Raw genomic sequence first — 56675 nt, 5'->3', positions numbered from 1 at the left:
CCGTCCCCGGCGCGGGGCGCAGCCGCAGCTCCGCCACCAGGCGCGCCGCCACCGGGCCGTCGAGCACGGTCTCCCCCTCATGCGCCTTCCTGATGCCCGCCACCAGCTCCTCCGGGGAGCAGTCCTTCAGCAGGTAGCCGCGGGCGCCGGCGCGCAGGGCGCCGAAGACGTACTCGTCCTCCTCGAACGTGCTCAGCACCAGCGCCGCCAGCCCGGGATGCGCCGCCGCGAGCGCGGCGACCAGCTCGACGCCGTCCATCCGCGGCATCCTGGCGTCCACCAGGACGACGTCCGGCTCGCAGCGCGGCACGGCCTCCAGCGCCTGCCTGCCGTCGGCCGCCTCCCCCGCGACCGCGATGCCGTCCTCGACCTCCAGCAGCTTGCGCAGCGCCGCGCGCATCAGGTCCTGGTCGTCCACGATCAGCACCCTGATGACGCGATCCGGCCCTCCTCCGCCGCCCGGCGGCACGACGCCGCCCCGGCTCACGTCCGCCGTCATCGTCGCATCACCGTCGCATCACCGGCGCATCACCGGCGCATCACCGGCGCATCACCGGCACCTCGGCGTGCAGCTCGAACCCGCCGCCGTCCGCGTCGCCCGCGCGGAAGGCCCCGCCGAGGCCGCGCACGCGCTCGGCCAGCGACGACAACCCGAACCCCGCCACGTCCGCCCGGGCCTCCGCCCCCGCCTCCACCGTCGCGTCCGCCGCGTCCGCCCGGGCCTCCGCAGCCGTCGCGTCCGCCGTCGCCCCCGCCGCGCCCGCCTTGTCCGCGGTGTGCGACGTCCCCCGCCCGTCGTCGCCGATCGTCAGCGCCACCCGGTCCTCCCCGTACGCCAGCCGCGCCCGCACCCGCCGGGCCCCCGCGTGGCGCAGCACGTTCGTGAGCCCTTCCTGCAACACCCGGTAGAGGACCAGCTCGGCGTCCGGGTCGATGCGCCGCTCGGCCCCCTCCACCTGGAACCCGACCTCGACTCCGGTGCCGTCGAACGAGCGGGCCAGCCGCTCCAGCGCGCCGCTGCCCACGTGCCCGTCCAGCGCGAGGGGACGCAGGGCCCGCGCCCAGCGGCGCGACTCGGCCAGCGCCTGCGCGGTCACCTCCTTGGCCTGCCCCACCTCCTCCCAGACCGCCTCGGGCCGCCGCAGCCTGAACCGCTCCGCGTTCTCCAGGCTCATCTTGATCAGGGTGAGCTGGTGCCCGATGGAGTCGTGCATGTCCCTGGCCATCCGGGCGCGTTCCTCGGCCACCGCCAGCTCCCTGATGCGCTCGATGAGCCGCTGGGCCGCCTCCCGCTGGGTGCGGGCCTCGATCAGCGCGGCGGCCATGGCCAGCGAGAACACCGCGAACAGCACCAGCAGCACGATCTGCTCGGCCATGACGCCCCAGTCGCCGCCGGACAGCACGGCGATCACCGCGCCCATGGCGGCGACGTAGGCGCAGACCACGCGGACGGCCACGCGCATGCCGTACAGGAAGGCCACGTGCACCATGGCGATGAGCAGCATCGCCGAGTGCAGCCCGCCGACGAACTCACCGGCGAACGGGACCACCACGAGCAGTCCGGGGGCTGCCAGCTTGCGCGCGGCGCCGGCGTCCCGGCCGGCCGGCATGACCAGCCAGAGCCCCGCCACCAGCACCATCGTGAGGGCGAACAGCGCCGTCCCGGGCAGCCCGCGCACGGAGACCGCGCCGCCGGCCAGCATCACGGCGTACACGGCCCAGAACGTCACGGTGAGGACCCGCGGCTGCCCCGTGTCACGAAATTTCACATCTTCGGACCATACGTGGCCGAAGCCCCGCCCGGCATCCTCCTTCAGGCACCATGACTTCCGTCATGGCCGGCTCTATCCCGGGCTCGATGTGCACACGCGGGGCCACGCCTAGCGTCGGACAGTATGCGAATCCTGGGTGCCGTCCTGGCTGCGATCGCGATGCTCCTCGCGGTCACGTTCGGCGTGATGATGATCGTCAATGTCCTGCCCGAGAACGCCGGGGGCTTCGTCGCCCCGCCGCTGATCACCCTGGCGACCCTCGGCCTCCTGTACGGCTACCGGCGGCTGACGGGCCGCCCGCCGTGGGCGGGGCTGGGCCTCACCCGTACCTGGTTGGCGCTCCCGCAGGCGGTGCTCGGCGCGGTCGTGGGCGTGGCCGCACTGCTCGCGGGCTGCGCCGTCACCGTGTGGACGGGCGCGGCGGCCTGGGGACAGGCCGTCGCGGCGCCTCCGCCGATGGAGCTGGTCGCCGGCTTCGCGCTCATCGTGCTGCGGGCGTCCTTCCCCGAGGAGCTGCTGTTCCGGGGCCACCTGTGGGACGTGCTCTCCGACCGGCTCGGCCCGCGCGCCGTGCTCGTGGTCACGTCGGTGTCGTTCGGCCTGCTGCACCTGTTCTCGCAGAGCCCCGCGTCCGGGGCCGGGGAGAAGGTGCTGTTCATGGTGCAGGCCATCGCGCTCTTCCTGCTGTGCGGGGCCACCAGGCAGCGTACGGGCGCGATCTGGACGGCGGTCGGCGTGCACACCGCGATCTACCTGGGCCAGTTCATCCCGATCAGGCCCACCGACTACGGCGTGCAGCTCGCCTTCCAGACCGTGACGCTGGCGCTGGCCGCCGTCCTGGTCCTCGCCGTCCGCAGGCCGGGATCGGGCCCGCGGGCGGCCCTGCCGGACGCTCGGCCGGACGCTCGGCCGGGTCTCATACGCTGATCACCACCTTGCCCCTGGCGTGGCCCCGCTCCACGTGCGCGATGGCCTCGGCGACCTCGCTCAGCGGGTGCGTGCGCTCGATGACCGGCGTCAGCTTGCCGGCCTCGATGAGCTCGCGAAGCGTGGCGAGGTCGTCGGCGTTCTCGCGGGTGACGAAGAACGGGAGCTTGTGGCGGACGAACAGGTTCATCACGTTCAGCCTGATGATGCGGCCCATCGGGCCCAGCCAGCGGCCGCCCGAGCCGCTGTTGTGCAGGTAGACCCCCGCCGGGGTCAGCAGGCGCCGGCAGTCGGCCACCGACCGGTTGCCCACGTTGTCGAGGACGACGTCGTAGCGGCGGCCGGTGCGGGTGAAGTCCTCCTTGGTGTAGTCGATCACGTGGTCGGCTCCGATCGAGCGCACCAGCTCCACGTTCGCGCTGCCGCACACGCCGGTGACCTCGGCGCCGTACGCCTTGGCGAGCTGCACCGCGAACGTGCCGATCCCGCCCGCCGCCCCGTTGACCAGCACCCGCTGCCCCTGCCTCAGCCCCGCCTTGTCGCGTAAGGCCTGCAGCGCGGTCAGCGCCGACGTGGGCACGGCCGCGGCCTGCTCGAACGTCAGCCCGGCCGGCTTCCCGGCCAGCGGGCCGCTCTCGGGGACCGCGACGTACTCGGCGAAGGAGCCGGGGGCGCAGCCGTACACCTCGTCGCCGGGCGCGAACCGGCTGACGCCCTTGCCCACCGCCTCGACGACGCCGGCCAGGTCGGCCCCCAGCCCGTGGGCCTTGGGCCGCCTCAGGCCCGCCACGGCGCGGAAGACGTACGGGCTGCCCCGCAGCAGGTGCCAGTCGCCCGGGTTGACGGCGGCCGCCCGTACGCGGACGAGCACGCCGTCGTCGCCGAGCTCGGGCTTGCCGGTCTCCTCCAGCTCGATGACGTCAGGCGCGCCGTAAGCGTAGTACCGGATGGCCTTCATCGCAGCTCCTCTGACACGTGAAAGAAAATGCTGACATATGAAAACCATACCTCGCGCTACTCCTCCGCGAGCACCCCCGCGAAGGGATCTCCGCCCTCGCCCGCGAACGAGTACGCCCCGCCCTCGATCCGCTCGATCAGCCCCCGCGTCCACTCGGCGCCGTTCTCGGCCGAATGCGCCCACAGGCGGGTGATCTCGCCGATGTGCCCCTCGGCAGTGCCGACGACCGTCACGGACTCCCGCCAACTCCGCAGGCGCTCCATCCGCTGCCGCAGCAGGGCCAGCACCTCGGCGCGCGGCAGGTCCGCCATGAAGCCGAGACCGGCCGACAGCAGATCCATCCGGTCGTGCGTGGTGAGCGCGCCGCGCAGCAGCGAGAAGTACTCGGCCGTGCCCTTCTCCGTGAGCTCGTACTCCGTGCGCGGCGGGCCGCCCACCGTGCTCGGCGCGATGTCGTAGGCGTGCAGGAAGCCCTGCTTGGCCAGTTGTCTCAGCGCGTGGTAGATCGAACCCGGCTTGGTGTTCGACCACTCGTCCGCGCCCCAGAACTCCAGGTCGTTGCGTACCTGGTACCCGTGGGCGCGCCCGTGCCGCCGCACCGCGCCCAGGACCAGCAAGCGAATCGCCGACAATCTATTCAACCTTGACTAGTTGGGATGAACGATGGCGGACGGGGAGCAGGCCCCGCCCGCCGCCGTACCGGACTCAGGCCTTGAGCCAGCTCATCATCGGGCGGAGCTTGGCGCCGGTCTTCTCGATCGGGTTCTCGGCCAGCTCGTCGCGGTAGCGCTGGAACTCCTTCTGGCCGCTGTCGAACTCGTCGACGAGCTGGCGGGCGAAGGTGCCGTCCTGGACCTCGGCCAGGATGCGGCGCATCTCCTGGCGCGACTCCTCGTTGATGACGCGCGGGCCGCGGGTGTAGCCGCCGTACTCGGCCGTGTCGGAGACCGACCAGTACATCTTCGAGATGCCGCCCTCGTACATGAGGTCGACGATGAGCTTCATCTCGTGCAGGCACTCGAAGTAGGCGACCTCGGGCTGGTAGCCGGCCTCGATCAGGGTCTCGAAGCCCGCCTTGATCAGCTCGGAGACGCCGCCGCACAGCACGGCCTGCTCACCGAACAGGTCGGTCTCCGTCTCCTCCTTGAACGTGGTGCGCAGCGCGCCGGCGCGGGTGCCGCCGATGCCCTTGGCGTAGGAGAGCGCGAGGTCGAGCGCCTTGCCCGAGGCGTCCTTCTCGACGGCCACGAGACACGGCACGCCGCGGCCGGCCTCGAACTGGCGGCGGACCAGGTGGCCCGGGCCCTTCGGGGCCACCATGCAGACGTCCACGCCCTCCGGGGCCTCGATGAGGCCGTAGCGGATGTTCAGGCCGTGGCCGAAGAACAGCGCGTCGCCCTCGACGAGGTTGGGGGCGACGTGCTCGGCGTACAGGTGGCGCTGGATGTGGTCCGGCGCCAGGATCATCGTGAGGTTGGCCTCCTCGACCGCCTCCGACGGGGAGAGCACGCGAAGGCCGTCGTTCTCGGCCTTCTCCCGGCTCTTGGAGCCCTCGGGCAGGCCGACGCGCACGTCCACGCCGGAGTCACGCAGGGAGAGCGCATGGGCGTGGCCCTGGCTGCCGTACCCCAGCACGGCCACGTGGCGTCCCTGAATGATCGACAGGTCGGCCTGGTCGTCGTAGTAAATCTCGGTCACTTGCTCAAAACCTTTCAGGCGGTACGGTCCAGTGCCCTGAGGGACCGGTCGGTGATGGAGCGGGCGCCGCGGCCGATGGCCACCATGCCCGATTGGACGAGTTCTTTGATCCCGAACGGCTCGAGGACCTTGACGAAGGCCTCCAGCTTGTCGGGAGTGCCGGTGACCTCGATGGTCACGGCGTCGGCCGCCACGTCGACGCAGCGGGCGCGGAAGAGGTTGACGAGCTCCAGCACGTGGGAGCGGCTCTCGGCGTCGGCCTTGACCTTGATCAGCATCAGCTCGCGCTGCACCGACTGGGACGGGTCCAGCTCGACGATCTTGAGCACGTTCACCAGCTTGTTGAGCTGCTTGGTGACCTGCTCCAGCGGCAGCTCCTCGACGCTGACCACGATCGTCATGCGGGAGATGTCGTCGTGCTCGGTGGGCCCGACGGCCAGGGAGTCGATGTTGAACCCCCGGCGGCTGAACAGCGCCGACACGCGCGCAAGGACACCCGGCCTGTTCTCGACAAGCACGGACAGCGTGTGTCTACTCATCCTCGTTCTCCCACCTCGGCGCCATGTCACGGGCGATCTTGATGTCGTCGTTGCTGGTGCCCGCCGCGACCATGGGCCAGACCATGGCGTCCTCGTGGACGACGAAGTCGACCACGACAGGCACGTCGTTGATCTCCATGGCCTTCTTGATCACGGCGTCCACGTCCTCGGGACGCTCGCACCGCAGGCCCACACAACCATAGGCCTCCGCGAGCTTGACGAAGTCAGGGATGCGGCGGGGGGCCTGCAGGTTGGTGTTGGAGTAACGCTGCTCGTAGAACAGCGTCTGCCACTGGCGGACCATGCCGAGGTTACCGTTGTTGATGACGGCGATCTTGATCGGCACGCCCTCCAGGGCGCACGTGGCCAGCTCCTGGTTGGTCATCTGGAAGCAGCCGTCGCCGTCGATGGCCCACACGGTGGCCTCGGGGCAGCCCATCTTGGCGCCCATCGCGGCCGGCACGGCGAAACCCATCGTGCCCGCGCCGCCGGAGTTGATGAACGTGCCCGGGTTCTCGTAGTCGATGAACTGCGAGGCCCACATCTGGTGCTGCCCGACCCCGGCCACGTAGTAGGCGTCGGGGCCGGCGATCGCGCTCAGCCGCTCCATGACGTACTGCGGGGCCAGCGAGCCGTCGTCGAAGGTGTCGTAGCCCAGCGGGTAGGTCTGCTTGTAGCCGTTGAGGATCGTCCACCACTCCGCGTAGTCGCCCTTCTGGCCGGAGGCCTGGACGGCGGCGATGAGGTCGGTGAGGACCTCCTTGCAGTCGCCCACGATCGGCACGTCGGCGTGGCGGTTCTTGGAGATCTCGGCCGGGTCGATGTCGGCGTGCACGATCTTCGCGTACGGGGCGAACGACGACAGGTCACCGGTCACCCGGTCGTCGAAGCGCACCCCCAGACCGATGATCAGGTCCGACTTCTGCAGGGCGCCCACGGCGGCGACGCTGCCGTGCATGCCGGGCATGCCCATGTGCTGCGGGTGGCTGTCGGGGAACGTGCCGCGTGCCATCAGGGTGGTGATGACCGGGATGTTCGCCAGCTCGGCGAGCTGCAGCAGCTCGGCCGAGGCGCGGGCCTTGTGGACGCCGCCGCCGACGTAGAGGACCGGCCGCCTGGACTCGGCGATCAGCTTGGCGGCCTCGCGGATCTGCTTGGAGTGCGGCCTGGTGACCGGGCGGTAGCCCGGGAGCTGCATGGTGGGCGGCCAGCTGAAGGTGGTCTCGGCCTGGAGGGCGTCCTTCGAGATGTCCACCAGGACCGGCCCGGGGCGGCCGGTGGAGGCGATGTGGAAGGCCTCCATGATCGTGCGCGCGATGTCGCCGGCATCGGTGACCAGGAAGTTGTGCTTCGTGATCGGCATGGTGATGCCGGAGATGTCCGCCTCCTGGAAGGCGTCCGTGCCGATCATCGGAGAGGCCACCTGACCGGTGATCGCCACGATCGGCACCGAGTCCATGAAGGCGTCGGCGATCGGGGTCACCAGGTTCGTGGCGCCCGGGCCGCTGGTCGCCATGCACACCCCGACCTTGCCCGTGGCCTGCGCGTAGCCCTCGGCCGCGTGACCCGCACCCTGCTCGTGCCGTACGAGCACGTGCCGGACCTTGGTCGAGTCGTAGAGAGGATCGTAGGCCGGCAGAATGGCACCGCCCGGGATCCCGAACACTGTGTCGACTCCAACGTGCTCCAGCGCCCTGACCAGGGCCTGTGCACCTGTCATCCGTTCGGTCATCGGCTCGTTCCTTGCGTGGCTACTCGCTTAAGGACATAAAAAATGCCCCTTCCCACCAGGCGGCGGGACTGGGGCGGCGCGCAGGTCGTCGTGCTTCGCTATCGGCCTGCGCGCCGGCGAAGTACTACGAGAATCTCACTGCGAAGCATGGCCTACACCATAGCCGCTCCGAACGCCATCGCGCCAACTTCGTGGACACAAGTCTCAAACAGTGAGACTCGTCCGCATCAGCGAGTCGACCCCGCGCGCCGCCATCGGCCGCGCCACCAGGAAACCCTGCCCCCTCGTGCAGCCCATCTGCTTGAGCAGCTCGAGCTGCTCGGGACGCTCGATCCCCTCGGCCACCACGATAAGCCCGAGGTCGTGCCCGAGCCGCACGATCGTGCGCGTGAGCAGGGTCAGCGTGTCGTCCCTGCCGAGCCCCGACACGAACGACGGATCGATCTTGATCATGTCGACGGGCAGCTGCCTGAGGAAGGCCAGCGAGGCGTAACCGGTGCCGAAGTCGTCGATCGCCAGCCGCACGCCGAGCGCCCGCAGCTCCGACAGCCGCTTGATCGTCTCCTCGGCGTCCTCGACCAGCATCTCCTCGATGACCTCAAGGGTGAGCACGGAGGCCGGCAGCCCGCTCTCGGTCAGCGCCTCCTCGACCGTCTCGACGAACCTGGGGGCCATGATCTGGCGCGCCGACAGGTTCAGCGACAGCCCGATGTCCCAGGAGGAGGCCCGCCAGGCGGCCACCTCGCGGCACGCCTCGCGCAGGATCCACTCGCTCAGCGGCACGATCAGCCCGGTGTCCTCGGCCGCGCCGAGGAACTGCTCCGGCGGCACGAAGACCGACCCGCGCCACCATCGCACCAGCGCCTCCACCGCGGTCACCCGCGAGGTCGCCAGGTCCACCACCGGCTGGTACTCGATCGCGAACTGCTGCTCGATCAGCGCCCGCTGCAGGTCGGCCGCCAGCTCCAGGCGGCGCATCACGTCGGCGTGCATCTGCGCGGCGAACACCTCCACGCGCCGCCCGCCCAGCTCCTTCGAGCGCGCCATGGCCACGTCGGCGTTGCGCATGAGGTCGCCCGCCGGCACGTCGTCCTCGGTGAAGGCGACGCCCACGCTCGCGGTCAGCGCCACGTCGCGGTCGGCCACGCGGAACGGCTCCTGCGAGACCGCGCGCACCAGCCGCTCGGCCAGGTCCACCGCGATCTGCGCGTCGCCGCCGGTCTCCACGAGCACCGCGAACTCGTCGCCGCCCCACCGGGCCAGCGTGTCGTCGGCGCGCACGGCGCCGCGCAGCCTGCGGGCCGCCTGCCCGAGCAGGTAGTCGCCGCTGGCGTGCCCGACCGAGTCGTTGACCGAGGTGAACCCGTCGAGATCGAGGAAGATCACCGCGACGTTCGCCGTGCCGGGGCCCGCCGTGCGGCCCGACAGCACCTCGCGGGTGCGCTCCTCGAAGTAGGCGCGGTTGGGCAGCCCGGTGACGCCGTCGTGGAAGGTCAGGTGGGCGACCTGGTTGCGCAGCGCCTCCTCGTCGCTGACGTCCCTCGTCGTGACGAGCATGAGGTCCTCGCCGCCGGCGTGGCGGGTGGCCACGGACTCGGTGGGGCGCCAGGTGCCGTCGGCCGCGCGGACGCGGCAGGCGATCAGGCAGGCGCCGGGGGCTGCGTTGTCCTCCTCCAGGTTCATCGCGCGCATGGCGACCTGGATGCCCGGCACGTCCTCCGGGTGGATGTAGTCGAAGATCGACCCGCCGACCAGCTCCTTCGGGCTGTAGCCGTAGGTGACCTCGACGCCCGCGCCGATCTCGCGTACGACGCCCTCGTAGTCGCAGGTGAACACCACGTCGCCGGTGCTCTCCGCCAGCTCCTTGAGCTGGCGCTCGCTCAGCTTGACCAGGCTGCGCAGGCGCACGTTGGCCGCCGAGACCACGAACAACCGCACCAGCAGGAGCAGCACCACGGAGACCGCGACCACCACGACGCCGGTCACGGGCGCCCCGGTGCGCCCGCCGGCCTGGTGCACGAGCAGCGTGCCGGCGGCCACGGCCACCAGCGCCAGGGGCACGAGCGCGACCACGTGGCCGACCGCCGGCCGGCTCGCCTGCCTGATCCGCGGCCCCCAGGGGACGGCGGCCAGCAGCAGGAAGGCGACGGGGGCGAGCATCACGCCCCAGAGCTGCGGCTCGGCGTCCATGAGCCGGGCCACCGCCGCCGACATCCCGGCCACGGTCATCGTGGCCAGCGCGCCCACGCCCGCCAGGGCGAGCAGCCAGGACGACGACCTGCTGGTCAGCACCGACGGGATCACGGCGAAGGTCACCAGCAGCCCCACCAGCGGCGGCAGCATGACCAGCGTGAACACCGCCGCGTCGGCCGTCTCGGCGTAGACGTGACGCAACGCCACCATCCAGCCGATCAGGAAGAGCGAGGCCGTGCACAGGTAGGCGTCGGTGAGCTGCCGTAAAGCGGCCCTGGCCGGGAACCTGCGGTCGGCGGCCACCAGCGCGCCGCTCGCCGTGATGACCGTGCCGAGCAGCATGAACATGTCCGCGAAGCTGTCGACGAAGCTCTCGGTGAACGGCCGCAGCGCCACCCCGGCGGTCCAGATGACGGCGCCGCCGCCCATCCAGCGCGCGCCCAGGGCCGTCGGGCGGTGCGTGGCCGCCTGCTTCACCGAGGCGATCAGCAGGGAGGCGGCGGCGACCAGCGCCGCGATCCCTCCGGCGACCGCTCCGGTGACCAAGGCCGGGCTCTCCGTCAGGAGGGCGGCGGCGAACGCCACCGCGCCGGCCGCCGCAGCGGCGGCCGGCGGCACCCGGGGATCACGCCAGCGGATCACAGTCGTTGCCCATCCCGTCTCGAACTCTGCACCAGTGACCGCCGAAGCCCGGTCGATCACTTCGCCAGTGTGTGCTGTCGTGGGTGCGCGGGTGGTGACAACGCCGATGTCGTCACCGATCTGATAACCAGACAGACCAATTGCCGCCAAGAGCTCCTTGACAGTGAGTCAGGAACTCCCTGCAAACGTAACCGTACGCACCGAAGGTCACGGACCAGCCACGTTCCGGGATCCTCTCAGTACGAGTCGGTGATGACATTCACCAACGGCTCCCCTGCCAGGTATCTCTCCACTTGAGCGCGTACGAGCCGCAGCGTGCGCCGTACGGAGGCGGGGGTGCTGCCGGCCACGTGCGGGGTGATCAGCACGCCCGGCGCGCTCCACAGAGGGTGACCCTCGGGCAGCGGCTCGGGGGCGGTCACGTCCAGCGCGGCGCGCAACCGGCCGGTCTTGAGCTCGGCGACCAGTGCGTCGGTGTCGACGACCCCGCCCCTGGCGGCGTTCACCAGCACGGCGCCGTCCTTCATCCGGGCCAGGAACGCGGCGTCCACCATCCCGGCCGTCGCGGCGGTGGCGGGCACGAGCAGCACGACCACGTCCGCCTCCGGCAGCAGCGCGGGCAGCTCGTCCATGGCGTGCACGCCGTCGCGGGCGGTCCTGGCCACGCGGACGATCTCCACCTCGAACCCGTCGAGGCGCCGCTCCAGCGCGGCCCCGATGGAGCCGTGCCCGACGATCAGCACGGTGGAGTCGGCCAGCACGCCGGTGTGGTGGTAGGTCCACTCGCCCCTGCGCTGGGCGTCCACGAACCCGGGGAACTCCCTGAGCACCGCGACCATGGCCCCCACCGCCCACTCGGCGGTGCCCGCCTCGTGCACGCCGCGCGCGTTGCACAGCACCGCGCCCTCGGGCACGTGCGGCCGGTACGGCTCAACGCCCGCGGTCACGGTCTGCAGCAGCCGCAGCGAGCTCATCCTGGCCAGGGTCCCCGGCACGTCGGGCACGGTGACCAACGGGGGGATCCACACCTCCACTTCCTCCACCCCGTCCGGCATCGCGGACGTGCCGTCATAGACAGCACATTCGACGCCGGGAAGCTCGGACAGTACATCAGCCACCGAATCGGACGGAACCCAGGTCTTCATGCCGAGAACCTTACGACTACGGGGTAAGTATGGAACACATGAGGAAGCTTCGGACGATCATGCTACTGACCGCGCTCACGGCATGCTCCGGGCTCACGGCCTGCGCCGGCCGCAGTGGAGAGGTGCTCCCCACCTCGGCCGTGTCGGCGGGCGCCGCCCCGGGTGCACCCCAGGACGTGGTGACCGGGCTGGCCGTGCCGTGGGGGATCGCGTTCCTGCCCGGCGGGGACGCCGTGGTCACCGAACGCGACACCGCCCGCGTGCTGCGGGTCACCCGAGCCGGCCAGGTGACCGAGCTGGCCAGGATCGAGGACGCCAGGCCCGACGGCGAGGGCGGCCTCATGGGCGTGGCCGCCAAGGACGACCAGCTCTTCCTCTACTACACCGCCGAGGCGGACAACCGGATCGTCCGCTACCGCCTCACCGGCGGCGGCCTCACCGACCAGCAGCTCCTGGTGCAGGGCATCCCCAAGGGCGGCATCCACAACGGCGGCCGCCTCGCGTTCGGCCCCGACGGCTTCCTGTACGCCACCACCGGCGAGATCGGCGACCGCGACCTGGCCCAGCAGCGCGACTCGCTCGGCGGCAAGATCCTGCGCATGACCGTGGACGGCGTGCCCGCGCCCGGCAACCCGTTCGGCACGCTGGTCTACAGCTACGGCCACCGCAACGTCCAGGGCCTGGCCTGGGACGGCTCCGGCCGCCTGTACGCCTCGGAGTTCGGCGCGAACACCTACGACGAGGTCAACCGGATCGAGCCGGGCGGCAACTACGGCTGGCCGGAGGTCGAGGGCCGCGGCGACGACCAGCGCTACGTCAACCCGATCCTCACCTGGTCCACGGCGGAGGCGTCGCCGTCGGGCCTGGCGTACGCCAACGGGTCACTGTGGATGGGCGCCCTGCGGGGGGCGCGCCTGTGGCAGATCCCGCTCGGCGAGGACGGCTCCGCCGGCGCCCCGGTGGCCCACTTCACCGACCGCTACGGCCGGCTCCGCGCGGTCGCCGCCACCCCGGACGGCAAGCTGTGGGTCGGCACCAGCAACAAGGACGGCCGCGGCTCCCCCAGGGAGGGCGACGACCGCATCATGTCCGTCACCCCGTCCTGACCTCCGCCGGCGCGCAGGCCCGGGGCCTTACTGGGTTACGGCGGTACACGTCGTCTGGGTCTGCGGGCGGTACTTGGTGGTCAGCTTCTTGTCCTTCTTGACCACCTTGCCGTCCAGGTGGAACACCCGGGTCACGTCGATCGTGAACCCCTGCTCCCCCACCGTGGGCAGGCAACCGGCCGCCGCGCTGCTCTCCCGCCGGAACGGGGTGAAGTCGCGCCGCTCCGAGGTCACGGCCTCCACGCGGTCGTACCGCTTCGTGCTCCACAGCGCCACCGTCACCGACGTCTCGGTGGCCGTGGCCTTGATCAGCACCCCGTACTCGGAGTCGTTGCGCCACTTCAGGTCCAGATCCGGGTACAGCAGCGCGACGTCCCGCCCGGCCGGGTAGCGCGGCGCGTAGTAGTCCATCGGCTGGTGCTCCACGTCGTCGAACCCGCCGAAGAACGCCGCGTTGTACAGGGTGGTCGCGAACTGCGACCCCCCGCCGCCGACGATGTTCACCATCCGGCCGCCGACGATCTGCCCGGCCTCGACGTACCCGTCCTCGACCGTCCGCTCGCCCAGCACCTCGTTGACGGAGAACGTCTGCCCCGGCCTGACGAGGTACCCGTCGATCTCCTGCGCCATCCGCTGGATGTTCTTCACCCGGGGCTGGCAGCAGTCGAACGTCGTGCTGAACTCGCCCACCAGCTCCTTGATCCCGAGCCCCTGGACCTGCGTGGTGTCGACGGACGGCGCGACGGTGCCGAGCCGGACCGGGATCGTGCGCTCCCCGCCCTCGGCGAACACCTTCTCCGCGTCCCTGGCCAGCAGCTTGTCGTTGACCCCGCGGCCGGCACGGGCGGGCACCAGGACGGGCTTGCCGTTCACGATCTGGTAGGAGGCGTCGCGCGGCTGCTGCGCCGCGTCCACCAGGCTGCCCTCGACGGAGGCCAGCACCCGCTCGGCGTCGAACTGCGGCACGAGCGCGCCGTCACCGTCGGCGTTGTACGTGAGGTTCGCCGCGATCATGGCCGGCGGGATCTGCACCTGCTTGCCGTCGAGCGTCAGCGTCACGGGGGCGGCCACGGCGGCCCTGGCCTTGGCCATCGCCTCGGTGACGGCCTCGGGGGTGGTGGCGGGCTTGGCGGGCCTGAGCGTGAGGGCGACGGGGCCGCCGCCGCTCAGGAAGGCCTGGCTGATCCTGCGTACGGCGTCGTCGCGGTCGAGCAGCACCCCGTCCTCGGGCCGGCGGGCCCTGGGCAGCAGCCCGGAGTAGGTCACCCGGCCCTCGACGGCGGGCTTGTCGATGCTCTCCGCCAGCCCCTCGACCGTCCTGGTGAGCTGGGAGGAGTCGACGCTGATCCGGGGCTGCAGCTCGGTCGTGCCGACCAGCCCCCGCCACACCTCCACCGGGCTGGGGAACCCGCTGGGCGCCTGCCCGATGGTGGCGACCACGTCGAGTTCGAGCCCGGCCTCGTCGGGCTGGATGGTGTCCTTCTTGCCGCCGATGTCGGCCACGACGGGCTTGCTGAGCTTGGCGCCGAGCTCGGACCGCAGCTTGTCGGCCGCCTGCGTCACGGTCAGGCCGCCGATGTCCACCCCGGCCACGCGCGTGCCGCGCAGCACCGAGCCGGACATGAGCACGGCCGGCACCACGTACGCCAGGGCCGCGAGCACCAGCACGAGCACGATGAGGCTCGGCAGCAGCCGGCCGCGCCGGGGCGGCTCCGGCTCGAACGGCGAGGGGCGTTCCGGCGCGCCGAACGCGGTGGCGGGCCGGCTCGCCGGCTGCTTGTCCGCGGCCATCGGCCAGGGCTGCGCGGGCGGCACCGGTGGCAGCGTGCCCTTGCCCGACGGACCGCCCGGCGCGCCCGGGCCCTGGGCCGGCTTCTGCTCCTGCTTCTCCGGCGGGCCGAAGATGTCCCGGGAGACGCCCGGGGGCAGTCCTTCGATCCGCGGCCTCCGGGTGACGGCCGACGTCGGTAAGGGCACCGAGGCGAACGGGTCGGTCGGTGATTCGATCGGTCCGGCGTTTCGCACGCCTCAATCTCCTCCCGGTCCGCAGCCAAGTCTCAGGCAACAGTAAGGCACGCGGATCCGCATATGTCACGGGAAATGGCTACGGAAATGTGTCAACCTAGCCACCGGTAGCGATGTTCCGGCCGACCGGCCGTGCCGTACCGCGGCCGGAACTCCGCCTGCCCCGCCGCGCACAGGTGTTCCAGATAGCGGCGGGCGCTGACCCGCGACAGGCCCGTGAGCTCGGCGGCCTCGGCCGCCGACAGGTCGCGGCCCGCCTCCCTGAGGGTGTCGGCGACCAGCGCGCAGGTGGCCGCCGACAGCCCCTTCGGCATGGGGACGGCGGTCTTGGGCGTGCCGAAGAGCCGGTCCACGTCGTCCTGGCGGGCCTCGGGGCCGATGGCGGTCAGGCGGTTGCGGGTGTCGGCGTACTGCCGCAGGCGCTCGGCCAGGGCGGCGGCGGTGAACGGCTTGATGAGGTAGTTGACCGCGCCGCCCCGCATGGCCTCCCTGACGGTGGGCACGTCGCGGGCGGCACTCACCACGAGGACGTCCACGTCGTGCAGCGACTTGAGCACGTCCAGGCCCGACATGTCGGGCAGGTAGATGTCGAGCAGCACGAGGTCGGGCCGCAGCTCGGCGACGGCCGCCAGCGCGTCGGCGCCGCTGTGCGCGACGGAGACCACGCTGAAGCCCGGCACCCGGCCCACGTAGCCGCTGTGGATGCGGGCGACCATGAAGTCGTCGTCGACGACCAGCACGCGGATCACGAGGAGCCCGCCTTCGCCGGGAGCAGCGCGGTGAAGACCGCTCCGCCCGCGTTCCGCACGCGTACCCATCCGCCCCTGCGCAGGCACACCTGCCGGGTCAGCGCCAGCCCCAGCCCGCGCGGCCCCGCCTTGGCGGCCTTCGTCGTGAACCCCTCCCTGAAGACCTCCTCCACCAGGTCGGGCGCGATGCCGGGCCCCGAGTCGCCGACCCGTACGCGCAGCCCGCCCGCGTCGGCCTGCACCGAGACCTCGATCGTGCCCTGCGCGCCGTCGAGCGCGTCGAGCGCGTTGGCCACCAGGTTGCCGACCACGAGGACCGCGTCGCGGGGATCGCCGAGCAGGCCCTCGGGCACCGAGGAGTCCTCGGCGAGCACGAGCTCGGCCCCGCGCTCGGCCGCCTCGGCGGACTTGGCCAGCAGCAGGGCGGCGAGCGTGGGGTCCTGGATGCGCTCGCGCAGGCCGGTGGCGTAGGCGCCGTGGGTGGTGCGGGTGATGAAGCCGATGGCCGCCTCGTGCTCGCCCAGCTCCAGCAGGCCGACCACGGTGTGCATGCGGTTGGCGAACTCGTGTGCCTGGGCCCGCAGCGCGTCGGTGGCGCTGCTGGCGTCGTCCAGCTCGCGGGCCAGCCGGATCAGCTCGGTGCGGTCGCGCAGGGTGACCACCCAGCCGCGGTGGCGCCCGCGCACCCAGACGGGGGTGCGGTTGAGCACCAGCACCCGGTCCCCGTGCAGCACGATGCGGTCCTCGCCGGGGTCGGCGCCGCCGAGCACGTCGCGCATGCGCTCGGAGACCGGCATCTGCGTCAGGTCCGCGCCGACGTCGCCGAGCAGCTCGCGGGCGGCGTCGTTGACCAGGGTCACCCTGCCTGCCAGGTCGAGCGCGAGCACGCCCTCCTTGACGCCGTGCAGCACGCCCTCGCGCTGCTCCAGCAGCGCGGCGATCTCGCGCGGCTCCAGCCCGAACGTCTGCCTGCGCACCCGCGCGGTGATCAGCGCGGCCAGGGCGAGCCCGGCCAGCAGCACGGCCAGCGCCGTCCACAGGAGCGGCGGCAGCGCCTGGAAGACCTGGCTGATGACCGTGGTCTCCAGCACGCCGACCGAGACGAGGCCGATGACCGTGCCGTACTCGTCGCGGATGGGGGCCTTGCCCCTGACCGTGGTGCCGATGGTGCCGGTCTCGGTGCCGACCCAGCTCCGCCCCGTACGCAGGACCGTGCTGCCGTCGGTGGACAGCCGCTTGCCGATCAGGGAGGTGTTGGGGTGGGCGTAGCGCTCCTGCTCGTTGTTGGCGATCACCACGTAGTCGGCGCCGGTCTCCTGCTGCACGCTCATGGCCAGGGGCTGCAGCACGCTCTCCGGCCGGGCCAGCCCGAAGGCGCGCCTGACCTCGGGCAGGCCGGCGACCGACTGCGCGATGGCCAGCGCCCGCTGCTGGTGCAGCTCGTCGAGCTGGTCACGCGTGTGCTCGGCCCACACGCCTCCGGTGCCACCGACGGCGAGCAGCACGATCACCATCTGGAGGACGAACAGCTGCGTCCCCAGGGAGGCGTCACGAACCCGTCTCACCCGGCCCATGGAAACACTCCCAGGTCACGTCCGGGTCGCGACCAATACGACCACTATGACGGCAAGCGCGCAAAGCCTCGACGGGCCGCGGACGGCACTTCACCATGCCAGTTCCATAACAGTGAAAATCCCCCCTGGAGTGATCATGCGCTTGCGCGTACTCGCCGCCCTCGCGGCACTCTCCCTCGGCGCGCTGACCGCGTGCGGCCAGTCGGGCGGCACCTCCGCCGCCGGGCCCCTGCGGATCATGGCCCCTGCCGCGCCGGGCGGCGGATGGGACCAGACCTCCCGCACGGCGGAGCAGGCGTTCAAGGCGGCCGACCCGCAGCGCAAGGTCGAGGTGTACAACGTGCCCGGCGCCGGCGGCACGATCGGCCTGGCGCAGCTCGCCGGCGAGAAGGGCAACGGCAACCTGCTGATGACCATGGGCCTGGTCATGGTGGGCGCCATCGAGCAGAACAAGTCGAAGGTCACGCTCACCGAGACCACGCCCATCGCCAAGCTGACCGAGGAGTACGAGCTGGTCGTGGTGCCGGCGGCGTCCCCGTACAAGTCGCTGGCCGACCTGGTGGCGGCCTGGAAGGCCGACCCGGCGAAGGTGTCCATCTCGGGCGGCTCCGCGGGCGGCACCGACCACATCGTGGCCGGCCTGATGGCCAAGGCCGCCGGCGTGGACCCCAAGCAGGTCAACTACATCGCCCACTCCGGCGGCGGCGAGGCGCTGAACGAGCTGCTCGGCAACAAGGTCAGCGCCGGCATCTCGGGCGTGGCCGAGTTCGCCGAGCACGTGAAGTCCGGCAAGCTGCGCGCGCTGGGCGTGACCTCCGCCGAGCGGGTGCCCGGCCTGGACGCACCCACCCTCAAGGAGGGCGGGCTGGACGTCGAGCTGGCCAACTGGCGCGGCTTCGTCGCACCCGGCGGGCTCTCCGAGGCCGACAAGAAGACCCTGACCGACGCGGTCACCAAGATGCACGACTCGCAGCCGTGGAAGGACGCCGTGGCCAAGAACGGCTGGATCGACTCCTTCCAGACCGGCCGGCAGTTCGCCGACTTCCTGGCCGCCGAGCAGACCCGGGTCAAGGCCATCATCGCCGAGATGGGGCTCGTCTCCTGATGATCAGGTCCCGGTGGCGGCCCGAGCTCGGGCTGGCGGCCGTGGTGCTGGTGCTGGGCGTGCTCGTCGTGGTCGGCACGCTGGACGTGTCGGCCGCGGCCTCCCAGCTCGGCATCGGGCCGCGCTTCTTCCCCATGCTGGTCGGCGGCGCCATGGTGCTCATCGGCCTGTTCTACGTGGCCGACGTGCTGCGCGGCGGCCACGGCGACCCCGAGGAGAGCGAGGACGTGGACGCCGAGGCGCCCACCGACTGGCGCAGCCTGGCCCTGGTCAGCGGCATCTTCCTGGCCTTCGCCGCGCTGCTCGACCTGCTCGGCTGGATCGCCGGCGCGAGCCTGCTGTTCTTCGGCCTGTCGGTGGCGCTCGGGGCCGAGCACAAGCTGCGGGCCGCCGTGATCGCCGTGATCATGGGCGTGGCGACGTACCTGCTGTTCGTCAACGGCCTGGGCGTGAACCTGCCGGGCGGGGTGTTCGCGCCGTGACCTCCTTCCAGCTCCTGCTCGACGGCTTCGCCGCCGCGCTCACCCCCGTCAACCTCCTGTACGCGCTCATCGGCGTCACCCTGGGCACCCTCGTCGGCGTGCTGCCCGGCATCGGGCCCGCGATGACCGTGGCGCTGCTGCTGCCGATCACCTTCACGGTGCCGCCCGCCAGCGCGTTCATCATGTTCGCCGGGATCTACTACGGCGGCATGTACGGCGGCTCCACCACCTCCATCCTGCTCAACACCCCGGGCGAGTCCGCGTCGATGATCACGGCGTTGGAGGGCAACAAGATGGCCCGGCACGGGCGGGCCGCCCAGGCGCTGGCCACGGCCGCGATCGGCTCGTTCGTGGCCGGCACCATCGCCACGGCGCTCCTGGTCGTGGCGGCGCCCGCGGTGGTGAGCTTCGCGATCGCGTTCGGGCCCGAGGACTACTTCGCGCTGGCCGTCCTGGCCTTCACGGCCGTGTCGTCGGTGTTGTCCCGCTCCATCGTGCGCGGCCTGGCCTCGCTCGGCCTCGGCCTGGTGATCGGCCTGATCGGCATCGACCAGCAGACCGGCCAGGCCCGGCTCACGCTGGGCATCCCGCAACTCCTGGACGGCATCGACGTGGTGATCGTCGCGGTCGGCCTCTTCGCGCTCGGCGAGGCCCTGTACGTGGCCTCCCGCCTGCGCCACGCGCCTCCCGAGGTGGTGCCGGTCGGCCGGGCGTGGATGGGCCGCTCCGACTGGCGCCGCTCCTGGGCGCCGTGGCTGCGCGGCACCGCCCTGGGCTTCCCGTTCGGCGCGCTGCCGGGCGGCGGGGCCGAGATCCCCACGTTCCTGTCGTACGCGGCCGAGAAGCGCCTGGCCCGCGGCGTGGCCCGCGAGGAGTACGGCAAGGGCGCCATCGAGGGCGTCGCGGGCCCCGAGGCGGCCAACAACGCCTCCGCGGCCGGCACCCTGGTCCCGCTGCTCACGCTGGGCCTGCCCACCTCCGCCACGGCCGCCATCCTGCTGGCCGCCTTCCAGCAGTACGGCCTGCAGCCGGGGCCGCAGCTCTTCGACCACAACCCGGCGCTGGTGTGGGGCATGATCGCGTCGCTGTTCATCGGCAACGCGATGCTGCTGGTGCTGAATCTGCCCATGGCCCCGCTCTGGGCCCGCGTCCTGCGCGTCCCCCGGCCTTACCTGTACTCCGGGATCGTGCTCTTCGCCGCCCTCGGCGTCTACGCGCTGAACGGCACCGTGGTGGACCTGTTCGTCCTGTACGTGCTCGGCCTGCTCGGCTACGCCATGCGGCGCTTCGGCCTGCCCGTCGCGCCCGCCGTGATCGGCATGATCCTGGGCCCGATGGCGGAGATCCAGCTCCGCCGGGCGCTGGCGATCGGGGCCGGCGACGTGAGCGTGCTCGTCCGCAGCCCGATCGCGGCCGTGCTGCTCGCGCTGTCGCTGCTCGCGCTCCTGACGCCCCTGTTCAGGAAGCTCCCGGCCCGGCTTCGCGCCGCCGGCGCTTGCCCGCGCGGGGAGTAACCCGAGCTCCGGCCGGGAATCCCTGAGGAGTGGTTCTTGGAGTGGCCCCGCCGATCTGTCCGGATCGGCGGGGCCAGCCTGTCTTACTCGGAGACGCCCAGCTTCTCCAGGATGAGCTCCCGGGCCCGGGCCGCGTCGGCCTTGCCCTTGCTGGCCCGCATGACGCCGCCCACGAGCGCACCCGCCGCGGCGATCTTCCCGGACCGCACCTTCTCGGCCGCGTCGGCGTTGTCGGCCAGCACCTGGTCGATGATCGCCGACAGCTCGCCCTCGTCGTTGACGATCTTCAGCCCGCGCCGCTCGACCACCTCGTCCGGCGTGCCCTCACCGGCCAGCACGCCTTCGAGCACCTCGCGCGCCAGCTTGTCGTTGAGCGCGCCCGAGGCCACCAGCTCGGTCACCCGGGCGATCTGCTCGGGCGTGATCGGCAGGTCGGCCAGCGGCGTGCCCGTCTCGTTGGACCGGCGCGCCAGCTCGCCCATCCACCACTTGCGCGCGTCGGCCGCCGGCGCGCCGGCCGCGACCGTGGCCTCGACCAGGTCGATGGCGTCGGCGTTGTGCATGGCCTGCATGTCGAGGTCGGACAGCCCCCACTCGGCCTGCAGCCGCTTGCGCTTGACCGACGGCAGCTCGGGCAGGGCCGCCTTCAGCTCGGCCACCCACGCCGTGTCGGGCGCGATCGGCACCAGGTCGGGCTCGGGGAAGTAGCGGTAGTCCTGGGCCTCCTCCTTGGACCGGCCGGACGTGGTGGTGCCGGTGTCCTCGTGGAAGTGCCGGGTCTCCTGCGTGATCGCCCCGCCACCGGCGAGGACGGCGGCCTGCCGCTCGATCTCGCTGCGCACGGCCCGCTCGACGCTGCGCAGCGAGTTGACGTTCTTGGTCTCCGTGCGGGTGCCCCACTCGGACGAGCCGCGCGGCATCAGCGAGACGTTGACGTCACACCGCAGCGAGCCCTCCTCCATGCGCACGTCGGAGACGCCCAGCGAGCGCATGATCTCGCGCAGCTCGGTGACGTACGCCCTGGCTACCTCGGGCGCGAGCCGGTCGGTGCCCGGGATGGGCTTGGTCACGATCTCGACCAGCGGGATGCCCGCGCGGTTGTAGTCGACGATCGAGTAGTCGGCCCCGTGGATGCGCCCGGTCGAGCCGCCCACGTGGGTGGACTTGCCGGTGTCCTCCTCCAGGTGCACGCGCTCGATCTCGATCCGCACGGTCTGACCGTCGACCTCGACGTCGATGTAACCGTCGAAGCAGAGCGGCTCGTCGTACTGGGAGATCTGGTAGTTCTTCGGCATGTCCGGATAGAAGTAGTTCTTCCGGGCCATGCGGCACCACTCGGCGATCGAGCAGTTGAGCGCCAGGCCGATGCGGATCGTCGACTCGATGGCCTGGGCGTTGGCCACCGGCAGCGCGCCGGGGAAGGCCAGGCAGGTCGGGCAGACCTGCGTGTTGGGCGGGGCGCCGAAGGTCGTCTTGCAACCGCAGAACATCTTCGACCTGGTGCCCAGCTCGACATGCGTCTCGAGGCCGAGCACCGGCTCGAAGCGCTCGAGCGCTTCGTCGTACGGCATGATCGTGCCGGCAGTCATCGTGAGGTCCTTCGTTCGGATCGTTGCGGCATGTGCGGGACGCCCTACAGCTCCGGGGCCTTGGACAGCAGGCTGCCGCCCCAGCGGCTCTCCAGTGCCTGCTCCACGGCCGCGCCCACGCGGTAGCAGCGGTCGTCGCCCAGCACCGGGGCCATGATCTGCAGGCCCACCGGCAGCCCGTCCTCGTCGGCCAGGCCGACCGGCACCGAGATGGCCGCGTTGCCCGCCAGGTTGGACGGGATCGTGCACAGGTCGGCCAGGTACATCGCCATCGGGTCGTCGGCGCGCTCGCCGATCGCGAACGCCGTGGTCGGCGTCGTCGGCGACACCAGCACGTCGACCTGCTGGTAGGCGGCCTCGAACTCGCGCGCGATGACCGTGCGCACCTTCTGGGCCTGGCCGTAGTAGGCGTCGTAGTAGCCGCTCGACAGCGCGTACGTGCCCAGCATGATCCGCCGCTTGACCTCGGGACCGAACCCGGCGGCCCTGGTCAGCGCCATGACCTCCTCGGCGCTGCGGGTGCCGTCGTCGCCCACGCGCAGGCCGTAGCGCATCGCGTCGAAGCGCGCCAGGTTGGACGAGCACTCCGAGGGCGCGATCAGGTAGTACGCGGGCAGCGCGGTCGTGAACGACGGGCAGGAGACCTCGACGACCTTGGCCCCGAGCGACTCCAGGAGCTGCACGGCCTCGTGGTAGCGGGCCAGGACGCCCGCCTGGTAACCCTCGCCGGCGAACTCCTTGACGACGCCGATCCGCATGCCGGCGACGTCCGGGGTCTTCGCGGCCTCGACGACCGAGGGCACGGGCGCGTCGATCGAGGTGGAGTCCATCGGGTCGTAGCCGGAGAACGCCTCGTGCAGCAGCGCCGCGTCGAGCACGTTGCGGGCGAACGGGCCCGGCGTGTCGAGCGAGCTGGCGAAGGCGATCAGGCCGTAACGGGACGAGCCGCCGTAGGTGGGCTTCATGCCCACGATGCCGGTCACCGAGGCGGGCTGCCGGATGGAGCCGCCGGTGTCGGTGCCCGTGGACAGCGGCGCCTCGTACGCGGCGACCGCCGCGCTGGAGCCGCCCGACGAGCCGCCGGGGATCTTCGTCAGGTCCCACGGGTTGCAGGTGGCGTGGTAGGCGGAGTTCTCCGTCGAGGAGCCCATGGCGAACTCGTCGAGGTTGGTCTTGCCCAGGATGACCAGCCCGGCCTCGCGCAGGCGCGCGGTGACGGTCGCGTCGTACGGGGGCCGCCAGCCCTCGAGGATCTTGGAGGCGGCCGTCGTCGGCATGTCGCGGGTGGTGAAGATGTCCTTGTGCGCGATCGGCACGCCGGCCAGCGGCCCGAGCTGCTCACCGGCCCGCAGCCTGGCGTCCACGGCCCGCGCCTGCTCCAGCGTGACCTCGCGGTCGACGTGCAGGAACGCCTTGACCTTGGGCTCCACCTCGGCCATGCGGTCGAGGTGCGCCTCGGCCACCTCGACGGCCGACACCTCGCCGGCGGCGATCATCGACCCCAGCTCGGCGGCGGTCTTACGGATCAAGCTCATGCCTCCTCCCCGAGGATGCGCGGCACCCGGAAGCGGTCGTCCTCGACGGCGGGGGCGCCGGCGAGCGCCTGGTCGGGCGTCAGGGACTGTCGCACCTCGTCGGCACGGAAGACATTGGTCAGCGGAAGCGCGTGCGACGAAGGCGGCACGTCCTCGGCGGCGACCTCGGCCACCTTCGCGACCGACTCGATGATGGCATCGAGCTGGGTGGCGTAGTGATCGAGCTCGTCGTCGGTGAGCGCCAGCCTGGACAACCGGGCCAGGTGTGCGACCTCGTCGCGGGTTATGGCGGACATGAGTCGTTGAACCCGTTTCGTGGATGGAGTCTTTGGACACTGCCATCCTAGGGGGCTTGACCAACAAGCCCCGAACCATTAAGCCTCAGGCCGAGCTGCTGACCTCAGGCTGGTAGCCGTACTCCACCGCGCCGCCCGCGCGGTCGCGCAGCCAGCCCGCGGCCTCCTCGGCCGGCATGGGGTGGCAGAACAGCCAGCCCTGCCCCACGTCGCACCCCATCTCCACCAGCCGCATCGCCACGTCGTCCGACTCCACGCCCTCCGCGACCGAGCGCAGCCCGAGCGAGCGGACCAGGTCCACGATGGAGCGCACGATGCGGTAGTCGTCCTCCGACTCCGCGATCCGGCGCACGAACGAGGCGTCGATCTTGACCTCCGACACCGCCAGCCGCTGGAGCCGGATCAGCGAGGAGTAGCCGGTGCCGAAGTCGTCGAGGGCCAGGGGGACGCCGAGCGTGGCCAGCGCCTTGATGGTCTCCTGGGTGTAGGCCTGGTCGCCGGTCAGGATGCGCTCGGTGACCTCCAGCTGGATGGCGGCGGGCGGCAGGCCGTACCTGGCCAGGCCGACCTCCAGCTGCTCGGGCAGCGCGGAGGCGAGCAGGTCGCGGGCGGAGATGTTCACCGAGATCTGCACCCGCAGCCCCGTGTGCCACCAGGCCGCCGCCTGCTCCAGCGCCTCCTCGATCACGTACGCCGTGAGCTGCCGCATCAGGTACGACTGCTCGGCCAGCGGCACGAAGTCCGACGGCGCGATCGGCCCGTGCACCGGGTGCCGCCAGCGCAGCAGCGCCTCGACCCCCTGGATGTCGCCGCCGCCCAGCCCCACCTTGGGCTGGTAGTGCAGGCGCAGCTCGCGGTTGTCGATGGCGCGGCGCAGGTCGCCGAGCAGGGTGAGGCGCTCGGGCGAGTTGCGGTCCTTGTCGGGCTGGTAGAGCTCGACGCCGGTGCGGCCCTCCTTGGCCAGGTACATGGCCACGTCGGCGCGTTGCAGCAGCAGCTCGAAGTCGGGGGCGTGGTCGGGGTAGAGCGCGATGCCGACGGAGGCGTCGAGGTCGAAGGTCATGCCCTCCAGGCGTACGGGCTCGGTCAGCGCCGCCCGCAGCCGGGCCGCCACCTCCCTGGCCGCGTGCGCGTCCCTGATCGAGGGCAGCAGCACCGCGAACTCGTCGCCGCCCAGCCTGGCCACGACGTCGCCGGGCCGTACGGAGTGGGTCAGCCGGTGCGCGATGAGCTGCAGCAGCCGGTCGCCCACCGGGTGCCCCAGCGTGTCGTTGACCTCCTTGAACCGGTCGAGGTCGAGCAGGAACAGCCCCACCCGCTCGTCCTGGCGCGCCTCGGCCAGCGCCTCCTCGGTGCTGACGATGAGCATCTTGCGGTTGGGCAGGGCGGTCAGCTCGTCGTGCAGGGCCTGGTGGTCGCGGCGCATGGAGAGCGTCGCGGTGAAGTAGACGGCGGCCAGCGGGGCGACGAAGAGCGGCACGAGGCCGGGCGAGTGGCTCATGACCACCACGACCAGGGGCGCCAGGCCGAGCAGGCCGGTGTAGACGAGGCTCTGCGGGCCCACGGTGGCCTTCAGCACGCGCATGATCGAGCGCCGCTCGTGCAGCGCGACCGCGCCGCTCACGAGGGTGGCCCTGGTGACGAAGTACGCGATGCCGGCCAGCGCGATCGCCAGCAGGTCGCCCCCGCCGGGCACCCATGGCGCGGCCGGGCTCGGCACGATGCCGAACGTCCCCAGCACCACGGCCGCGGCGGTGAGCGCGAGCGTGGACTGGGCGATGTTGAACATGATCCGGTGCCACGACCTGCGCGTCACCACGCCGTTGATCACGACGGCCACGGCCTGCATCAGCACCGCCACGGGCAGCCCCAGGTGGAGCAGCACGGCGAAGGTGAACATGGTGGACGGGTACGTGCCGCCGACGGTCGTCGCGGACGACACCATCACCGGCCGGAGCTCCCCCAGGATCACCAGCACCGCGAGCACCCAGAACAGCGGCGTGCGGGCCAGGCCCGCCACCCCGGCCGCGTCCAGCCTGAGCATGGCCACCACCAGGGCGGTGAAGCCGATCACAGTGATGCCCGCGAGGTAGCCCCACAAGGGTGTGCCGACGCGTGGTCCGGTGTCGCGGGTGTCGGTTGGGTCAGTCATCGGTAACAGAACCCCCATTAGGTCACTATGGGAGGGTACGACCTTCACCCCACTTCGCGAAACCAAGCGCGTACGTTCCGTCACTTCTCCTTCCCGACATATACCCAAAAAGCACCCTCAGTAGCAAACCGAGCACACAACGACGAAGGGGCCCGCCCTTGACGGGCGAACCCCCTTCCGGCAGCCGGAACGTCAGCCCTCCGGCGTGACCGCCACCCCGGCCGCCGCCTCCGGCCCCTCGTTCAGCAGCACCTCGAACCCGGCGCCATCGAGAATCGGCACGCCGAGGGTGACCGCCTTGTCATACTTCGACCCGGCGTTCTCCCCCGCCACCAGGAACGACGTCTTCTTCGACACCGACCCGGAGACCTTCCCGCCCCGGCTGGTCAGCGCCTCGGCGGCGGTGTCACGCGTGTAACCCTCCAGCGTGCCCGTCACCACGAACGTCAGCCCCTCCAGGGTCTGCGGCCCCTTCTCGGGGGCCGGCTCGTCCTCCATCCGGACCCCGGCGGCCCGCCACCGCTCGATGATCTCCCGGTGCCAGTCGACCTCGAACCACTCCTTGATCGTGGCCGCCACCCTGGGCCCGATGCCCTCGACCGCGGCCAGCTCCTCCTCCGAGGCGTTCATGATCGCGTCGATCGAGCGCATGGCGTCGGCCAGCGCGCGGGCGGTCGGCGGGCCGACGTGCCGGATCGACAGGGCCACCAGCACCTGCGCGAGCGAGCACTCCTTGGCCCGCTCCAGCTCCTCCATCAGGCGCAGCGCGTTCTGGCTGGGCTCACCGCTGAGGTTGGAGAAGAAGGTGACGACCTTCTGCTCCCCCGTCCTGGGATCGATCTTGGGCAGGCCCTGGGCGTCCTGGTCGCGGACCACCGACCGGATCGGGATGAGCCGCTCCAGCGTCAGGTCGAACAGGTCGGCCTCGGTGCGCACCACCGGCTCCTGCGGCGGCAGCGGCTGCGTCAGCGCGGTGGCGGCGACGTAGCCGAGCCCGTCGATGTCGAGCGCGCGCCGGCCCGCCGCGAAGAAGATGCGCTCGCGGATCTGGGCCGGGCAGCCACGCGCGTTGGGGCAGCGCAGGTCGGCGTCGCCCTCCTTCTCGTACGCCAGCTCCGTGCCGCACTCCGGGCAGTGCGTGGGCATCACGAACTCCCGCTCGGACCCGTCACGGAGCGCCGTGACAGGCCCGACGATCTCGGGGATGACGTCGCCCGCCTTGCGCAGCACCACGGTGTCGCCGATGAGCACGCCCTTCTTGACCACGATCGCGGCGTTGTGCAGCGTGGCCCGCTCCACGGTCGAGCCCGCCACCACGACCGGCTCCATCAGCCCGAACGGCGTGACCCGCCCGGTGCGCCCCACCCCCACCTGGATGTCGAGCAGCTTGGTGTTGACCTCCTCCGGCGGGTACTTGTACGCCATCGCCCAGCGCGGCGCCCGCGAGGTCGAGCCCAGCTCCCGCTGCGTGCGGAAGTCGTCGACCTTCACCACGACCCCGTCGATCTCGTAGGCCGGGTCGTGCCGGTGCACGCGGTAGTGCTCGATGAACGCGTTGATCCCGCCGAGATCCGGCACCACCTCGTACAGGTCGCTGACCGGCAGCCCGAACTCACGCAGCCGGTCGTAGCAGTGGGACTGCGTGCGCGGCTCCTGCGTGCCCTCCCAGACGCCGATGCCGTGCACCAGCATCCGCAGCGGCCGCTGGGCCGTGATGCGCGGGTCCTTCTGCCGCAGCGTGCCCGCCGCGGAGTTGCGCGGGTTGGCGAACGGGGGCTTGCCCTGCTCCACGAGCTGCTCGTTGAGCTTCTTGAAGTCCTCGACCGGGATGTAGACCTCGCCGCGGACCTCGACCAGGCTCGGGATGTCGTCACCCTCGAGCCGGTGCGGGACGCCCTTGATCGTGCGGACGTTGGCCGTCACGTCGTCACCCGTGCGCCCGTCGCCCCGGGTCGCGCCGCGCTCCAGCCTGCCGTCACGGTAGATCAGCGCCACGGCCAGCCCGTCGATCTTCAGCTCGCACAGGTAGGGGCCGGGATCGCCCTCGGCCAGGCGCTCGGCGCGCGCCTGCCAGGCCGCCATGTCGTCGGCGTTGAAGGCGTTGTCGAGGCTCTCCATCTTGTTGAGGTGCTGGACCTTGGCGAAGTCGCCCGACGGCGCCGCACCCACCTTCTGCGTGGGCGAGTCGGGCGTCTGGAGCGTCGGGTGCGCCTCCTCCAGCGCGAGCAGCTCCTTGAACCACCCGTCGAACTGCGCGTCGCTCACCGTCGGCTGGTCGAGCACGTAGTAGCGCCAGCGGGCGTCCTCGACCAGCTCGCTGAGCTCGGCGTGCCGCTTGAGCGCGCTCACCGGGACACCCTCGACCTCATCCACGTGAGCCTCCTTCCGTACGATGACCTGTGCAAACGCTATCGTCGAGCACCGACGAAACCACGGCTCACCCCTCTCGCGGATCGTCCCTGAGCACCTGCGCCGCCTTCCGGCAGGCCGCCAGCGCCGCCCGCGCGTACGCCGGGGAGGCCCCCGCCAGCCCGCAGGCCGGCGTCAGCACCACCTGCGCGGCCAGCCGGTCCGGCTCGAACCCCAGCCGCCGCCACAGCTCCACCGCCGGTTTCGCCACCACGCCGGGGCCGGCCAGCCGCGTGTCCCTGCCCGGCACGACCCCCATGAACAGCGCCGTCCCGGCCTCGAACAGCTCGCCCAGCTCCTCCTCGTCCCTGCGCCGCAGCAGCGCCGCGTCCACGGACACGGCCCGCACCCCCGCCCTGCGCAGCAGCGCGTACGGCACCCCCGGCGCGCAGCAGTGCACCACGGGATCCTCGAACGAGCGCAGCGACTCCTCCACCCGCCACTCCTCGACCGCCGCCAGCCGCCCGAACCCGGAGGCGGTCGGCACCGTCCCCGCCAGCACCCCGGGCAGCCCGGGCTCGTCGAGCTGCAGCACGATCTCGGTCACGCCGGGCAGCCGCCGCCGCACCTCGGCGCAGTGCTCGGCCACCCCCTGGGCCAGCGAGGCGGTCAGGTCGCGTACGGCCCCCGCGTCGGAGAGCATCTTGTCCCCGAACTTGAGCTCGATCGACCCGGCCAGCGTCCACGGCCCGCAGACCTGCAGCTTCAGCGGCCCCGTGTAGTCGTGGCCGATCTCCTCCAGCCCGTCGAGGTCGCGCCGCAGATGGTCGACGGCCCGCTGGTGGTCGCGCCCCGGCCGGTCGGCCAGCCGCCACCCGGACGGCTGCACCTCCACGGGCAGGTCGACGAGCAGCGCCGCCGTGCGCCCCACCATGTCGGCACCGACGCCTCTGGCAGGCAGCTCCGGCAGGTACGGCAGCCCGGGCACCTCGCCGAACACGACCCTGATCGCCTCAAGATGATCCTCACCCGGATGCGAACCGACCCCGGTGGCTTCCCACGTAGACATGGGCACAAGCGTAGGCTCTGCCGAATGAAGCTCACGAAATTCGGCCACGCCTGTGTGCGTGTGGAGAAGGACGGCAAGGTCCTGGTCATCGACCCGGGCACGTTCACGGACGGCGCGGCGCTCGACGGCGCCGACACGGTGCTCATCACCCACGAGCACGCCGACCACGTGGACGTCGACAAGCTCAGGGCGGCCTCACCCGACCTGGAGATCTGGACGTGCGAGGGTGTCGCGGCGGATCTGACCGAGGTGCCGGCCAAGGTGCAGGTGGTCCGGCACGGCGACGGCTTCGAGACGGCCGGCTTCCGGGTGAAGGTGTTCGGCGAGTGGCACGCCAAGAACCACCCCGACCAGCCCATCGTCCAGAACGTCGGCTTCCTGCTCGACGACGAGCTGTTCTACCCCGGCGACGCGCTCACCGTCCCGCAGGCCGAAGTGGGCACGCTGCTGCTGCCGACCGGTGCGCCGTGGCTGAAGCTGTCGGAGATGGTGGAGTACCTGCGTGAGATCCGCCCGGCACGGGCGTACTCCACCCACGACGCCCTCTACAGCGAGATCGGCCTCGGACTGGTGGACCGCTGGCTGGCCATCGAGGCCAGGCACTCGGGCGCCGACATCCGCCGCATCCCGGTCGGCGAGTCGACCACGCTCAGCTAGCCGAGACGATGGTCGCCGAGCCGATCACCGTCGCCCCGGAGTACAGCACGGCCGCCTGGCCCGCCGCCACGCCCGTGGCGGGCCGGGCGAGCTCGATCGTCAGCCCTCCCCCGCGCTCCTCGAACGCGCACGGATAGACCTCGCCGTGCGCCCTGAGCTGCACGGTCAGGTCGTCACGGCCGGACGGGCCGTTCCACACCGGGGCGCCGCAGGTGATCGTGGTCACCTCCAGCGCGGCGCGCGGGCCGACCGTCACCGTGTTGGACACCGGCTCGATGGACAGCACGTAACGCGGCCGGCCGTCGGGCGCCGGCCGGTCGATGCGCAGCCCCTTGCGCTGCCCGACCGTGAACCCGTGAGCCCCCTGGTGGCTGCCCACCACCTCGCCGCTCTGGTCGACGATGGGCCCCTCGGCCGCGCCGAGCCGCTCGGCCAGGAAGCCGCGTGTGTCACCGTCGGCGATGAAGCAGATGTCGTGGCTGTCGGGCTTGTCGGCGACGGTCAGGCCGCGCCTGGCGGCCTCCTCGCGCACCTCGGCCTTGGTCGAGCCGCCCAGCGGGAAGATCGCGTGCCCGAGCTGCTCGCGGGTGAGCACGCCGAGCACGTACGACTGGTCCTTGCCCTGGTCGACGCTCCTCGACAGGACCCCGTCGACCAGCTTGGCGTGGTGGCCGGTGGCGACGGCGTCGAAGCCCAGGGCCAGCGCCCGGTCCAGCACCGCGGCGAACTTGATCTTCTCGTTGCAGCGCAGGCAGGGATTGGGGGTGCGGCCGGCGGCGTACTCGGCGACGAAGTCTTCCACCACGTCGCGCTGGAAGCGCTCCGCCATGTCCCAGATGTAGAAGGGGATGCCGATGACGTCGGCGGCGCGGCGCGCGTCGCGCGAGTCCTCGATCGTGCAGCAGCCCCTGGCTCCCGTGCGGTGGGATTGGGGGTTGGCCGACAGCGCAAGGTGGACACCAGTGACGTCGTGACCGGCCTCGGCGATCCGAGCGGCGGCCACGGCTGAGTCGACGCCGCCCGACATGGCGGCAAGCACACGCAGTCCCATGACCGTTCCAGCGTACTGTCCGCCCGGGAGTGCGCGACCATGGCCTCGGTCTGGGAGTATTCGACCATGCGACTGTTCGGGCGCAAGGACGCAGACGAAGGGGCCGCCGGGCCGGCCGAGGCCATCGCCGGATTCTGGGCGTGGTGGCAGGAGGCGAGGCCGCGGCTCGACGCCCTGCTGGGAGCGGGCGACGTCGAAGGGGTGGAGGAGCTGCTCACCCCGGCGGTCGCCGCGATCGACGCGGGCCTGGCCTACGAGGTGGCCCCCGGCAAGGAGGCCGCGCACGCCCTGGTGGTGACCGCGGCGGGCGACGCCGAGCTGCGCTCGCTCGCGCACCGCTGGGCCAAGGCCGCGCCGCCGTCCGACCTGCTGTGGGAGTTCCATCCGTCGCGGCAGGCCAACCCGCTGGCGGCGGAGCTCAGGATCGACGTGGGCGACCACGAGTTCGGGCTCAGCAAGCTCACGCTCGGCCTGCGCGTGCCGCGCAACCAGCCCAGGGTCGACGTGGCCGCCTACCACCCGATCTTCGGCGAGCTCGACGAGGACACCCGGATGGAGACCACGCTGCTGGCCCTCGACTGGCTGCTCGGCGAGGACGACGTGGCCAGGTGGGTCGGCGAGATCACGGCGGTCACGTTCGAGCCGATCGACTCCGTGGCGGCGGCGCACCTGCCCGCCGTCGTCGCCGACGTGGCCTCGGGCTACTCCGAGGAGGAGTGGCTGCTGCTGGAGGGCCAGACCGGCACCGGCGCGCCGCTGGTCGCCACGGCCCGCCACCCGCTGCGGCCGGTGGACCATCCGCTCTTCGACCAGCACATCGCGATCACGCTCCCGTACGCGCACCGCGACGAGAACGGCCTGCCGGTCGGCGACTCCCTGACCGCGCTGCGCGACTTCGAGGAGCGCCTGGCCGCCCGCCTGCTCAAGCTGCGCGACGACGCCGTGCTGGCGGCGCACCTCAGCGCCGAGGGGCATCGGGTCATCCACGTGTACGCCGACCCGACGGGGGATGCGGCGATCCACGCCAAGGAGCTGATCGTGGGGTGGGAGGAGGGCGAGCCCCGGGTGGACGTGGGCTCCGACCCGGCCTGGACCGCGGTGGCGCCGTTCCTCACCTGACCCGCCCGCGCGGCCCCGCGCCCGGCGCCGCCACACGGCGGACGGCCGGGAGGCGGGTCTAGCCGAGGCCGGCGCGACGGGCGCGTTCGACCGCGCCGGGGAGCACCTCGATCAGCCGGTCCACGTCGTCGCGCGTGGAGGTGTGCCCCAGCGTGAAGCGGAGCGAGCCGCGGGCCGCCGCCGCGTCGGCCCCCATGGCCAGCAGCACGTGGGACGGCTGCGCGACGCCGGCCGAGCAGGCCGACCCGGTCGAGCACTCCACCCCCTTGGCGTCGAGCAGCATCAGCAACGCGTCGCCCTCGCAGCCGGGGAAGGAGAAGTGCGCGTTGCCGGGCAGCCGGTCGACGGGATCGCCGTTGAGCACCACGTCGGGCACCGCGTCGCGGACGCGCCGGATGAGCTCGTCGCGCAGCTCCGCCAGCCGCCGCTCCAGCTCCTCCTGCTCCCGCACCGCGCTGCTGACGGCGGCGGCCAGCCCCGCGATGGCGGGCGCGTCGAGCGTGCCGGAGCGCACGTCGCGCTCCTGCCCCCCGCCGTGCTGCACGGAGACCGGCGTCATCCCCCTGGCCAGCAGCAGCGCCCCGACCCCCATCGGCCCGCCGATCTTGTGGCCGGTGAGCGTGAGCGCGTCGGCCCCCGAGCCGGAGAACGACACGGGCAGCTGGCCGACCGCCTGCACCGCGTCGGTGTGGAACGGGATGCCGTGGTCGTGCGCGATGGCGGCCAGCACGTGGACCGGCTGCACGGTGCCCACCTCGTTGTTGGCCCACATGACGCTGATCATGGCCACGCCGCCGGGGTCGCGCTCGACGGCGGCGCGCAGCGTCTCGGGGTGCACCCGGCCGTGCTCGTCCACCTCCAGCAGCTCCACCTCGGCGCCCTGGCTGTCGGCCAGCCACTGGGCGGGGTCGAGCGCGGCGTGGTGCTCCACCGAGCTGATCAGCACGCGCCTGCGCGGGCGGCGCGCCCAGTAGAGGCCCTTGATCGCGAGGTTGTCGGCCTCGGTGCCGCCGGAGGTGAACACGACCTCGCTCGGCCTGGCCCCGAGCGCGCCGGCGATCGTCTCGCGCGACTCCTCGACCACCCGGCGCACCTGGCGACCGGCCGCGTGCAGCGAGGAAGCATTTCCGACGCGTTTGAGTTGAGCCGTCATGGCCTCGATCGCTTCGGGCAGCATGGGGGTGGTCGCCGCATGATCAAGGTAGGCCGACGGTCTGGTCACGTGCTCAGGGTATCTCGTTTGCAACTGTACCGTCCGGACGGTACAGTTGGGGTATGCGAAGGGACGAGCTGTTGGACGCGGCAGAGGATCTCCTCTGCGACCAGGGCTCGGCCGCGCTCACCCTGGCGGCCGTGGCCGACCGGGCGGGCGTGAGCAAGGGCGGTCTGCTCTATCACTACGGCTCCAAAGAAGCCCTCATCAAGGGCATGGTGGAGCGGTTGATCGAAGACTTCGACGCACTGATGGCCGCCCAGCCCGGCGACACGTACACCGAGCGCTACCTGGGTGCCACCCTGGCCGCCGTCCGCTCCGGCAGGCTGCGACGATGGGCGGTCGTCACGGGGGCGTCGGGCAACCTCTTCCTGCTCGCGCCGCTGCGCGAGGCCATGACCCGATGGCATCGCGAGGAGCTGAGCCAGGAGCCCGACCCGGTGGCCTCGCAGATCGTCCGCCTCGCGTGCGAGGGGCTCTGGGACGTGGCCAGCCACGACCCGGAGCTGAACACGGAAGCGGATCTCCAGGCCCTGGAGCAGCGCCTCAAGGCGCTCATCACACCTACGTCCGCCTAGGTCCCGCCCCCTTCGTCCCGGGCCGCCGCACCGGCCGGCCCGCCTCTCACCCTGCCTCGACGTCGCGGCCCGCATCCGGGCCGCGGCCCACGGCGTGCCCGCGTGCCGCTCCCATCCGGTACGGCACCACCCCCGCACCAGAGCAGGCCCTCGCCGCCGGCCTCCCGACCGGACGGAACCGCCCCTTGACGCGCGCCGCCCGCCCCCGGAAGGCGCCAGAAGAGCGGCGTTCGGCGGCCCTCGGTGCGCGCCCCCGCAACCCGCCCACCATGCCCGATTTATCCAGAAAATTATGAACTTGAGTGAGGTAGCCATATGACCCGCGAGCTGAGGAGCGCCCGTTACGGGGCGGTCCTCACCTTTGTCCTTGCCGGCCTGATGGTGGGCACGATGACCGTGCGCATCCCCGCCCTGACCGACAAACTCGGCCTGTCCGAGGCCATGGTCGGGACGATCCTGCTGGTGTGGGGCCTGGGCGCTCTGGTGACCATGCAGTCCATGCGGCGCGTCATGGCGCGCGTGGGCAGCCGGACGCTCCTGCGGGCAGGCGGCCCCCTGACGGCGCTCGGCCTCCTCGGCGTGGCCCTGGCTCCCGACCTTCCCCTGCTCATGGTGGCCGTGGCGCTCTTCGGCATGGCCTTCGGCACCGTGGACGTCGCCATGAACGCCCAGGGTTCCGCTGTCGAGCAGGCGTACGGGCGCCCGCTGATGAACGGCATGCACGCCGGCTGGTGCGTGGGCGCCATCTCGGCGGGCGGGCTGGGCAGCCTGGCGATCGCCGCCGGCCTGCCGTTCACCGTGAACGTGGCGCTGATCGCCCTGGTCTCGCTGCCGGTCATGGTGCTGCTCGGCCGCACGTACCTGCCGGAGCCCCCGGTGGCTGAGAACGCGCGGCAGGGCCGCCGGCGCATGCCTCCGATCGTCTACCTGCTCGGCACGATCATGTTCTTCGCGTTCATGGTCGAGGGCACCGTGGCCGACTGGAACGGCCTGTACATGCGCGACGAGCTGGGCGCGCCCGAGGCCGTGGCGGCGCTCGGTTACCCGGTCTTCGAGGCGGGCATGCTGATCGCCCGGCTCACGGGTGACCGGCTGCGCGTCAGGTTCGGGGTGCGCGGGATGATGACCGTGTCCGGGGTGGCCACGGCCGGGTTCTTCGCGGTCGTGCTGCTCGCGCCGGCGGCGCTGGTGGCGGTGTCCGCGATGTTCTTCGTCGGCCTCGGCGTGGCGACGATCTCGCCGCTCACGCTGTCGCTGGCGGGCACCGCGACCGACGCCCCCGGGCCCGCGATCGCCCAGGCCGGCGCCATGGGCTACGCCGGGCTGCTGCTCGGTCCCGTGGTGATCGGGTTCCTGTCGGACGCGACCTCGCTGCGTACGGCGCTCGGCATCGGCGTCGTGCTCGGCGTGCTGATCGCGGTGGCCGGACGGCTGCTCCCGCGCCAGGAGCCGGCCGAGCCGGGCGCCCTGCCCGCACGCGAGACCGTGGAGGCCGCCGCCTGACATCATCAGGCGATGGATCTTGAGCGGAAAGTCCCCTTCGACGTCGCCGCCTACGTGGAACGCGTGAAGTCCCGCCCCTGCTTCATCTGCGCCATCGTGGCCGGCGACCCCGGCCACGCCGACGAGCAGATCGTCTACGAGGACGAGCGGCACCTGGCGTTCCTGCCCCGCCACCCCACCGTCCCCGGCTACGTGCTCGTCAGCCCCAAACGGCACGTCGAGCACGTCGTGCGCGACCTCGGCGAGCACGACTTCCACGCGATCATGGGCTTGGTCAGGAGGGTGGCGCTGGCCGTGGAGTCGGTGGTGCCGTCGGAGCGCACGTACGTGCTCTCCCTCGGCAGCCAGCAGGGCAACGCGCACCTGCACTGGCACGTCGCCGCCCTGCCGCCCGGCATCCCGTACGAGGAGCAGCAGTTCCACGCGCTGATGTCGGAGAACGGCGTGCTGCCCCGGACCAGGGAGCAGGCCGAGGAACTGGCCGCCCGCCTCAGGGCGGCGCTCTCCTGAGACGTTCCCCGCCGCCGCTGCCTAGCCCTGCTGGGTGAAGTCGCCGTACGTGGGCCTGCCCGCCGGCCGGTAGACGCTCAGCACGCAGCCGCTCCCGGTCGTCCTGGACTCGGCCAGGCCCATCGCCACCGGCGTCCGCCCCGGCTCGAACAGCCGTCGGCCACTGCCCAGGACGACCGGGTACGTCCACAACCGCAGCTCGTCGATCATCCCGTGGTCCAGCAGTGTCCCGGCGAGGGCGCCGCTGCCGTGGATCTGCAGCTCGCGGCCGGGACGCGCCCTCAGCTCCGCGACCTCCTTCAGCACGTCGGACCTGATGATCGTCGTGTTGTGCCACGCCGCCTCGTCCAGCGTCGTCGAGACGACGTACTTCGGCAGGGTGTTCAGGCTGTGCGCGACCACGTCGTCCGCGCCGGTGACGGCCGGCCAGTGCGCCGCGAAGATCTCGTACGTCCTGCGGCCCAGCAGGAACGCGTCCGCCTCGGCGAACCACCGCTCGGTGTAGGTCTCCAGCTCCTCGTCGGCGTAGGGGAACTGCCAGCCGCCGTGCTCGAAGCCGCCGCTGGGATCCTCGGTGGGCGTCCCCGGCCCCTGCATGACGCCGTCCAGGGTCAGGAACGTGGCCAAGGTGATCTTCATGATCGTGCTCCCATCGGTCGCCGGACGTCTGTACCGATGATGACCTGCCCGGCGGACGGAACTCATCGTCAGCTCGGCTGCCCGGTGGGCATGATGGTGACCTGCTGGAGGTTCGCCCGCGGCGGCAGGCAGGCCAGGAACCCGATCGTCCGCGCGACGTCCTCGGGCGTGAGCCACTCCATCTCCTGCTTGGAGCCCTCCAGCCAGGCCCGCGCGCCCTCGTCGGTGACGTGGCCCTGCAGCTCGGTGCCGACGATGCCCGGCTCGATCGCCGAGACCCGCACGTTCTTGGCGCCCAGCTCGGCCCGCAGGTGCCGCGACAGGTGCGTGACGAACGCCTTGGTCCCGGAGTAGACGGCGAAGTTCGGGAAGATGTTCTGCGCCGCGATCGACGAGGTGTTGATCAGGTCGGCCACGCCGCGCTCGCCGGCCGCCGCGACGAGCTGCGGGACGAACGCGCCGATCGCGTTCATCAGGCCCGTGACGTTCAGGTCGATCTGGCGCTGCCACTGATCGGCGGCCAGCTCCTCGACCGGGGCGGGCAGCATCACGCCCGCATTGTTGAACAGCAGGTCGGCGCCGCCCAGCTCGGCCGCCACCCGGTCGGCGGCGGCCCGTACCGCCGCCGCGTCGGTGACGTCGGCCGCCAGCGCCAGCGCCCGGCCCCCGGCCCGCTCGATGCGGGCGACGAGGTCGTCCAGCCGCTCCGCGCGCCGCGCCAGCACGGCCACCCGCGCGCCCAGCCCGGCCAGGTGCTCGGCCGTGGCCTCGCCGATCCCGCTGGAGGCACCGGTGACGACGGCCACGCGTCCGGAAAGAGAGGTGTTCATGGTGTCCACGCCCTTCGACGTCCCGCGCGGCCGGTCGCCGCGCTCCTCCAACAGCACACCAGCCACGACCCCCCTCGTGGGGTGTCCGACACGGCCCTGACCAGGCAGGTAACCGCGAGACAGGTACTGGCAGGGCCACCCCGGCGACCCCGCCGGTCCGCGGGCGGGGTCACACTGGAGGCATGGACCGCAGCCGCGAGCTCGCCGACTTCCTGCGCACCCGCCGCGCCCGGATCACGCCGGACCGCACGGGGCTGCCCGCCGACGACCGCCCCCGCCGCGTGCCCGGCCTGCGCCGCGACGAGGTGGCCAGGCTGGCCGGGGTCAGCACCGAGTACTACACGCGGCTGGAGCAGGGCCGCGCCGGCAACCCCTCGCCCGAGGTCACCGAGGCGCTCGCCCGGGCGCTCCAGCTCGACCCCGCCGAGCGCGAGCACCTCACGAACCTGCTGACCCGGCCCGCCCGCCACGCCCCCATCAGCCCGCAGCGGGTCAGACCGGGCCTGCACCTGATGCTGCAGGCCCTCGACCACGTGCCCGCCTTCATCCTCGGCCGCCGCACCGACGTCCTGGCCGCCAACCGCCTGGCCCGCGAGGTGCTGACCGACTTCGACGCCCTGCCCGCGACGCAGCGCAACCTGGCCCGGTACTACCTGCTCGACCCCGAGGCCCGCACCCGTACCGGCGACTGGGAGCGCATCGCCGCCGAGACCGTCGCCATGCTCCGCCTCGAAGCCGGCCGCCATCCCCGCGACCGCCGCCTCGCCGACCTAGTCGGCGAGCTCACCCTGCGCTCGCCCGAGTTCGGCACCTGGTGGAACGACCACCGCGTGCTGCGCCGCACGCACGGCGCCAAGCACTACCACCATCCGCTCGTCGGTGAGCTGCACTTCTCCTACGAGTCGCTCCAGCCTCCCGGCGACCCCGACCAGACGTTGTGCGTCTACAACGTCGAGCCAGGCTCCCCGACCGCCGACGCCCTGCGCCTCCTGACGAGCTGGACGGCCCCCGCCCCCTCGTCCTGACCCGTCTGACCCGATCACCGGGCTGCCGGGACGAACGAAGGCAGGCACCTGCTGGGCGTGCCCGAGGCGCGGATCGAGACCGGTCCTGAGCCGCCCGCGAGGCCTGACACCGCACCGTCCGAGTACCGCCCCTTCACCCGCCCGAAGTGGCGGCGCGCTGCCTGAGGATCTTCGCCGTGGCCTCGTCGGCGGGCAGGAACGCTTCGAGCCGCAGCTCGGACAGCGTGACGTCGACGGCGGTCGCGAACGACGTCAACGTGGTGATCAGCCGCAACTCCCCCTCCGGCGCCCGCAACCGCAGCGGCACGGCGAAGCCGAGATGTTCGGCCGGCGCATCCGGCTCCGGCAGGTACCCGTCCAGCTCGGCGATGAACTCGTCGAGCCCCGGATCGGGGCTGCGCAGCGCCTGCTCCCGCAGGCTCCCGGTGATGTGCCGCCCCCACTCGGCCAGGTTCCCGACCCTGCGGGCCATCCCATCGGGATGCAGGGCGAGGCGAAGCACGTTGACCGGCGGCTCCAGCAGCGCGGGCGCGACCCCCTCCCCCAGCACCATCCCGAACGCCGCGTTGGCGGCCACGAGCTCCCCGTACGGCCGGACCACGACCGCCGGATACGGCAGATGCCCTTCGAGGATCCGTTCCAGCGCTTCCCGCACCGGACCGAGCTCAGGCGCGTCCAGCCCCGACTCGGCATAGACAGGGGCGAACCCGGCAGCGAGCAGCAGCCCGTTCCGCTCCCGCAGCGACAGATCCAGCGATTCCGCCAGCCGCACCACCATGGCCCGCCCCGGCCGGGACCGCCCCTGTTCGAGGAAGCTCAGGTGGCGCTGAGTGGTGTCCGCCCTGATCGCCAGATCGAGCTGGCTGAAGCGGCGCCGCGTCCGCCATCGCCGCAGCTCGCGGGCGAACCGATCAGGCTTCGTCGACACCGTCATGCCCCCATTCATACTGCAACCCCGCCGCTGCGCCATTCCCTGCGGGGAATCGCGGGACCGCCTGCCCTGACCGCAGACTGCCGGACATGAGCAACACCTTCGACGTGCAGCAGTGGGCCGGCCGTTACGTCGCCCAGTGGAACGAGCCCGACCCGGCGACGCGCAGCGCCCTCATCCGCGAGTTGTGGGCGAAGGACGCCGTCCACATCCTGACCGACCCGCCCGAGGCGATCCGCGACGCCGCCGCGGCCATCGCCTTCCCCGTCCCGCCGCTGGAGGTCCGCGGCCACGATGCCCTGGACGCGCGGGTGACGCGCGCCTACGAGATGTTCGTGGAGCCGGGCGAGCATGTCTTCGAGACGGCCGGAGAGGCGGTCGCGCTGCTGCCGCGGGTGGTCGGGGTGCGGTGGTCGATGGTGTCGGTGCGTACGGGTGAGACCGTCGGCGGTGGGCTGGACGTCCTGGTGCTGGACGGCGACGGCCGGGTCCTCAGCGATCACCAGTTCATCGGGTGAGGTGCCGCGTTCTCACGAGATCGCCCGTATGGGGACCGCGAGTCCGCGTTCGAGGACGGACGGCGAGATCGCTCGAACGGCGTTCGCTGGTGATCTGGATCGCCGGCGCGGTGGTGACTGCCACCGGTCACCAGTACGCCGCCGGGGCCGAGAGGATCTAGATTGAGCGCGCTGCATCCGCGAGGAAGTGAAGCCCCGACCGGCGTACCCTCCTAGCCCGACCCTCGGTGAGGCCATGACGCGCATCGAAGACCGCACGCCCCCGCTCCCGCGCCACCCCGTCCGAACGGACAAGATCGCCCGCGTTGGTGCGTCCTGGCGCCACCGGATCTCGGCTCCCTTCATCCTTACCGCACTCCTGGGCGTTGCCGCCTTGGCCTGCGCCATCCTCCTCCCTCGCCACCTGCTCGCCTGGGATCTGGGATCGGCGCAGCCGCCGGCGGACTACGCGGCCGCCGTGAACAACGTCCGTACAGGCCTGCTTCAGGGAGTCGGAGGTCTGGTGCTGCTGATCGGCGCCTACCTCACCTGGCGCCAGCTCCAGCTCAACCGCTATGGACAGGCCACCGAATCGTTCGCCACCGCGATCGCCCACCTGGGCGACCCCAGCGTGGACGTCCGGCTCGGCGGCATCTACGCATTGGAACGCATCGCACGGTCCTCCACCGCCGACCGCCGCACCATCGGTGAGATCCTCACCGCGTTCATCGGCACCCGCACCCGCGCCCCTCACAGGACCGCCCACGACGCCCGGCGCACGGCCGCGGCCTCCGGCGATCCGGTCAACCTCGCCCTACGAGCTCCCGACATCCACGCGGCACTCACCGTCCTTGGCCGTCGCCCATCGGTGAGGGGCCAGGTGCTCGCTCTGGACCGGGTGGTCCTGCCCAAGACCAACCTCGCCTCCGCCCGGCTTCACGATGTGGATCTCCACTTCAGCGATCTGACCGAATCCTCCCTCGTCGGCATCGATCTGACCCGTGCGGATCTGTCGGGAGTACGGCTGGCCGGTGCGATCCTGGCCGACGCGGTCCTCTATCAGGCCGATTTACGTGACGCCGTCCTGACGGGCATCATCGCCGAGGGTGCCGACATGCGCGCCACCGATCTGAGCAAAGCCGACCTGCGCAACGCCAACCTGCGTGGCGCCCGCCTCGATTACAGCGATCTCCGCGGAGCCGCTCTGAGCGGAGCCGTACTGACCGACGCCTCCCTGAAGCGGGTGGTCTTCGATGAGAGCACCGTCTGGCCTGACGGCTTCGAGCCCTCCTTGATCGAACCAGCACGGCTGCGATCGCTTCCACCCGTCCGTCCTCGGTCCTACGACGATTTCGCCGTCCGGGACGAGTCAGCCGAGTGAGCGAGCGCGTATGACGGACTGGCCCTGATGTCGGTCGTCGGGCGGGCGGCAGAGCAGCGATCAGCTTCTCGGCTGCGATCCCTGATCTCGTCGCGGATCGCTCGCAGCCAGGGTGACCCGGTGTCTGCGGCCCCGTCGGCCCACGCAGCGGCGCAGCGGCTTCTGAGCGGGGGTTCGGGGGGCCGCGCCCCCCGATGTCACAGCCCGGACCGCATGGCGCGAAGCGCCCCATCGGGAGGACCGCGCTTGTAGAGCCGGGGGTTCGGGGGGCCGCGCCCCCCGATGTCACGGCCTGAGCCCCATGCGCGTAGCGCCGAGGCGGGAAGACCGCGCTTCCCCCGGGAACACCTCTACTTGCGCTTCGTGACCTCCTCGGTGAGCTGGGGCACGATCTGGTGGAGGTCGCCCACCACGCCGTAGTCCGCCAGCTCGAAGATCGGGGCCTCAGGGTCCTTGTTGATGGCCACGATCGTCTTCGCCGTCTGCATGCCGGCCCGGTGCTGGATGGCGCCCGAGATCCCGGCCGCGATGTACAGCTGCGGCGACACCGTCTTGCCCGTCTGGCCCACCTGGAACTGGTGCGGGTACCAGCCGGCGTCCGTGGCGGCGCGGGAGGCGCCCACCGCGGCGCCGAGGGCGTCGGCGAGGCCCTCGATGACCGAGAAGTTCTCGGCCGAGCCGACGCCGCGGCCGCCGGAGACGACGATGGCGGCCTCCGTCAGCTCCGGCCGGGCGCCCTTCTCCTGCTTGACCCGCTCGACCACGCGGGCGGCCTTGGCGGCGTCGGAGAGGGTGACCGCGACCTCCTCCTCCGTCCCGGCGCCGGCGGCGGCGACGGGGGCGGTGGAGTTGGGGCGTACGGCGACGATGGGCGTGCCCTTGCGCACCCGGGAGTGCACGTTGACGCCGCCGCCGAAGATGGACTGGTCGGCGACGAAGCCCTCGCTCAGGCCGACGGCGTCGGTGATGACGCCCGAGTCGGTCTTGATGGCCAGGCGGCCCGCGATCTCCTTGCCCTCGGCCGTGGCGGCCACCAGCACCGCCGCGGGCGACTTGCCGGCGACGAGCTGGGCGAGCAGCTCGGCCTTGGGGGCGACCACGTACTCGACGATGTCGCCGGCGCCGGCGACGTAGATCTTCTCGGCGCCGTACTCGGCCAGGCGGGCCTTGGCCTCGGGCGTGATGCCGGGGCCTGCCCAGACAGCGGCGGGCGTGCCGAGGGAGCGGGCCAGGGTCAGCAGCTCGAGCGTGACCTTCTTGACCTCGCCTTCGGCGTGCTCAACGAGAACGAGAATTTCCGACATTTCCGTTTAACCCCCGTTCTCAGATGAACTTCTTGGACGCCAGGAAGTCGGCCGCCTTCTCGCCGCCGTCACCCTCGTCCTTGACGATCGTGCCGGCCGCGCGCGGCGGAGCCGCGGCGAAGTCGACGACCTCGGACCAGGCGGCGGCCAGGCCGACCTGCGCCGCGTCGATGGAGGCGTCGCCGATGGCGAGCGTCTCGACCGGCTTCTTCTTGGCCGCCATGATGCCCTTGAACGAGGGGTAGCGCGGCTCGTTGATCTTCTCCACCACGGAGACGACGGCGGGCAGCGGAGCCTCGACCCGGTCGTAGCCGTAGTCGGTCAGCCGCTGGATCGAGATGGCGCCCTTGTCGACCTCGACCTTGTTGGCCAGCGTGAGCTGGGACGCGCCGAGCCGCTCGGCCAGCATCGCGGCCAGCACACCGGTGCGCGCGTCGGTCGACTCGGAGCCCAGGATGACCAGGTCGAACCCGATCTTCTTGAGCACCTGGGCCATCGCGTACGAGGTGGACAGCGCGTCCGAGCCGTGCAGCGCGTCGTCGCTGAGGTGGACGGCCTTGTCGGCGCCCATGGCCAGCGCCTTGCGGATGGTGTCGGTGGCCTTGCCCGGACCCATGGTCAGGACGGTCACCTCACCGCCGTGGGCCTCCTTGAGCTTCAGCGCCTCTTCGACCGCGTACTCGTCAAGCTCGTTGACCACGCCGTCGGCGGCGTCGCGGTCGAGCGTGTTGTCATCGGACCGCAGCTTGCGCTCGGTCGCCGTGTCGGGGACCTGCTTCACGCAGACGACGATGTTCATGGCCGGTGGCCGACCTCCCGTAGTTCGCGTGCGCCCCCGCCTCGCTGCGGTGGCGCCGAAATGCATCTGTCCAGACTGCCAGGTGCCCGCGGGGCATCCGACAGAGGGTCTGCCGTGGTTTCGCCGTTATGTTACCCATCGGTAGCTTGCGCGCAAACCACCGGCACGTGTGATCCGCGCGTTACCACCCCTACCATACCGAACTTTATTCGGTTGCTGCTCACGCGGACAGCAGGAACACGACTCCCACCACCAGGGCGGTGCCCGCGAACAGCGCCAGGGTGAACGTGCTGAACATCGCCGCCAGCCCGAAGCAGAGACCCACCGCCCCCGCCACGCTGACCACATCCGCGATCAGGCGGCCCCGCCGGAACCGGCCGCGGGAGAACAGCGCCACCCCCGCGTCGGACACGACACCCAGCGCGTACGCCGCCAGCAGGAACAGCGACACCTCGGGCAGCGGCTCACGGGCGGCGGCCGCCAGCAGCGACACGAACAGCCCCGAGCCGATCAGCCAGCGCCTGCGCACCTTCTCCCGGTGCCTGGCCCTCGACTCCTCCACCGAGCGGCGATAACGCTCCTTGCCGGGCTGCCACTCCCTGGTGTTCGTCTCGTCGGCGACGGCCTGCCGGGCGCGGGCGCGCGCGGCGCGCGGCGCGCGCGGGACCGGTTCCACGTTCAGCCTGGCGCAGATCTGCGCGGCCGTGGGCCGCGCGGCCGGATCGGTGGACAGGCACTCGCGTAACAGCGGCTCCAGCCACTCCGGCACGCCCTCCAGATCGGGCGGATGGTGCACGACCCGGTAGGCGACCGCGGAGGCGGGCCCCTGCCCGTACGGCTGCCGCCCGGTGGCCGCGTACGCCAGCGTCGCCCCGAAGGCGAACACGTCGGCCTCAACGCCCACGGCCCGCCCTTCGAGCACCTCGGGCGCCAGATAACCGGGCGTGCCGACCACCGCGCCGGAGGCGGTGACGGACAGCGAGTCGAGCGCGCTGGCGATGCCGAAGTCGATCACGACCGGCTCGCCCTCGGTCATCATCACGTTGGCGGGCTTGAGGTCGCGGTGCACGACCGCGGCCTCGTGCATCGCGAGCAGCGCGTCGGCCAGCCCCGAGGCCAGCCGCCGCAGGTCCGCCACGGGCAGGGGCACGGAGCTGAGCGGGCGGCCCTGCACGTACCGGGTGACGAGGTAGGGCCTCGGGCCCTCCAGGGAGGCGTCGAGCACCTCCGCGATGTGCGGCCCGCCGACCATGCGCATGGTCTCCACCTCGCGCGCCAGCCGCGCCAGCGCCACGCCGTCGGCGGCCACGTGCGGGTGCAGGACCTTGACCGCGACCGTACGGCCCTCAGGGTCGAGCGCCAGGTGCACCTCTCCGAACCCGCCGGCCCCCAGACGGGAGAGAAGCTCGTACGGGCCGAGGCGCTCGCTCATACCTCATCTCTCCCCCGCGGGACCGGCAGGGACACTCAGGACCAGGGATTCAGCCACCCCAGCCCCAGCCCGTTGAGCAGATCGCCGATCAGCCCTGTGATCAGGCCGATCGTGCTCTGCCTCGCGTCGCTCGCCAGGTCGTTGATCACCGATTCCGGCGCCCGCCACGGCGCCCACGAGGTGTCCTGCCCCAGCGCGAACATCACCGCGAACAGCGCCGCCGTACCCACCAGCACGACCGCCACCAGGGCGGCGCCGGGGCTGCGCAGCACGCCGGTGAGCGTGCGCGTGACGGCCTGACGAGGCGCGCCGCCTCCCGGCAGCACGAACAACCCTGCCGCGAAGGCGCCCGCCGCGTACGCCGCCGCCTCGTTCACGCCCATCTGCCCGGCCCAGTACAGCACGCCCCAGACGCAGACGCCGAACAGCAGCGCCAGCGGCACGTGCACCACGGTCACGAGCGCGGACTTGACCAGCGCCCACGGCGTGCCGACCAGGGCGAGCAGCGGGTCGGCGGCGCTGCTGCCGCGCACCTGGCGGCGCTTGACCAGGTCGCCGAAGAGGTATTCGCCGATGCGCAGCACGAACGCCAGCGCGATGGCCACCGCTCCGGCCATGACCGGCATCATGACGGTCAGCGCCACCAGCGTGACGAGCAGCAGCAACCCGACGACCTGGCTGCCGAACAGGTAGCGCTTGCGCTCCGACGGCGGCGTGTACTGCGGCGGCGGGGTGTAGGGCCGCACCGGCGACGGCGAGGTGGGTGCGGGCACCAGCCGCCGGTCGGGCGGCGGGTGGCCGGCCACGCGCTGGTCGGGATGGGGCGCGGGCCTGGCGGACATCGGCGCGGGCACGTACGGCGGCGGCCGCTCCTCGCGCCGCTTGGGCCGCTCCTCACGCCGCTTGGGCCGCTCCTCGTGCCGCGTCGGCGTCGGCGAGGGCGGCGGCGCAGCCTGGCCGTACTCGACCGGCGGCAGCAGGTCGGAGAACGTGTCCATGGTCCGCGTGCGGCCCACCGGTTTCGTGCCCGTCGGGCCCTCGTTGAACGTGGTCACCGACGGGTCCAGCGCCTTGGCCATCCGCAGCAGCTCGTGGGCGCCGGGCCGGGCCGACGGCTCGACCTGCAGCGCCCGGCTGAGCCAGCCGCGCAGCCACGCGGGCGCCTTGTCGATCTGCGCCCGCCCTTCCATGATGTTGAAGCAGACGGACTCGAACGTGCCCGTGCCGAACGGCGGCGCGCCGGTCGCGGCGAAGAACACCGTCGAGGCCAGCGCGTGCACGTCGGCCGCCTGGGTGATGTCGGAGTCGCGGATGATCTCGGGCGCCAGGTAGCCCGGCGTGCCCACGAACATGCCCGTCTGCGTCAGCCGGGTGGCGTTGACCAGGTGGGCGATGCCGAAGTCGATGACCAGCGGCCGCTCGTCGACCAGCATGACGTTGGACGGCTTGAAGTCGCGGTGGATCACGTCGGCCGCGTGGATGGCCACCAGCGCCTGGCACAGCCCCTGGGCGAGCTGGATGACCTGGCGGGCCTCCAGCGGGCCCTCGGCCAGCACGGTGTCCTCCAGGGTCCGGCCGGGGGCGAAACGGGTCACCACGTACGGCTGGCTCCCGACGAGCTCGGCGTCGATCACCTCCGCGACGAACGGGGAGCGCACCCTCCGCATCGTCTCGACCTCGCGGGTCAGCCGGTCGCGCGCCTTGAGGTCGGCGGCCACGTGGGGATGCAGCACCTTGATGGCGACTTCGCGTCCCTCACCGTCGAGACCGAGGTGGACGACCCCCATGCCACCCTCGCCGATCTTCCTGACGAGGCGGTACGGGCCGAGGCGTTCTGGTGCTTGGGTGCTCATCGCCACCTTCCCCGCGTCATCCCCCGGAATTCCCCCCTAGCTGGTTGAGTTGCCTCGCCACTTCTCCGACGTTCAGCGGAGTCCATACGGCCTCCCCCTCCGGCTCGTCCCCGAAAGTGCTGGATGCGAGGCCCAGCGAGAGCGCGGCACCCGCCGCGAGGACTCCCGCCATCACCATCGCCGCTGTTCTCGAGGGTACGAGCGATGAGAGCGTTCTGCGCATCTGTTTGCCCGGACCTTCGACGCCGGGGCCCGCGCAGACCGTCCACAGTGCGATCGCCGCGCCCCAGGCCAGGGCGTAGTAGGAGTCCATCCCGGCCACCACGGTGAGCAGCAGGGTGACGGGCAGCCCCAGGATGAGCGCGTAGAGCACGAGCGCCAGCGTGATGCCCGCCGACTTGGCCAGCGCGCCGGGGAAGGCGAACACCCTGACCACGTCGAGCGCCGCCGCGCCCGCCGACCGCCTGGCGGCGAGCTGGGGCTGCGCCAGGTCGGCCGCGCGCAGCAGGATCGCGACGGGGACCGCCACGATCGCGACCAGCACGGGCTTGAACACGGCCGCGACGATCATCAGGATCAGCAGCATGGCGCCCGCCACGCCGTACGCCCGCGAACGCTGCAGCGGCTTGCCCGGCTGCGCGCCCGGGATGTACGGCTCCCGCTTGGTGCTCAGCCGGTCGGGCTGGGCGGGTGGGAACTGCGGCTGCGCCGGGATGTAGGGCGGCGGCTGCATCGGGATCGGGTTGGGCCGGCCGTAGTCGGGGGTGTCAGGACGCCCCTCGGGGCCGGCGGGCCTGCCGAGGTTGGGGCCCGACTGGGGGCCCGGGTTCATCCTGCGGTAGTCGGGCGAGTCGGGGCGCACCCGTCTCGTGGGCACGTCGGTCTCGCCGTGCGCGGGCGCGGCCGGGCCGTTGCCGCCGGCCTGCGGCGACTGCGGCGGGTAGACCCCGGCCTCGCGCTGGATCTGCCGCAGCTCCTCCGGCGACACCCTGCGGGTCGGCCACGGGTCGGGCTGGTTGGGCAGCAGCGAGACGTACTGCTGGTCCTGCGGTTGCGGCTGGGGCGGCTGCTCCTGGTTCTCCAGCAGCCGCTTCGGCGTCACCGGGGGCGTGGAGATGTCGTACGACGGCCGCTCCGTCACCTTGGGCGGCTCGGGGCGCGGCTCAGGACGCGGCTCAGGACGCGGCTCAGGGCGCGGCACGGTGGAGATCTCGTCGGGCGAGGAGCCCTGCGCCGGCTTGGGCAACATCCTGGCGGTCTGCTCGGCCAGCTCGGCGGCCTTGGGCCGCTTGTTGGGGTTGCGCTGGAAGGCGGCCTTGAGCAGCGGCTGCAGCTCGGCGGGGGCGGCGCTGATGTCGGCCTTGCCCGCGGTGATGTTGTAGAAGATCATCTCCAGCGTGCCCTTGCCGAAGGGCGGCTGGCCCGTGCCCGCGTACAGCAGCGTGCCGGCCCACGCGTGGATGTCGACCTCGGGGCCCGCCTCCTGGCCCTCGATGATCTCGGGCGCGAGGTAGCCGGGCGTGCCGATGAACATGCCGGTCTGCGTCAGCCGCGTGGCGTCGACCGCCTGGGCGATGCCGAAGTCGATGAGGACCGGCTCGCCGTCGAGGATCAGCACGTTACCCGGCTTGAGATCGCGGTGGATCACGCCCACCGAGTGCACGACGGCCAGCGCCGAGGCCACCCCGTGGGCGACCCTGAGCAGCGCGGGCAGGTCGAGCGGCCCGTCGTTCTTGACGATCTCGTCGAGCGGCGGCCCGGGCACGTAACGCGTCACGATGTACGGACGATGACCGGTCACATCGGCGTCGAGCACCTCGGCGATGTACTTGCTGCGCACCCGGCGCATGGTCTCGACCTCGCGCGAAAGCCGTCGCCTGGCGACCTCGTCACCGGCGACCTCTCCGCGCAGGACCTTGATGGCCACCTGCCGCCCCTGAGGGTCGACAGCGAGGTGGACAACGCCCATCCCGCCTTCACCGAGCCGCCTGAGCAGCCGGTAAGGGCCTAGTCGGTCATCGTTCATGGCATGAAGCACCATACCGGCTTAATCCCCGCCCACGAGATGAACCATGAGGCCACATTCCCACTCGTACAACGTCCAGAACGGCCTCATCGGTTTCCCATCCAACGGTCTCGAATCGGCCTCAGTTTGCCTTCAGCCGGCCAGCGAGAGCACCTCTGCCCTCTTCAGCCCGGCCAGTGCGGCGCCGGAGACGGCCAGCTTCGATCTGCGCACACCGCTTCCGATCACCACCCTCGGGTGCTCCGCGACGTGCGTGTCCACCAGGATCGGCCACTCCTCGGGCAGGCCGAGGGGCGTGATGCCGCCGTACTCCATGCCGGTCAGCTCGACCGCCTCCGCCATCGGGGCGAAGCTGGCCTTGCGGGCGTCGAGGTGCCTGCGCACCACGCCGTTCACGTCGACGCGCATCGTCGCGAGCACCATGCACGCGGCATAACGCGTCTCGCCGCCCCGCTTGGCCGCCACGACGACGCAGTTGGCCGACTCCTCCAGGGTCACGCCGTACCTCTCGCAGAACGCCGCCGTGTCGGCCAGATCGGGATCGATCTCGGCCACCTCGGCGCCCTCCACGTTCGGCACGGCCCGGACCACAGGATCGGCCAGCAGGTCGGTCCGTCCGGTCGCGGGCACCCAGTGCAACGTCATTCCATCTCCTCGATCGCCTCTCCCAGGAGCCTACTTGCGCTTCCGGGAGCAGCGGGCGACGTCACGGAGACTGCAGGACTCTCCTGTGCAACTGAGTGACGGCGCCGCGTGCGGACTCCATGGCCCCCGCCTGCCAAGCGATCAGATGGGTGAGCCAGTCGCCCGCGAAGTAAACCCTTCCGGCGGGGCGTTGCAGAAGAGTGAAGGACGAATCAAAGGACGGCCAGCGCACCCAGCCTCCCTGGATGTGCTCCTGGCGTTCCCAGGCGATGGAGACGCTGGACAGCACGTTCTGGCGGTACTTCTCGCCGTGGATCTTCTTGCCCTGGGTGAGCGCCCTGCGCCGCCTGTCCTCCGGGGTGAGCGCGCCGTACAGCTCGGCGACGCCCTCGGTGTTGTAGTAGCCGACGAGCAGGCCGCGCTCGGCGTGGTAGTCGTGCGACGGGTACCAGATGTGGGTCAGGTCCAGGTCGGTCTCGGTGACGCCGCCGTAGATGCGGTCCTCCAGCTCCCACCAGCGCCTGCCGTACTCCAGGCCGATCTTGCCGGCGGCGATCGGGACGGGGGTGCTCAGCGCGGCCGTGATCGGGGCGCCGAGGTTGTGCGGGATCTTGGCGAGGAGGTGGGGCGGGAGGGTGGCGACGCAGTAGTCGGCCTTGAGGGCGCCGCCGGTGTAGGCGACCTCGACGCCGTCGTCCAGGGTGGTGATCCCGGTGACCTTGGCGCCTGTCCTGATCCTGTCCTGGCCGACGGCCCGCTGGAGCCCGGTGACGATGGCGTCCATGCCGCCGACGGGCTGGAACATGGGGGTGGCCTGCTCGTAGCCGAAGTCGTTGGTGATGGCGCGGCCGGTGCCGGCGGCGAGGACCTGGTGGAGGGTGCCGGGGTCGGGCATGGGGATCCCGCCGTCCACGGCCGGGAATCTCGTGAATCCGCGGCGTGCGGAGCCCTCGTAGTCGAGCTTGGGGCCCAGGTCGCCGAAGCGCCTGAGGAATTCCAGCAGGCTTTCCCTGTCGTCCTTGGTGAGGGTCTTGTCCAGGGCGCCGAGGTCGGTGGCCTTGGCCAGGAGTTCGGCGATGTATCCGTACATGTCGGCGCGGGCCGTGCGGGCCCTGACCGTCCGGCCGTTGGTGTGGACGTAGGCCGAGGCGTTGTTGTTGATGAAGGTCTCGATGGGGATGCCCAGCTCGCGGCAGTAGTCGAGGGTCACCATCCACTGGGCGATGCGGCCCGGGCCCGCGTTGAAGTAGACGCCCGGGCCGAACCTCACGTCCTGGGCGGGGCCGTTCAGCTCGGTCAGGCGGTCGCCGGCGCGCAAGGTGAGGTTGCGTCCGCCGGGCTTCTGCCGGGCTTCGAGCAGCGTGCAGTCGTAGCCGGCCTTGCCCAGCTCGTACGCGGCGGTCAGCCCCGCCACGCCGGCGCCGATGATCACGACCTTGGCCGAGGCCCTGCCGCTCAGCGTGAAGTCGCCCTGGCGCGGCGGCGTGTACTCCTTGTCCTGGCCGGTGGGGGCCAGGCCGAGCGCGCCCATGGCGGCGTACATGGCGCCCGCGCCCCCGGCGGCGCCGATCCCGACGAGCAGCCCCCGCCGGGTCAGCGCCCCGCTCCTGCTCCTGACCCCAGGGCCTGCAGAGGCGGGGCTGCCGGGCTCGGGCCTGTCCGGCTCGGGCGTGCCGGGCCCGGGGGTGCCGGGCTCGGGGGTGTCAGCCATAGGGCCCGCTGCCGCAGGCGACCTGGCCGGCGATGCTCGCGAACAGGCCGAACAGGGCCATGATCTCGTTGAAGTCGCCGGTGGTGAACTCCGTGTGCCGCGGGCCCGCCGACTTCACGCCCGGGATCAGCGACACGGCCGCGGCGATGGCGGTGGAGTTCCACTCCACCCCCAGCGTGTACGGCGCCTCCACCACGTACGGCGTGAAGTCGTTCAACCGCCCCAGCGCCCGAGCCGTGGCCTCACGGATCCGGGCCTGGGCGACGCTCGGCGGCAGCAGCTCGGCCGAGAACTTGTCGATGCCCTTCTTCACCGCGACGGTCTCGACGTCGCCGAGCAGTTCGCGGGCCTCCTCGCCCACGGCCTCGTCCCCGGTCACCAGCACCACCGGCACCCCGTGGAACCCGGCGCAGGCCGCGACCAGCCGCGTCTCGCCGCACAGCTCGCCGTTGAGGTGGACGTTCTGGATCTCCTTGCCCATCCACGTGTGGTTGAGCACCCCGTGCGGCACGCCGGCGCGGGCGTGGTAGCCCACGAAGCCCGCCGCCTGGAACGAGCCGTCGAGCCCGTGCGCCATCCGCTGCGCCTTGCCGGGGCCCCTGATCAGGCTGGCCCGGGGGTCGAGGAGGTCGATGCGGAGGTTCTTGGTGGAGCCGTGGGCGTCGTTGACCAGCACGCCGCTCGCGCCGGCCTCGAAGGCGCCCGCCACGGCCGCGTTCGCGTCGGCCGTCATCAGCTCGCAGCCCCGCTCGTACCCGCGTTTGCCGGCGTGCATCTCCTCCGGGTCGGTCAGACCCGTCACGCCCTCCATGTCGACCGACAGATAGACCTTCACGCGCTCCCCCACGACTCGACTCTGCGCACCTCGGACTCCGTCATCAGCCCCACGTTCGCCTCGATGAACCCCGCCGCCTGCGCCCGCCACCGCTCCGGGATCTCCTCCAGGGCTGGCGGGTAGCAGTGCTCCAGCCAGCTCGTGGACTCCTCCGACACGTCGAAGTAGTCGAGCGCCTGGGCGAACAGCGTGTTCTCGATCCCGGGAACGCGGGCCAGCCCGTACTGGATCATCTCCTGCCCCCCGTACGGCGGCTTCCTGAGGTACTTGCGGGCCATGGGGCGGTCGGCGGTGATCGGCGTGTCGAGCGGGCGGCGCTCCACCGCGGCCTGGATGAGCTCCTTGTACAGGCACTTGCCGCAGTTGCGGCACGGGCCGTCGGTGCCGCGCAGGCACCAGCGCACCTGCTCCCTGAGCGGCGAGCCCAGGGCCAGGCGCATCGTGACGGCCTCGCTCACGCCGCCCACGGGCAGCACGATGTGCACGCCCGCGGCGGCGAACAGGCGGCCCCACCTGCCGTGCGGCGCCCACATCGGGTTGTCGGGGGTGAAGCGCCACAGGTAGCGCCCGCCGCCGAGCCAGCGGGAGCCCATCTCGTAGCCGAAGCCCAGGCCGCCCAGGTCGAGCCGGTCGGCCAGGAGCAGGGCGCCGGCGGCCACCGCGTGGTGCTCGGGATAGCCGGGGCGGGGCTCGGCGAGCGTGTACTCCAGGTCCGAGGTGACCGTGCTCAGCTCGCGGCCGGTCCCGGCGGCCAGCTTGGCCAGCACGTCGGAGCGGTAGTGCGGCCAGCGGTTCGGGACGCGCGGGTGGGCGACCCGGCGGAAGTGCACGAACGGGGCCTCGGGGAAGATCGTGGCCGCCGCCACGGAGTCCGCGCCGCCGCTGTAGGAGATCGCCAGCCTGGCCCCGGGCCGCCGGGGCTCCGCGCCCACCGGCCCCGCCTCGACCCCCCAGCCGTCGTGCAGCGCCTGAGCCAGCTCCGCCGAGACGGCCCTGTCGAACGTGATCCGCCTCCTGGTCCAGGGGGCGACGATCGTCCAGGCGGCCACGGCGTACAGGTCGGGGTGCGCGTCGCCGGGGACCCCGCCGATGGAGCAGGAGTTGATGGCCAGCTTGATCGGGTGCTCGTCGGACGCCCGGCCGGTGATCTCGTCCTCCGGGTGGAGCCGGAAGGTCAGATCCGTGCCGGCGCTCCAGGTCACGCGCACGGTCGCTCCTCGGGCCTGCCCGGCTCGTCGCGACGGGCCCGCAGGTCGTCGATGGCCTGCCAGACCAGGACCTCGTTCTGCAGCACGCCGTCCAGCGCCCTGGCCGTCTCCTGGGCGAGCCGGTGGGTGTCGTCGAGCCTGGCCTTCAGCGCCGGGTCAGGCTTGGCAGCCGCCGCCGGGCGGGCATTCCGCAGCCGCTCGACCTCGCTCTGCAGGGTGGCCATCTCCCGTCTCAGGGTCTGGACCTCCCAGAGCGCGTCCCTGATGTCCTGGCGATGATCGGCGATCGAGATGTACCGGGAGTCGAACCATGTGCGCACGGCCTTTCTGAGCCGGGCAGGGACGGGGACGCGCATCATGAAACGCCACCATAGTGGCAAACCAACATCGGAATGGACGACCCTTACCGAATGCGTTGACTTCTCGTTGCGCCCGGCACGGCGGGCCGATTCGGGCGGCCGGACCTGCCGGAAAGTCCGACACGTCTTGTGCGCGACTGGTAACGTTCAGCGACATGCCCTCCTCCGTGCATGAGGCGCTGAACGCCTTGTTTCGGAACCGGCCCTCCCTCGCCGTCGACCTGCTCTGCGACGTGTTCGACATCGACCTGCCCTCCGACACCCTGGTCGAGGTGGCCTCGGCCGGCCCTGGCGCACCCGCGCCGCCGGCCTGGTGCGAGCCCGCGCACGGCGTCATCGTGGAGCTGCAGCACACCGTGTCCGAGGAGGACCGGCAGGGCTGGGCGCGGCGCAGCGCCGCCCTCTGGTTGCGGCTCAGGCGCCCGGTGCTGGTGCTGGTGCTCGCGCCCGACGCCGGGGTCTGCGACTGGGCGGCGCAACCCGTCGTCACCAGCCTGCCCGGGTACGTTCTGCACCCGCTGGTCGTCGGCCCCGACCAGGTGGCGCCGATCTCCGATCCCGCGCAGGCCGCCGAGTGCCTGGAGCTGGCGGTGCTGTCCGTGCTGTCACACGGCGGCGACGAGGCGGTCGCGGGGACGTTCCTGGAGGCGCTGGCGAAGACGGAGGAGAGCCACGGCGCCCGCTACTACGAGTACGCCTACCGCCTGGCGTCCACCGACGTCCGGCGGGTTCTGGAGGAGACCATGTCGTCCGCCACGTGGCCGGTCTACAGCCCGTTCGCCCGCGAGCACTTCACCAGGGGGCGCGCCACCGGGCTGTCGGAGGGCAAGGCGCGGGCCGTGCTGGCCGTGCTGCGGGCGCGCGGCGTGAGCATCACGGACGAGGCCCTGACGGCCATCACGTCGTGCGCCGACCAGGAGCAGCTCGACGAGTGGGCGCATCGCGCGGCGACCGCCCTGACCATCGACGAGCTGTTCGTCTGAGCCCGTCAACGCTCCCCGCCCAGGGCCCTCGCCGACGTGCGACCGGCCCCCTCCCAGAGACCCCACCGTCCCGCGGGATCTCACCGGTCCCAGGAACCTCACCCCAGGCACTTCACCCGTCCTCCTCCCAGGGACCTCACTCGCCCCCTCCCCTCTTGAAAGGACCTCGCCGAAGTGCGGCGGGGAGGGGACGGACGCAGGCCCGCCGATGACGGGGTTACCGGCCCGTGAACTTGGGCTTGGCCTTCTCCGCGAACGCGCGCAGGCCGATCTTGGCGTCCTCGGTGGCGAACATCCCGGAGAACTGCAGCCGCTCGATCTCCAGCCCCCTGTCTAGGTCGGTCTCCAGCCCCTGGTCCACGGCCTGCTTGGCGGCGCGCAGCGCGACCGCCGGCCCGCCCACGAAGGTCGCGGCCCACTCGAGGGCGGCGGTGTAGACCTGCTCGTCCGGCACCACCCGGTCGACCAGCCCGATGGCCAGTGCCTCGGCGGCGGCCACGTGGCGCCCGGTGTAGATGAGGTCCTTGGCGCGGGCGGGCCCGACCAGGCGGGGCAGCCGCTGGGTGCCGCCGGCGCCGGGGATGAGGCCGAGCAGGATCTCCGGCTGGCCCAGCTTGGCCGACTCGCCCGCGACCCTGAAGTCGGCGCACAGGGCCAGCTCGCAGCCGCCGCCCAGGGCGTAGCCGGTGATCGCGGCGATGACCGGCTTGCCGATCTTCGCGACCGCGGTGAAGCAGGCCTGGAGCGTGCCGGAGTGGGCGGCCATGTCGGCGTACGACATGTCGGCCATCTCCTTGATGTCCACCCCGGCGGCGAACACCCGCTCCCCGCCGTACAGGATCACCGCCTGCACCTGCGGGTCGGCGTCCACGATGCCCGCCGCCTCGGCGAGCTCACCCTGGACCTGACCGTTGAGGGCGTTCATCTTCGGCCGGTCGAGACGAATCGTGGCGATCTGGTCGGCCACCTCGACGCTCACAAACTCACCCATGTGATCGAACCTAACAGGTGCTCACCCGGCCGCCGCCGCGGACTTGACCTCGTCCACCGACTTCTTGCTGCGCGAGACCCGCACCAGGGCGGCCGACAGGCGGGCCAGCTCGTCGCCCGAGTGCGCCAGCTCGGCCAGCGGGCGGGCCTGGCGGGGCAGCCCGAGCTTGCCCGCGCCGTCCAGCACCCGCTTGTCCAGGTGCGGCGCGACCTGCGGCCAGACGGCCTGCGCCTCGCGCAGGAAGATGTCGGCGCCGGTCGGCCCGATGCCGGGGAACTCCATCAGCAGGTCCGTGAGCCGCCGCTCGTCGCCCCCCGCCTCGTCGCGCAGGCGGCGCAGGTCACCCCTCCAGCGGTCGATGATCAGATCGGCGCCGTCGCCGAGCATCGTGGCGGTGCGCTCGTCGTAGCGGCGGTAGTGGCCCCGGCCCAGCGCGTCCACCCGGTCCTGCCAGCTCGCCTCGCGCATGCCCCTGGGCGTGCCGTACCCGGCCGCGAACAGCTCCCTGGCGGCGGCCACGGCGACGTCGGCCGAGATGCGGGCGCTGAGCAGGGTGGCCAGGACGAGCAGCTGGTAGAGCGGTTTGGGCTGGTCGGCCAGCTTGATGCCGGCTTCTGCCGCGTACGTGCGGCCGTAGCGGTCGAGCAGGGCGTCCAGCACGGCTCCATCCTTCTTCCCCATGCCGCTGCGCCTACCCGCGACCCGCCCGGGCATGCCGCGGCGGTGTTTGGGCTGGTGGAGGCAGGGGAGGCGGAGTTCTCACGCTAGTGAAGGAGCAGGTCGTGCTGACATTGACCGACAACGCCGTGGTGGCCATCCGGGATCTCATGGTCGGGGAGGACGTGCCTGCCGATGCCGGCCTGCGCATCTCCCCCAAGGCCGACGAGGCGGGCACGCTGGAGGTCTCGCTCGCGAGCACCCCGGAAGCCGGTGACCAGGTGGTGGAGAGGGAGGACGTGCGCGTGTTCGTCGCCGAGGACGCGGTGCCGATCCTCGACGACAAGTCGCTGGACGCCCAGCCGGGCGCGCCGGGGCACCCGACGTTCCGCCTCGACCGCCGGACCTGACGCCCCGGTTCGCGGACCCGACGCCCGGTTCGCGGACCCAGCGCCCGGTTCGCGGACCCGGCGCCCGGCTGGTCGGGTCCGGGGTGGGCGGACGGGGCCTGGGCCGGGATCCGGGCCGCGCCGGGCCGGGATGGTCAGCCCTGGTCGGAGTCGTTCTCGGGCGGGCGGGTGTCGCCGAGGCCGAACAGGCCCACCAGCGTCCCGTCCGCCTGGGTGACCACCACGTGGTCCACCTTCGCCCGGTCCATGCGCTGGACCAGCGGGTCGATCTCCTCGCTCGGGCGCACGGTGGTGGCGCCGACCCGCATGACGCTCTCGGCGGTGCCGTCGAGGTCGCCGCCCCTGAGCTCGCGCGAGCCGATCACCCCCTGGACGAC

At 71.9% G+C, this 56675-nt stretch carries 51 protein-coding genes (2 of these 51 cut by a window edge); 15 read left to right on the top strand and 36 right to left on the bottom strand.

Annotated features, from left to right (window positions below; all coding sequences use genetic code 11):
- A protein-coding gene (locus HD597_RS59430) for a response regulator (protein WP_276083297.1) crosses the window boundary here: on the bottom strand, positions 1-499 show its 5' portion. 212 nt of this gene lie to the left of the window's left edge; only the first 499 of its 711 coding nucleotides appear in the window; its start codon is at positions 497-499; its stop codon lies beyond the left edge, outside the window.
- Between the two features lie 40 nt (positions 500-539).
- On the bottom strand, positions 540-1769 hold the full coding sequence (locus HD597_RS66380) for a sensor histidine kinase (RefSeq protein ID WP_253757816.1): 1230 nt from the start codon (positions 1767-1769) through the stop codon (positions 540-542).
- A gap of 126 nt (positions 1770-1895) precedes the next feature.
- Between HD597_RS66380 and HD597_RS59420 the strand changes: the two genes are divergently transcribed.
- Positions 1896-2699, top strand: a complete 804-nt coding sequence (locus HD597_RS59420; RefSeq protein WP_253757814.1) for a CPBP family intramembrane glutamic endopeptidase — start codon at positions 1896-1898, stop codon at positions 2697-2699.
- Here the strand turns inward: HD597_RS59420 and HD597_RS59415 are convergent.
- The 7 genes from HD597_RS59415 to HD597_RS59385 form a co-directional block, all read right to left on the bottom strand.
- Positions 2689-3657 carry an NAD(P)-dependent alcohol dehydrogenase gene (locus HD597_RS59415; protein ID WP_253757812.1) on the bottom strand — a complete coding sequence of 323 codons (969 nt, stop codon included), beginning with the start codon at positions 3655-3657 and terminating at the stop codon, positions 2689-2691. The two genes, HD597_RS59420 and HD597_RS59415, sit on opposite strands and share 11 nt — an antisense overlap.
- Before the next feature lie 56 nt (positions 3658-3713).
- Positions 3714-4289 carry a PadR family transcriptional regulator gene (locus HD597_RS59410; protein WP_253757810.1) on the bottom strand — a complete coding sequence of 192 codons (576 nt, stop codon included), beginning with the start codon at positions 4287-4289 and terminating at the stop codon, positions 3714-3716.
- A gap of 73 nt (positions 4290-4362) precedes the next feature.
- Positions 4363-5346: a ketol-acid reductoisomerase gene (gene ilvC, locus HD597_RS59405; RefSeq protein ID WP_253759946.1), complete on the bottom strand. Its 984-nt coding sequence runs from the start codon at positions 5344-5346 to the stop codon at positions 4363-4365.
- A 23-nt stretch (positions 5347-5369) separates the two neighbouring features.
- On the bottom strand, positions 5370-5894 hold the full coding sequence (gene ilvN, locus HD597_RS59400) for an acetolactate synthase small subunit (protein ID WP_148436897.1): 525 nt from the start codon (positions 5892-5894) through the stop codon (positions 5370-5372).
- Positions 5887-7626 (bottom strand): acetolactate synthase large subunit, encoded by a 1740-nt coding sequence (locus HD597_RS59395; RefSeq protein WP_253757808.1) that lies wholly within the window; start codon positions 7624-7626, stop codon positions 5887-5889. The genes ilvN and HD597_RS59395 overlap by 8 nt, the downstream gene beginning before the upstream one ends.
- A 204-nt stretch (positions 7627-7830) precedes the next feature.
- Positions 7831-10461, bottom strand: coding sequence for a putative bifunctional diguanylate cyclase/phosphodiesterase (locus HD597_RS59390; RefSeq protein WP_253757806.1), 2631 nt, complete (start codon positions 10459-10461; stop codon positions 7831-7833).
- Between the two features lie 236 nt (positions 10462-10697).
- Positions 10698-11606 (bottom strand): 2-hydroxyacid dehydrogenase, encoded by a 909-nt coding sequence (locus HD597_RS59385; protein WP_253757804.1) that lies wholly within the window; start codon positions 11604-11606, stop codon positions 10698-10700.
- A 38-nt stretch (positions 11607-11644) separates the two neighbouring features.
- On the opposite strand from HD597_RS59385, the gene HD597_RS59380 reads away from it, so the two are divergent.
- Positions 11645-12712 (top strand): PQQ-dependent sugar dehydrogenase, encoded by a 1068-nt coding sequence (locus tag HD597_RS59380; RefSeq protein WP_253757802.1) that lies wholly within the window; start codon positions 11645-11647, stop codon positions 12710-12712.
- A 27-nt stretch (positions 12713-12739) separates the two neighbouring features.
- Here HD597_RS59380 and HD597_RS59375 read toward each other — a convergent pair whose 3' ends face one another.
- The 3 genes from HD597_RS59375 to HD597_RS59365 all read right to left on the bottom strand — a co-directional run bounded on the left by HD597_RS59375 (position 12740) and on the right by HD597_RS59365 (position 17060).
- Positions 12740-14737 carry a VanW family protein gene (locus HD597_RS59375; protein WP_253757800.1) on the bottom strand — a complete coding sequence of 666 codons (1998 nt, stop codon included), beginning with the start codon at positions 14735-14737 and terminating at the stop codon, positions 12740-12742.
- Positions 14738-14829: 92 nt separating this feature from the next.
- Entirely contained in the window at positions 14830-15486 is a 657-nt protein-coding gene (locus HD597_RS59370; protein ID WP_253757797.1) for a response regulator, read from the bottom strand.
- Positions 15483-17060, bottom strand: a complete 1578-nt coding sequence (locus HD597_RS59365; protein ID WP_253757795.1) for an ATP-binding protein — start codon at positions 17058-17060, stop codon at positions 15483-15485. The genes HD597_RS59370 and HD597_RS59365 overlap by 4 nt, the downstream gene beginning before the upstream one ends.
- Before the next feature lie 136 nt (positions 17061-17196).
- On the opposite strand from HD597_RS59365, the gene HD597_RS59360 reads away from it, so the two are divergent.
- Genes HD597_RS59360 through HD597_RS59350 form a run of 3 tightly spaced genes read left to right on the top strand, consistent with a single transcriptional unit; the run spans position 17197 to position 20161 of the window.
- Positions 17197-18165 (top strand): Bug family tripartite tricarboxylate transporter substrate binding protein, encoded by a 969-nt coding sequence (locus HD597_RS59360; RefSeq protein ID WP_253757793.1) that lies wholly within the window; start codon positions 17197-17199, stop codon positions 18163-18165.
- Positions 18165-18647 carry a tripartite tricarboxylate transporter TctB family protein gene (locus tag HD597_RS59355; RefSeq protein ID WP_253757791.1) on the top strand — a complete coding sequence of 161 codons (483 nt, stop codon included), beginning with the start codon at positions 18165-18167 and terminating at the stop codon, positions 18645-18647. Before HD597_RS59360 ends, HD597_RS59355 begins: the two co-directional genes overlap by 1 nt.
- On the top strand, positions 18644-20161 hold the full coding sequence (locus tag HD597_RS59350) for a tripartite tricarboxylate transporter permease (protein ID WP_253757789.1): 1518 nt from the start codon (positions 18644-18646) through the stop codon (positions 20159-20161). The genes HD597_RS59355 and HD597_RS59350 overlap by 4 nt, the downstream gene beginning before the upstream one ends.
- An 83-nt stretch (positions 20162-20244) precedes the next feature.
- Here the strand turns inward: HD597_RS59350 and gatB are convergent, their stop codons facing one another.
- The 6 genes from gatB to HD597_RS59320 form a co-directional block, all read right to left on the bottom strand.
- Positions 20245-21750, bottom strand: a complete 1506-nt coding sequence (gene gatB / locus HD597_RS59345) for an Asp-tRNA(Asn)/Glu-tRNA(Gln) amidotransferase subunit GatB (protein WP_253757787.1) — start codon at positions 21748-21750, stop codon at positions 20245-20247.
- A 44-nt stretch (positions 21751-21794) separates the two neighbouring features.
- On the bottom strand, positions 21795-23285 hold the full coding sequence (gene gatA, locus HD597_RS59340; RefSeq protein ID WP_253757785.1) for an Asp-tRNA(Asn)/Glu-tRNA(Gln) amidotransferase subunit GatA: 1491 nt from the start codon (positions 23283-23285) through the stop codon (positions 21795-21797).
- Entirely contained in the window at positions 23282-23581 is a 300-nt protein-coding gene (gene gatC, locus HD597_RS59335; protein WP_043618492.1) for an Asp-tRNA(Asn)/Glu-tRNA(Gln) amidotransferase subunit GatC, read from the bottom strand. Before gatC ends, gatA begins: the two co-directional genes overlap by 4 nt.
- Positions 23582-23666: 85 nt before the next feature.
- A complete protein-coding gene (locus tag HD597_RS59330) occupies positions 23667-25733 on the bottom strand; it encodes a putative bifunctional diguanylate cyclase/phosphodiesterase (RefSeq protein WP_253757783.1) in 2067 nt (688 codons plus the stop codon).
- Positions 25734-25925: 192 nt separating this feature from the next.
- Positions 25926-28106, bottom strand: coding sequence for an NAD-dependent DNA ligase LigA (gene ligA, locus HD597_RS59325; RefSeq protein ID WP_253757781.1), 2181 nt, complete (start codon positions 28104-28106; stop codon positions 25926-25928).
- 64 nt (positions 28107-28170) lie between these two features.
- Positions 28171-29151: a methionine synthase gene (locus HD597_RS59320; protein WP_253757779.1), complete on the bottom strand. Its 981-nt coding sequence runs from the start codon at positions 29149-29151 to the stop codon at positions 28171-28173.
- 24 nt (positions 29152-29175) lie between these two features.
- Here HD597_RS59320 and HD597_RS59315 point away from each other — a divergent pair, with 24 nt between their 5' ends.
- Positions 29176-29808, top strand: coding sequence for an MBL fold metallo-hydrolase (locus tag HD597_RS59315; protein WP_253757777.1), 633 nt, complete (start codon positions 29176-29178; stop codon positions 29806-29808).
- Here the strand turns inward: HD597_RS59315 and mnmA are convergent.
- The gene (mnmA, locus tag HD597_RS59310) at positions 29801-30859 is read right to left on the bottom strand and encodes a tRNA 2-thiouridine(34) synthase MnmA (RefSeq protein WP_253757775.1); all 1059 of its coding nucleotides are present in this window, start codon (positions 30857-30859) and stop codon (positions 29801-29803) included. The genes HD597_RS59315 and mnmA overlap by 8 nt on opposite strands.
- 66 nt (positions 30860-30925) lie before the next feature.
- Between mnmA and HD597_RS59305 the strand changes: the two genes are divergently transcribed.
- Positions 30926-31978: a DUF695 domain-containing protein gene (locus HD597_RS59305; RefSeq protein ID WP_253757773.1), complete on the top strand. Its 1053-nt coding sequence runs from the start codon at positions 30926-30928 to the stop codon at positions 31976-31978.
- 58 nt (positions 31979-32036) lie between these two features.
- Here the strand turns inward: HD597_RS59305 and HD597_RS59300 are convergent, their stop codons facing one another.
- Positions 32037-33200, bottom strand: coding sequence for a cysteine desulfurase family protein (locus HD597_RS59300; RefSeq protein ID WP_308210922.1), 1164 nt, complete (start codon positions 33198-33200; stop codon positions 32037-32039).
- A 53-nt stretch (positions 33201-33253) separates the two neighbouring features.
- Between HD597_RS59300 and HD597_RS59295 the strand changes: the two genes are divergently transcribed.
- The 3 genes from HD597_RS59295 to HD597_RS59285 all read left to right on the top strand — a co-directional run bounded on the left by HD597_RS59295 (position 33254) and on the right by HD597_RS59285 (position 35782).
- Positions 33254-33769, top strand: coding sequence for a TetR/AcrR family transcriptional regulator (locus HD597_RS59295; protein WP_253757771.1), 516 nt, complete (start codon positions 33254-33256; stop codon positions 33767-33769).
- Between the two features lie 315 nt (positions 33770-34084).
- A complete protein-coding gene (locus tag HD597_RS59290) occupies positions 34085-35272 on the top strand; it encodes an MFS transporter (protein WP_253757769.1) in 1188 nt (395 codons plus the stop codon).
- Positions 35273-35284: 12 nt separating this feature from the next.
- Positions 35285-35782, top strand: a complete 498-nt coding sequence (locus HD597_RS59285) for an HIT family protein (protein ID WP_253757767.1) — start codon at positions 35285-35287, stop codon at positions 35780-35782.
- Between the two features lie 21 nt (positions 35783-35803).
- Here HD597_RS59285 and HD597_RS59280 read toward each other — a convergent pair whose 3' ends face one another.
- Entirely contained in the window at positions 35804-36421 is a 618-nt protein-coding gene (locus tag HD597_RS59280; protein ID WP_253757765.1) for a dihydrofolate reductase family protein, read from the bottom strand.
- 68 nt (positions 36422-36489) lie between these two features.
- Entirely contained in the window at positions 36490-37317 is an 828-nt protein-coding gene (locus HD597_RS59275) for an SDR family oxidoreductase (protein ID WP_253757763.1), read from the bottom strand.
- A gap of 116 nt (positions 37318-37433) precedes the next feature.
- Between HD597_RS59275 and HD597_RS59270 the strand changes: the two genes are divergently transcribed.
- Positions 37434-38276, top strand: a complete 843-nt coding sequence (locus HD597_RS59270) for a helix-turn-helix transcriptional regulator (protein WP_253757761.1) — start codon at positions 37434-37436, stop codon at positions 38274-38276.
- Positions 38277-38409: 133 nt separating this feature from the next.
- On the opposite strand, the gene HD597_RS59265 is transcribed toward HD597_RS59270, so the two are convergent.
- A complete protein-coding gene (locus HD597_RS59265) occupies positions 38410-39210 on the bottom strand; it encodes a helix-turn-helix domain-containing protein (RefSeq protein WP_253757759.1) in 801 nt (266 codons plus the stop codon).
- Between the two features lie 86 nt (positions 39211-39296).
- Here HD597_RS59265 and HD597_RS59260 point away from each other — a divergent pair, with 86 nt between their 5' ends.
- Positions 39297-39725: a hypothetical protein gene (locus tag HD597_RS59260; protein ID WP_253757757.1), complete on the top strand. Its 429-nt coding sequence runs from the start codon at positions 39297-39299 to the stop codon at positions 39723-39725.
- A 235-nt stretch (positions 39726-39960) separates the two neighbouring features.
- Positions 39961-41085, top strand: a complete 1125-nt coding sequence (locus HD597_RS59255; protein ID WP_253757755.1) for a pentapeptide repeat-containing protein — start codon at positions 39961-39963, stop codon at positions 41083-41085.
- A 350-nt stretch (positions 41086-41435) separates the two neighbouring features.
- Here the strand turns inward: HD597_RS59255 and HD597_RS59250 are convergent, their stop codons facing one another.
- The 10 genes from HD597_RS59250 to HD597_RS59205 form a co-directional block, all read right to left on the bottom strand.
- Positions 41436-42389, bottom strand: coding sequence for an electron transfer flavoprotein subunit alpha/FixB family protein (locus HD597_RS59250; protein ID WP_253757753.1), 954 nt, complete (start codon positions 42387-42389; stop codon positions 41436-41438).
- 19 nt (positions 42390-42408) lie between these two features.
- Entirely contained in the window at positions 42409-43188 is a 780-nt protein-coding gene (locus tag HD597_RS59245) for an electron transfer flavoprotein subunit beta/FixA family protein (RefSeq protein WP_253757751.1), read from the bottom strand.
- Positions 43189-43408: 220 nt separating this feature from the next.
- Positions 43409-44620 (bottom strand): serine/threonine-protein kinase, encoded by a 1212-nt coding sequence (locus HD597_RS59240; protein WP_253757749.1) that lies wholly within the window; start codon positions 44618-44620, stop codon positions 43409-43411.
- A 35-nt stretch (positions 44621-44655) separates the two neighbouring features.
- Positions 44656-46473, bottom strand: coding sequence for a serine/threonine-protein kinase (locus tag HD597_RS59235; RefSeq protein WP_253757747.1), 1818 nt, complete (start codon positions 46471-46473; stop codon positions 44656-44658).
- Positions 46474-46489: 16 nt separating this feature from the next.
- Positions 46490-48499 (bottom strand): serine/threonine-protein kinase, encoded by a 2010-nt coding sequence (locus HD597_RS59230; RefSeq protein ID WP_253757745.1) that lies wholly within the window; start codon positions 48497-48499, stop codon positions 46490-46492.
- A gap of 132 nt (positions 48500-48631) precedes the next feature.
- Positions 48632-49144, bottom strand: a complete 513-nt coding sequence (locus tag HD597_RS59225; protein ID WP_253757744.1) for a YbaK/EbsC family protein — start codon at positions 49142-49144, stop codon at positions 48632-48634.
- Between the two features lie 61 nt (positions 49145-49205).
- On the bottom strand, positions 49206-50855 hold the full coding sequence (locus HD597_RS59220) for a flavin monoamine oxidase family protein (protein ID WP_253757742.1): 1650 nt from the start codon (positions 50853-50855) through the stop codon (positions 49206-49208).
- Positions 50848-51702: a M55 family metallopeptidase gene (locus HD597_RS59215; protein ID WP_253757740.1), complete on the bottom strand. Its 855-nt coding sequence runs from the start codon at positions 51700-51702 to the stop codon at positions 50848-50850. The genes HD597_RS59220 and HD597_RS59215 overlap by 8 nt, the downstream gene beginning before the upstream one ends.
- Positions 51687-52898: a DUF6395 domain-containing protein gene (locus HD597_RS59210; RefSeq protein ID WP_253757738.1), complete on the bottom strand. Its 1212-nt coding sequence runs from the start codon at positions 52896-52898 to the stop codon at positions 51687-51689. Before HD597_RS59210 ends, HD597_RS59215 begins: the two co-directional genes overlap by 16 nt.
- On the bottom strand, positions 52889-53257 hold the full coding sequence (locus tag HD597_RS59205) for a hypothetical protein (RefSeq protein ID WP_253757736.1): 369 nt from the start codon (positions 53255-53257) through the stop codon (positions 52889-52891). The genes HD597_RS59210 and HD597_RS59205 overlap by 10 nt, the downstream gene beginning before the upstream one ends.
- Before the next feature lie 155 nt (positions 53258-53412).
- Here HD597_RS59205 and HD597_RS59200 point away from each other — a divergent pair, with 155 nt between their 5' ends.
- Positions 53413-54240, top strand: a complete 828-nt coding sequence (locus tag HD597_RS59200) for a hypothetical protein (protein WP_253757734.1) — start codon at positions 53413-53415, stop codon at positions 54238-54240.
- Positions 54241-54457: 217 nt separating this feature from the next.
- Here the strand turns inward: HD597_RS59200 and HD597_RS59195 are convergent, their stop codons facing one another.
- Both HD597_RS59195 and HD597_RS59190 read right to left on the bottom strand, forming a co-directional pair.
- Positions 54458-55231 carry an enoyl-CoA hydratase/isomerase family protein gene (locus HD597_RS59195; RefSeq protein ID WP_253757732.1) on the bottom strand — a complete coding sequence of 258 codons (774 nt, stop codon included), beginning with the start codon at positions 55229-55231 and terminating at the stop codon, positions 54458-54460.
- Positions 55232-55252: 21 nt separating this feature from the next.
- A complete protein-coding gene (locus HD597_RS59190) occupies positions 55253-55912 on the bottom strand; it encodes an endonuclease (protein ID WP_253757730.1) in 660 nt (219 codons plus the stop codon).
- Positions 55913-56013: 101 nt separating this feature from the next.
- Between HD597_RS59190 and HD597_RS59185 the strand changes: the two genes are divergently transcribed.
- A complete protein-coding gene (locus tag HD597_RS59185) occupies positions 56014-56298 on the top strand; it encodes a Fe-S cluster assembly protein HesB (RefSeq protein WP_253757728.1) in 285 nt (94 codons plus the stop codon).
- 134 nt (positions 56299-56432) lie between these two features.
- On the opposite strand, the gene HD597_RS59180 is transcribed toward HD597_RS59185, so the two are convergent.
- On the bottom strand, positions 56433-56675 hold the 3' end of the coding sequence (locus HD597_RS59180) for a rhodanese-like domain-containing protein (protein WP_253757727.1). The gene runs 444 nt beyond the window's last position; 243 of the gene's 687 nt are visible here — the last part of the coding sequence; its start codon lies off the right edge, out of view; its stop codon occupies positions 56433-56435.

The sequence above is a fragment of the Nonomuraea thailandensis genome, from assembly GCF_024172165.1.
Classification (GTDB): domain Bacteria; phylum Actinomycetota; class Actinomycetes; order Streptosporangiales; family Streptosporangiaceae; genus Nonomuraea; species Nonomuraea thailandensis.
Note: the sequence above shows the minus strand (reverse complement) of the source record. Positions and strands in the feature narration are given on the sequence as shown.

Bases quoted from the DNA above. Each gene is read 5' to 3' on its own strand.
- HD597_RS59420 (WP_253757814.1), top strand. From the start codon at position 1,896: ATGCGAATCCTGGGTGCCGTCCTGGCTGCGATCGCGATGCTCCTCGCG.
- HD597_RS59415 (WP_253757812.1), bottom strand. From the start codon at position 3,657: ATGAAGGCCATCCGGTACTACGCTTACGGCGCGCCTGACGTCATCGAG.
- ilvN (WP_148436897.1), bottom strand. From the start codon at position 5,894: ATGAGTAGACACACGCTGTCCGTGCTTGTCGAGAACAGGCCGGGTGTC.
- HD597_RS59395 (WP_253757808.1), bottom strand. From the start codon at position 7,626: ATGACCGAACGGATGACAGGTGCACAGGCCCTGGTCAGGGCGCTGGAG.
- HD597_RS59385 (WP_253757804.1), bottom strand. From the start codon at position 11,606: ATGAAGACCTGGGTTCCGTCCGATTCGGTGGCTGATGTACTGTCCGAG.
- HD597_RS59380 (WP_253757802.1), top strand. From the start codon at position 11,645: ATGAGGAAGCTTCGGACGATCATGCTACTGACCGCGCTCACGGCATGC.
- HD597_RS59365 (WP_253757795.1), bottom strand. From the start codon at position 17,060: ATGGGCCGGGTGAGACGGGTTCGTGACGCCTCCCTGGGGACGCAGCTG.
- HD597_RS59360 (WP_253757793.1), top strand. From the start codon at position 17,197: ATGCGCTTGCGCGTACTCGCCGCCCTCGCGGCACTCTCCCTCGGCGCG.
- HD597_RS59355 (WP_253757791.1), top strand. From the start codon at position 18,165: ATGATCAGGTCCCGGTGGCGGCCCGAGCTCGGGCTGGCGGCCGTGGTG.
- gatB (WP_253757787.1), bottom strand. From the start codon at position 21,750: ATGACTGCCGGCACGATCATGCCGTACGACGAAGCGCTCGAGCGCTTC.
- gatA (WP_253757785.1), bottom strand. From the start codon at position 23,285: ATGAGCTTGATCCGTAAGACCGCCGCCGAGCTGGGGTCGATGATCGCC.
- gatC (WP_043618492.1), bottom strand. From the start codon at position 23,581: ATGTCCGCCATAACCCGCGACGAGGTCGCACACCTGGCCCGGTTGTCC.
- HD597_RS59330 (WP_253757783.1), bottom strand. From the start codon at position 25,733: ATGACTGACCCAACCGACACCCGCGACACCGGACCACGCGTCGGCACA.
- HD597_RS59320 (WP_253757779.1), bottom strand. From the start codon at position 29,151: ATGTCTACGTGGGAAGCCACCGGGGTCGGTTCGCATCCGGGTGAGGAT.
- HD597_RS59315 (WP_253757777.1), top strand. From the start codon at position 29,176: ATGAAGCTCACGAAATTCGGCCACGCCTGTGTGCGTGTGGAGAAGGAC.
- mnmA (WP_253757775.1), bottom strand. From the start codon at position 30,859: ATGGGACTGCGTGTGCTTGCCGCCATGTCGGGCGGCGTCGACTCAGCC.
- HD597_RS59305 (WP_253757773.1), top strand. From the start codon at position 30,926: ATGCGACTGTTCGGGCGCAAGGACGCAGACGAAGGGGCCGCCGGGCCG.
- HD597_RS59295 (WP_253757771.1), top strand. From the start codon at position 33,254: ATGCGAAGGGACGAGCTGTTGGACGCGGCAGAGGATCTCCTCTGCGAC.
- HD597_RS59290 (WP_253757769.1), top strand. From the start codon at position 34,085: ATGACCCGCGAGCTGAGGAGCGCCCGTTACGGGGCGGTCCTCACCTTT.
- HD597_RS59285 (WP_253757767.1), top strand. From the start codon at position 35,285: ATGGATCTTGAGCGGAAAGTCCCCTTCGACGTCGCCGCCTACGTGGAA.
- HD597_RS59280 (WP_253757765.1), bottom strand. From the start codon at position 36,421: ATGAAGATCACCTTGGCCACGTTCCTGACCCTGGACGGCGTCATGCAG.
- HD597_RS59270 (WP_253757761.1), top strand. From the start codon at position 37,434: ATGGACCGCAGCCGCGAGCTCGCCGACTTCCTGCGCACCCGCCGCGCC.
- HD597_RS59265 (WP_253757759.1), bottom strand. From the start codon at position 39,210: ATGACGGTGTCGACGAAGCCTGATCGGTTCGCCCGCGAGCTGCGGCGA.
- HD597_RS59260 (WP_253757757.1), top strand. From the start codon at position 39,297: ATGAGCAACACCTTCGACGTGCAGCAGTGGGCCGGCCGTTACGTCGCC.
- HD597_RS59255 (WP_253757755.1), top strand. From the start codon at position 39,961: ATGACGCGCATCGAAGACCGCACGCCCCCGCTCCCGCGCCACCCCGTC.
- HD597_RS59250 (WP_253757753.1), bottom strand. From the start codon at position 42,389: ATGTCGGAAATTCTCGTTCTCGTTGAGCACGCCGAAGGCGAGGTCAAG.
- HD597_RS59245 (WP_253757751.1), bottom strand. From the start codon at position 43,188: ATGAACATCGTCGTCTGCGTGAAGCAGGTCCCCGACACGGCGACCGAG.
- HD597_RS59240 (WP_253757749.1), bottom strand. From the start codon at position 44,620: ATGAGCGAGCGCCTCGGCCCGTACGAGCTTCTCTCCCGTCTGGGGGCC.
- HD597_RS59235 (WP_253757747.1), bottom strand. From the start codon at position 46,473: ATGAGCACCCAAGCACCAGAACGCCTCGGCCCGTACCGCCTCGTCAGG.
- HD597_RS59230 (WP_253757745.1), bottom strand. From the start codon at position 48,499: ATGAACGATGACCGACTAGGCCCTTACCGGCTGCTCAGGCGGCTCGGT.
- HD597_RS59225 (WP_253757744.1), bottom strand. From the start codon at position 49,144: ATGACGTTGCACTGGGTGCCCGCGACCGGACGGACCGACCTGCTGGCC.
- HD597_RS59220 (WP_253757742.1), bottom strand. From the start codon at position 50,855: ATGGCTGACACCCCCGAGCCCGGCACCCCCGGGCCCGGCACGCCCGAG.
- HD597_RS59205 (WP_253757736.1), bottom strand. From the start codon at position 53,257: ATGATGCGCGTCCCCGTCCCTGCCCGGCTCAGAAAGGCCGTGCGCACA.
- HD597_RS59200 (WP_253757734.1), top strand. From the start codon at position 53,413: ATGCCCTCCTCCGTGCATGAGGCGCTGAACGCCTTGTTTCGGAACCGG.
- HD597_RS59195 (WP_253757732.1), bottom strand. From the start codon at position 55,231: ATGGGTGAGTTTGTGAGCGTCGAGGTGGCCGACCAGATCGCCACGATT.
- HD597_RS59190 (WP_253757730.1), bottom strand. From the start codon at position 55,912: ATGGGGAAGAAGGATGGAGCCGTGCTGGACGCCCTGCTCGACCGCTAC.